The following is a 57,671-nucleotide window of genomic DNA, read 5'->3' as shown; positions in this document are numbered from 1 at the left end:
GAGTTTACAAGCCGCTACTATCTCAGGGTGGTGTTCGGCGAGTTCTTCAACATAGCGTGATGCCTTAAACATGAACATGCCACTGTTCCATAAGTATTGTCCTGAGCGGATGTACTCTTCTGCTGTTGCTGTGTCTGGCTTTTCTACAAAGCATTCTATGGCGAAGGCGTGATTGATTGGCTGCTCTGTTCCATTAGTATCAGTTTGAGCACTGGAGGAAAGAGGCTCTCCCTGCTTGATATAGCCATAGCCAGTCTCTGGGGAGCTAGGTGTTATACCGAATGTCACCAGCTTGCCTTGTTTTGCATAATCAACACCACGACTAATCGCTTGTTGGAATTCAGAGGTTTTCGCGATGTGATGATCAGCAGCCAGCACTAACAAGATAGGGTCGGATGCGCTTTGTTCATTAAGCGGTGGTTTACTTAAAGCCTTTAGGGCGGCAAGCGCAATGGCTGGGGCTGTATTTCTACCGACTGGCTCTAGCAGAATACCACTATGTTGAATGTTAGCTGATCGAGCTTGTTCAGCGGCAATAAAGCGATGCTCTTCATTACAGATAATGAATGGGGCATCGCATTTACTATCCATCAAGTGCTCTTCAAGGCCTTGCAGGCGTTGAAGTGTGTGCTGAAGCATTGACTGGTCGCCGGCAATATTGAGAAATTGCTTAGGGTAAAGCTCGCGAGACAGTGGCCAGAGACGACTTCCGGAGCCGCCGGCTAGAATGACAGGTAAAATCATAGCGTGGTAATTAGGTGCATTAGAATACTGCCAGCATATTACCACGCTTCACGCTTATTACTTATCGATAACCAAGAAGGATATGACTATCGATGACCTTCCGTAGGGGAGTTCAACATGTCTTTGGGATCGCTAATATTCTGATTATCACCTAGGCTTTGAACGCTGTTATGATCTTGAACATTAGAAAAGTCTTGAGGGTCAATCTTGAGTGTCTGTGTTGGGAACGCGATGTCTGCATTGTGTTTATGAATAATCGCCAGAACCTGTAACAGAACGTCTTGCTTCACTTTGTGGTACCTGATCCAGTTGACTGTTTTTGTGAAGGTATAGATAAAGAAGTTGAGCGTTGATGGCCCAAATTTGTCAAAGTTAACGATCAACGTCTGTTTGGCATCAATATCAGGGTGGGTCTCGAGCATGGTTCTTACATCATCAACAATGAGCGCCAATTTGTCTGCATCTTGATAACGAAGACCAAAGGTTTCATTGATTCTACGATTCAACATTCTCGATGGATTCTCTACCACAATACTACTGAACACCGAATTTGGCACGTACAAAGGACGCTTATCAAAAGTGCGGATGATCGTCATGCGCCAACCAATGCGTTCGACAGTGCCTTCGATTTGACGATCGGGAGAACGTATCCAATCACCGACTTTAAAAGGGCGGTCGAAGTAAATCATCATGCCACCGAAGAAATTCGACAGTAGATCTTTTGCAGCTAAACCGACAATTAAACCACCAACACCACCAAAGGTGAGTAAGCCGGAAAGACTGAGCCCAAATGCCTGCATAATGGTTAGGCCGCCCATCACCATAAAGAACAGGCGAGCGACTTTCGCAATTGCCTGTACTGTGGTTTCGTCTCTGTTTTTTTGCTCTAAGACATAGGCTTCTGTGTTAGTGATCATTCGTAAGGTAAACCAAACGAAGGTACAGATAATTAATATGTGCTTAAGTGTTTTTAACCAGTTGATTTCATTGCCAAACTGGTCTTGAAGGATGAGCCCGACAGATACTGTAGCAGGCCAACACCAAAGTAACGTGCTGACAGGGGTTTTTAGTGCTTCTAGCAGTAGATCGTCCCAGTGGAATGGGGTTTTCTGAACCAGAATTTCTAAGCGATTATGGATAATTCGCCAAGCTACCCAAGCGAGAAAACTCGCCATAGTGATGAATAGGACGCTGTTTGCCCAATCACTATGGCTCTGGTTGATGTAGGTTTGTACTTGGGTTATGAATTCATTCATTGTGTGTGCTGCCGCAGAAATTATGAATTGGAAATTAGCAGAAACTCGAGTTGTTCTCTACCTTTATAAATCAAGCGATTATGACAATAGTATAACCTTATTCTTGCAGAACTAACTTTTTTTGAGATAGAAACTAATGTAGGTTTGGCTATCCCGTGTAATTAAAATTTCTAAACAGGATTTCAAATGAGCGACAAACAATATGCAGTTATCGGTTTAGGGCGATTTGGTCTGTCTGTTTGCAAAGAGCTACAAAGTTCAGGGGCACAGGTACTGGCCGTCGATATTGATGAAGAGCGAGTGAAAGAAGCGGCCAATTTTGTTTCACAAGCGATTGTTGCGAACTGTACGAGCGAAGAGACAGTTAAAGAACTAAGGCTGGACGATTACGATATGGTGATGGTGTCGATTGGCTCTGATGTTAACTCCAGTATTCTAACGACGCTAGTGGTAAAAGAATCAGGCGCAAAAGCCGTTTGGGTGAAGGCGAACGATAAGTTTCACGGCAAGATCCTTTCTAAGATTGGTGCCGATCATATCATCATGCCCGAGCGAGACATGGGTATTCGCGTTGCGCGTAAAATGTTGGATAGACGCGTTCTTGAGTTTATCGACCTTGGCAGCGGTTTAGCGATGACGGAAATTGTTATTGGTTCTAATTTTTTGGGTAAGAAACTTGGTGACCTTAAGCTGTGCAAAGAAAATGGTGTTGAGGTACTTGGTTTCAAGCGAGGCCCGAACCTAACTAAAGCACCTGAACTGGATGTGAGTTTAGAAATTGGGGATGTGGTGATCATCGCTGGGCCGAAAGAGACCTTATCTAGAAAGCTACGCAATTGGTAACTGGCAATCGGAAATAAGGTAACAGTATGAATTCGTTAAAACGAAAAGGTACTTTCTACACGCTTAAGAGTGATAAAAAGCCACGTAAAGGCTCTGAACCTAAGATTATCCTTACGAGCTTTTTAGGCGTACTTATCCCTTCCGCAATATTGTTGACGCTACCCGTGTTCTCTGTGACAGGTTTAAGCTTTACGGATGCACTGTTTACTGCCACGTCGGCGATCAGTGTGACAGGCTTAGGTGTTGTTGATACCGGTCAGCATTTCACCTTGGCTGGCAAAATCTTACTGATGTTCTTGATGCAAGTCGGCGGGTTAGGGCAGATGACCCTTTCTGCGGTGCTGCTCTATATGTTTGGTGTTCGGCTCAGTTTGAAACAGCAAGCATTAGCGAAAGAAGCATTGGGGCAAGATCGTAAGATTAACCTCAGGAAGTTAGTGAAGAAGATCATCATTTTTGCATTGGTGGCGGAATTTATAGGTTTCGTATTGCTCTGTTTTCGTTGGGTTCCTGAAATGGGATGGGCAACAGGGAGCTTTTACGCGTTATTTCACGCGATTTCCGCATTCAATAACGCAGGGTTTGCGTTGTTCTCAGACAGTATGGTGAGCTTTGTTGACGATCCACTGGTGATCTTTACCTTAGCTGGCTTGTTCATTTTCGGCGGATTAGGTTTTACTGTCGTGGGCGACCTATCGACTAACTGGCGGAAAGGCTTCCAACATCTGCATTTACACACCAAGATTATGCTAACCGCCACTCCGACTCTATTGTTGGTAGGTACGGTATTGTTCTGGCTGCTAGAAAGAAATAACTCAGCAACCATGGAAGGGTTATCGACTCAAGGACAGTGGCTAGCCGCATTTTTTCAGTCGGCAAGTGCTCGTACTGCTGGCTTTAATAGTGTGGATTTGTCTCAGTACACACAGCCTGCGTTGCTGGTAATGATTGTACTGATGTTGATTGGTGCAGGTTCTACCTCAACAGGTGGTGGTATTAAGGTTTCGACCTTTGCAGTAGCCTTTGTCGCAACGTGGACGTTCCTCCGTCAGAAAAAGCACGTGGTGATGTTTAAGCGCACTGTGACCTGGCAAGCGGTAACAAAGTCATTGGCCATTATTGTGGTAAGTGGGGCGTTATTAACCACCGCGATGTTTTTGCTAATGCTTACTGAAAAGGCAGCGTTTGATCGAGTCATGTTTGAGGTGATTTCAGCATTTGCAACGGTTGGTTTAACAGCTGGCTTAACCGCAAACTTAACTGAACCGGGGAAATACATCATGATTGTCGTGATGGTGATTGGACGAATCGGACCTTTGACTTTGGCTTACATGTTAGCTCGCCCTGAGCCTTCGTTGTTGAAATACCCAGAAGATACGGTGTTAACGGGTTAATAAGGTTAACAGGCTAAGGTTAACCCTTCTTGTTAGTGCGTTAGAAAAACAAAGCCAGCGAATATGCTGGCTTTGTTTTTTAGAGGTTCAGAGGTTTAAAGTCAGTTTCTGAATTCTTAGCCCTCGAATAATCCCACATATTCTTCGTAGCCTTCGTCTGCCAGTTTATCCGCTGGAATAAAGCGCATTGCGGCTGAGTTCATGCAGTAGCGTAAACCTGTTGGCTTTGGACCATCTTTAAATACATGTCCTAGGTGAGAGTCACCAAATTTACTGCGAACCTCTGTTCTCGGGTAAAGCAGCTTGTAGTCTGTAGTCGTTACGACATAAGCCTCGCTGATTGGCTGTGTAAAGCTCGGCCAACCTGTACCTGATTTGTATTTGTCTTTTGAAGAGAACAATGGCTCACCAGTCACGATATCGACGTAAATACCTTCTTGCTTGTTATCCCAGTATTTGTTGTCAAACGGGCGCTCTGTTGCGTCTTCTTGCGTTACATCGTATTGAAGTGCTGTAAGCTTCGCTTTGATCTCTGCATCAGACGGTTTTACGTATGTTTTAGCATTCGCTGTCGCATTCTTACTGTCGATGATCTGACGTAGTGTTTTAGGGTTGTCCTTTCTATCATCACCGAAGATTTTATCTAGGTACTGATCGCGGCCAGAAGCATAGCGATAGTAGTTATAACGAACCTTACTCTTCTTGTAATAATCTTGGTGGTAATCTTCTGCTGGCCAGAACTTCTCAAATTTTATCAGTTCTGTTTTTAGTGGTGCACCAAAGATATTAGCTTTGTCGATCTCCATCATGAAGTTCTGAGCAACATCTTTTTGTGCTTGGTTATGATAGAAAATAGCCGGTCGATAATGACGGCCTCGGTCTACAAAAGAACCTTTGTCATCGGTTGGGTCGATGTGTCGGAAGAATTGGTCAAGAACCTGTTCGTAGCTAACCACATCAGGGTTATAGGTCACGTTGATCACTTCGATGTGACCTGACTTACCCGAAGAGACCTGTTTGTAGGTTGGGTTTTCCAGTTCACCACCAGAGTATCCAGAGATAACGTCGGTTACACCTTTTAGCTTCTCTAGATCGGACTCCGTACACCAAAAACAGCCACCAGCCAGTGTCGCGATTTCACTTTTACCTGAATTAGCCGTTTTATCCATTGTATTGGCAGTGCCAGTCTGGCTTACAAACAGCGAAATCAGTGGTAGCGCAACCACGAGTGATACCAATATTTTAGATAATTTATTCATAGATACCTCATCTTGACGTTCTTCTCATTCGATTTTGAATGTACGAATAGAGACAGGTTTTAGATGGAAAAAATTACACTATTCATGAAAAAAATATCTCAAATAGAAAATCTTGCTCATAAATGCCGCCAGTAGTAGGGTGTAGGCATTGATATAAAATACCAAATAATGATGACGTTTTCGTACATCTAAGGAACAACATGCAAGCAGAAGTTAAATGGGTCGAAGGCTTTAAATTCCTCGGTCAATCTCAATCAGGCCATTCTATTGTTATGGATGGAAGTGGTGGTGCTACTGCGCCAAGCCCGATGGAAATGGTGCTAATGGCCGCTGGTGGTTGTAGCTCTGTTGATGTAGTGGACGGTTTGAAATCTGTGGGTCAAAGCATCACTGGTTGTAATGCAAAGCTTGAAACCAAACGTCGTGAAACAGCACCAAAAATCTTTACTGTGATTAACATTCACTTTGAAGTGTCTGGTGACAACCTTGATCCTGAGCAGGTCGCTAAGGTGTGTGCGGATTCATTAGAAAAGTACTGTTCTGTATGTCTAATGTTAGGTGCTGGCGTAGAAATGACTCACAGCTGGGAAATCGTCTAGTCTTCTGATTGTACAGCTTGGCGGTAGGCTAATCTTTACGGCTTACGGCTTACGGCTTACGGCTTACGGCTTACGGCTTATCGCTTACGGTTTTTAGGCATAGCCAGACAAAGAAAAGGGCGGAGCACTTTAAAGTGCTCCGCCCTTATTATTTTAACTAAGGTAGAGTGCTATTATTCAGCAGTTTCTACGATAACTTCTTCAACTTGTACTTCTTCTTGGTATTCGAAACCAGGGATCGTTGCGTCAACACGACGGTTTTGAGCACGACCTTCAGCTGTAGCGTTTGATGCAATTGGATTCTCTTCGCCTTCACCTGACGCTGTAATACGGTCTGCTTCAATGCCTTGCTCTTCGATGTATGCGGCTACAGCAGCAGCACGTTTCTTAGAGATCATTAGATTATACTCAGCTGCACCTGTTGAGTCGGTGTGACCAACAACATCAACTGATGATTGAGGGTGAGCTTTAAGTACTTCAACTAATGGCATTAATGCAATTTTACCATCTGTAGACAGTTCAGTACTGTTTGTCTCAAACATACCTTGAGAGAAGCTCTCAGTTTGCGCTTTAGTAACAACCACGGTTGTCTTCTCTTCAACAACAACTGCTGGTTCTGTGATTGGCTCAGATGGCGCTTGAGTCACTGCTGCCGCAGAAGCTGCTGCTGCCGCCGCTGATGCAGTTGTGTTACCAGTACCGAAGTTGTAGCTAACACCAACAGACAGTAGGTTTGAGTTTAGGTCTTGAACGTAGTTGTCGTCGAAGTCATCAAAGTATTGGTACTCAACGCGTAGTGCCCAATCAGAAGAAAGTTGCTTCTCTACACCGATACCAGCAGAAAGTACAACGTCATCTTCACCACCGTGCGAGATGTAAGCAGGACCTGCTTTGAAGAATACGTCAAACTCTTGCTGTACTGGAAGGCGGTACATTGGCGTTAGTGAGATTGCGATCAGTGGATCGCTGAACGCAGCTGTTGTGCCGTTCTTTGAAAAGCTTGTCTTGTAGTCGCCAAGGAAGTCTGAGCTTAGCTCAATACCAAACTTGTCATTAAAATTGTAGCCAGAGTAGATGCCTGCACCAATTGTATCATCATCACACTTTTCACCGCTTACGCATGCGCTGTCTAGCCAGCCCACGCCCACTTTTGCACCCACGTAAGTCGTTGCAGCAATAGAAGGCGCTGCTGCTAGGCCTGAAGCGGCTACAACAGCACACATGATTTTTGACAGTTTTTTCATAATTTTTTCCTTGGATTAACTCTTATTTTTATCTGAACTTACCAGTAAAACGATCACTTATTGGGTTACGACACTGCTTATAATAAGTAAATCAAGGTGTTGGTTCAGGTGAACCTGTTTCTTTCTCAGTACTTATATTGTTAATCTGATTGCGTATTGGAGTCAATGAAATTGTTAAATATTATATATTTAAGATGCCTTTATTGTTGATTTTATCATTTGTTGGAATGTTTATGTTTATGTTTATGTTTATGTTTAAGCTATAGCCTAGCCTCGTCTATTTACCAGTGGCGCTACGGGTAATAAGTAAAAAACTTGCGCTTTATCATGCTTATAAAACAAAAATCCCCACCCAATATGTATAACTCGAATGAGTACATGATTGGATAGGGATTTGAATTAAAGCGATTAGAGATGTTTTTCACGTACTTTACGTCACGTGAACATCTCGCTTTTGCTTATGGGCGCTCTCCTGCCAGTAAACGCTGTTCAATATCTGCAATGACGCCTGGTAGGTCTGCAATGGTATCGATCAAGTAGTGCGGGTTTGATTCGTTTAGCCTAACGCTTGCTTTTTCACGTGCAGCTGTAAGTGTTGTCTCGTCTGCATCTAAATATTCTTGATACGTTAAGCCTGCTTCGTTACCTGATAGTACAAGGCCTACTGTCCACATGCCTGCGTTGTGACCCTCATCGATCCCCGGTGCTGCGTCGTCTACTTTTACACACGCAGCAACGCTAGTTACACCTAGATCGATTACGTTTTTCAGTGCCATAAATGGAGCAGGGCGACCACCTTGAGGTAAGTCATCGGTCGCTACCACGTTATCTGGTCGGTAACCGTAATCTGCAGCAGCAGGAATTAAAACATCCATCACTTCACGTGGGTAACCTGAACAAGACCCGATCTTCACGTTCTTCTCTTTTAGGTTATTGACCACTTCTATCGCATTCAAAATAGGTGCTGCGTGATCGGCTACTTTCGCTTTTTGAAGAGGCATGAATGCCGCGTAGATCGCGTCAACGTCTTCACTTGTCATGGAGCGTCCGAACTGAGCCTTCCAACGAGCGTCAACAGCTGGAATTCGACCCACTGCTTGGATGTGGTCCCATTTGCCGATCCCCATAGGTTCACGCGCTTCAGCTAAGTCGATGTCAAAGTCGAAACCTTGTTTGAATGCTTCAACGAAGATGCTAGTTGGAGCAAACGACCCAAAATCAACGATAGTGCCGGCCCAGTCAAAGATAACCGCTTGGATAGGTGATGTCGTGTTCATAATAGTGTCCTATTTTTGTGTCACTCCCAGTTCAAAGTTCTGGGAAACAAATGGTTGTTTAAGGTTATTGGTTTAAATGTTGATTTCGAGAATTAAAGGTATTCAAAATCTTTGCAGACTTTGGCTATCGCTTTTTCGAATACAGACAGAGCGACTTCTAGCTCGCTGCGACTGATGATCAATGGCGGGCTTAATTGAATCACGTTACCTTGTGACACCTTAAAGCTCAGGCCATCGTTCAGACATTGGTAAAGTACTGCTTCTGCTTCATCGAACGCTCGGTTTTTGGTGATATGGTCAGTGACCAATTCCACTCCCCAGAGCAGGCCGATGCCGCGAATGTCACCAATGACTGGGTATTTCTCTTTCATTTGAAGCAGTTGTTCACGCACGAATGCGCTGTCTGCTTGCACTTTTTCAAGTAGATTTTCTTGCTCAATCACTTCCATCGTAGCCAGTGCCGCCGCGCAACCGATAGGGCTTTTCTCATGGGTGTAATGACCAAGTGAGACTTGTGCTGCTGTGTTGTATTTGTCTTTAGTGACCATGGCTGCAATTGGAACCAAGCCGCCGCCAAAACCTTTACCGATACAAAGAATGTCAGGTTCGATATCAAAAGCTTGGTGAGTGAACCATTCGCCACTACGACCCATACCGTTTGGAATATCGTCGATGATCAACATGACGTTATGCTTATCACAAATCTCACGGATTCGCTTCCAGTAAGCTTTGCTTGGAACTTGAACGTCTGTGTTACGCACTGCTTCGGCAATGAAGGCACCAATGCCACCTTCTTTTTCAATCACATATTCTAGGTAATCGGCGTAGTGCACATCACATGCCGTCTCATTGTTATCGCCTGAGTTTTGCCCGCAACGCGATAAAGAGACATTAAGGGGAAAAGCACCACGATAGGAAACCGCTGGTGGAATGCGTTCTACGCCAGCCATTAATGGCCCCATGCCTTCGCGGAAACACGCTTCGCCCCCCACTGAAATTGCATCGAGTGACGCGCCATGGAATGAATCCCACAATGACACTACTTTGAAATTGTTGGTGACATGTCGAGCCAGTTTGAGTGCCATGCCGATAACCGAAGTACCACCCGGTGCAAACAACACGCGGTTCAACTCACCACCGCAGATCTGTGTCAGCTTTTCAGCGCATTGAACGGCTGTTTCATTGGTAAAGCGACGTGGTGAAAACGGCAATGAAGCCATTTGTTGAGTCACTTTATTAATGATATGTGGATGGCCATAACCCAATTGATGAACATTGTTACCGTGAAAGTCCATGTACTTCTTGCCCGTCGCATCTTGAATGTAGATGCCTTCAGCTGCTTCAAGTGTGTCTAGACAAGGCGTTGACATCGCTTGATGAAGAAATACGTCAGAGTCACGTTTTAACATCGCTTGAGTCGCATCATCGTTTAGCGACTCGTTCCATTTCTCACGCGCTGGCGTGGTGTTCACATCGCCTTCGCTTCGAAAGTGTGTCGCCTTTAGAACAGAATCTTGATTGGCCATCGTCATTATTTGATGTCCCAGTACATAGCATTCTTAACTGCGCCAATTAGAGCTTCAATGTCTGACGGATACACTTCACCGATGTTACCGATTCGGAAGCAGTCGGCGTTTGAAACCTTGCCCGGGTAAATCACAAAACCTTGTTCTTTCAAACGGTCATAGAATTCCTTGAATTGGTAATCGCTATGAGTTGAAGAATAGAAAGAGGTGATAATCGGTGAATGAAGTTCATCATTTAACAGAGGTTCAAAACCAAGAGAGCGCATACCTGCAACCAGTGTGGTTTGGTTTGTTTGGTAGCGACTATGACGAGCTTCGATGCCGCCTTCTTGTTCCAATTCAAGTAGAGCTTGGTAGAAAGCGCGCACTGTATGAGTCGGAGACGTGAAGCGCCATTTACCATGGTTGCTTTCCATGCAGTGCCACTGGTCAAACAGGTCAAGGCTTAATGAGCGAGCTTGGCCTTTGCATTTTTCCAGTTCCGATTGCTTCGCAATAACAAAGCCGAATCCAGGTACACCTTGAATACACTTGTTTGCCGAGCTGATCATGTAATCAATACCTAAGTCAGCAATATCCATAGGGATGCCACCAAAGCTCGACATCGCATCAAGAATGACGGTTTTGTTGTGCTGTTTTGCCAATTTGGCAATCTCTTCGATTGGATTCAACATACCTGTAGTGGTCTCACAGTGCACAATCGCAACGTGAGTAATATCTGAATCCATAGCCAATGCCGTTTCCATTTTGTTCAAGTCAGGCTGTGATGTTTCACCTGGGGAAACGACATGGCATGGAATGTTTAAATATTCTGCGATTTGAGCAATACGAGCACCATACGCACCGTTATCGACCACAAGAAGCTTATCGCTGTTAGAGATAACGCTACCGATTGTTGCTTCAACTGAAGCAGTGCCGCTGCCTTGCATTAATACACTTGTATATCCCGCCTGCTTAGTCGCCAAAGTAACAAGCTTGCTACGAATCACCTCAACAACGTCTTTGTTGTATTCATCATCCCAAGTACACCAGTCTTTTAGCATCGCTTGGCGAACGGTTTCAGAAGTAGATAAAGGGCCCGGTGTCAGCAGTAAGTATTCGTTTCTCATGTTCAATTCTCGCGATTTGTATTTTGGACTATACCAATATTTGCGGTTACTTTAACAACCAATTTAAACGGTCGTAAATAGCCCAAACGTTATTTTCACAAAAGCTTCATATTCAAATTTGTCACTTTTGTTGAGAAATTTTCCGATCTTTAAATTGCCATTTTTTGTTCATTTAATCGTCATAAAAGCCAGTTAGCTTAATACTCGAAATCTGGTACATACCAATGCAAAGGTGTGTGTTAACAACCTAAATGAATTTATGGATATAGAAGCCTCTAGATGGAGCTTCTAGCCTTAACAACTTTAACCTTGGCAATTCCTAACCTTGGCATCGGGCCTGACTGGAGAAAATGATGAAAAACCGTTTTATGAAAGGATCACTTGCAGCTTTAGTTACTCTATTGGCTGGTAATGCTTATGCAGCACAGGAAGTGACGGTTTACACCGCTTTTGAAACTGACATTTTAGCGAAGTACAAAAACGCATTTGAAAGTGAAAACCCAGACATCAACATCAAGTGGGTACGTGATTCAACTGGGATCATGACGGCAAAATTATTGGCCGAAAAAAACAACCCGCGTGCAGAGGTAGTTTGGGGACTTGCTGGTTCTTCAATGGCACTGCTTAAAGAAGAGGGCATCCTGAAACCTTATATGCCTCAAGGTGTAGAAGCATTACGCGCTAACCTTAACGACCCACAGTCTACTCAAGCTTGGTACGGTAATGATGCATTCTTCAATGCAGTTTGTTTCAACGAAGTGGTGGCTAAGCAACTTAACTTACCTGCACCTAAATCTTGGGATGACCTAACGAAGCCTATCTATAAAGGCCACATTGCCATGCCAAACCCAGCATCTTCTGGTACGGGCTACATGCAGGTTTCGGCTTGGTTACAAAACATGGGTGAAGACCAAGGTTGGAACTACATGCAGAAGCTAGACCAAAATATTGCTCACTACACGCACTCAGGTTCTAAGCCATGTGTTCAAGCGGGCATGGGTGAAGTCGCTATCGGTATTTCTATGGCGAGCCGTGGCGCTAAGCTGAAAACTCAAGGCGCTCCACTTTCAGTGATTACACCTGAAGGCATCGGCTGGGAATCTGAAGCGGTAGGCCTTGTTAAGCCTTCTGATGCAGCACAACGTGTTATCGATTGGTCTATTTCTAAAGCGGCAAATGAGCTTTACATCGAAATGTACCCAGTTGTTGGTCACCAAGATGTGACAGGCAAAGCAGAGAACTTCCCTAATGTAGAAAAGAACATGGCAAAAATGGACTTCGCTCGCATGGGCAGCGAACGTGCCGACGTTCTTAAAACATGGTCTGACAAGTTTGACGCTAAATCAGAGCCAAAATCTTAATCTGACGACCTAGTCAGTTACTTAACTATTTAGTTCATTAGAAGTTAGAAATCAGTAAAGGAAGGCTTCGGTCTTCCTTTTTTAGTTTTACGCCTTCAGGTTTTAAGTAAGGTACAACAAATGACAAAGCACTACTCATATTGGTTCAAGCAAGCGTTGGAACAAGAGTTCGGCAACATCAATGCGGGGCTAGATTCGGCTAAGCCGCTCCAAAAAGATGTCAACTGTGATATCGCCATTGTTGGCGGTGGCTATACGGGTTTATGGACGGCGATTTTAATCAAACAACAGCAACCCGAAAAGCATGTTGTCGTGATTGAAAAAGGCCTATGTGGTAGCGGTGCTTCTGGTGCGAACGGCGGTTGCATGCTGACGTGGTCAACCAAGTATCCGACGCTGAAAAAGCTCTATGGAAAAGAACAAGCGAAATGGTTGGTTAAGGAATCGGAAAAGGTTATATACGAGATCGAATCCTTCTGTAACGAACACAAGATTGACGCGCATCTATATCGCAGCGGAACTTACTACACGGCGACCAATGAAGCTCAAAAGGGTGGAATGGAGCCTGTTGTTAATGAGCTGGTTAAGCAGGGTATCAATAGCTGGAAGAAGTGCGACAATTCTTTGGCTGATAAAGCGGGATCTGAACACCATATTGAGGGTTACTACTCAGAAGCTGCGGGTAGTGTGCAGCCAGCGTTATTGGCTAGAGGTTTGCGCCGAGTCGCGCTTGAACTGGGTGTCGAAATTCACGAAAACACAGAGATGACATCACTCGACTATGGCTCTCCCGCTCGAATTCAAACCAAAGGCGGGTCAGTATTTGCGGATAAAGTGATTTTGGCACTCAATGCGTGGATGCTCGATCACTTCAAAGAGTTCAAACGCAGCATTGTGGTTGTCTCTTCAGATATGGTGGTGACCAAGCCCATTCCTGAAAAGCTCAAGAAGTTTGGCCCAGAGAAAGGGGCGGCGGTGGTGGATTCGCGTATCTTTGTCCACTACTACCGAGATACCCAGGACGGACGACTCATGTTGGGCAAAGGCGGCAATAAATTCTCGTTTGCCAATCAAGTTGAAAGCATGTTTAACCAAACGACTAACTACCTGCCGATTCTCAATCAATCGTTCCAAAAACTGTTCCCTAAATTGGAACAAAGTGAATTCGATTACAACTGGTCTGGCGGCTCAGATCGTTCGGTTACCGGATTGCCATTTTTCGGTAACCTAAAAGGCCAAAGCAACATCTATTATGGGCTTGGTTATTCAGGCAATGGCGTTGCTCAAGCCCGTATGGGCGGGAAGATTTTGTCAGCAATGGTGCTCGATATCGACAATGCTTGGACACGAAGCGGTTTAACTAAAGGCCCGTTAGGACACTTCCCGCCAGAGCCATTTCGTTGGGTAGGTGCGATGATGGTGCGTGATGCGGTACGAAGAAAAGAGAACGCGGAAGATTCGGGTAACACGCCATTGTGGCTAGATAAACAGTTATCCAAACTCGCAGGTGCGGCGGGCAAAGCCGACAAGGTTGAATCATAGATTAATCTTGCGTTTAAATTAGAAGTTTACATTAAGGCTCTCAGTGATTTATGGGCAAGTCACTGAGGGCTTTCAACGTTGAACGAACTGTTAATGCTGAACAAATAGCAATCCTTAATGCTTATTATATCTGCAATATAACTGTCATTTAGCTACTATAAATTTGTCACTCAACTGCAATATTCTCAGTTTAAATTTGGTATATACCATATAGAGAGTGCTGTAGTATGAGCAACCAAACTTATTTGAATATTGAAAACGTTGTAAAGCAATTTGGCCAATTTACAGCGTTAAAAGACATCTCCCTATCGATAGATAAAGGCGAGTTCGTCTGCTTCCTTGGCCCATCTGGCTGTGGAAAAACCACCTTATTACGTGCGATTGCAGGCCTAGACTTACCAACGTCAGGTTCCATTGAGCAGAACGGTAATGATACGACCTTCTTGCCACCAGAAAAGCGCGACTTTGGCATCGTGTTCCAATCTTACGCTTTGTTTCCAAATCTCACTGTAGAAGAAAACATTGCGATTGGTCTGAAAAACCAAGGCATGTCGACCAAAGAAGCCCTTGAGACGGTTGAGTCTTGGTTAGAGACCATCGGCTTACCAACATCTGGTCAGAAATACCCAAATCAGCTATCTGGTGGACAACAGCAGCGTGTTGCTCTGGCTCGCGCATTAGCCTTGTCTCCAGGCTTGTTGTTACTCGATGAACCGCTGTCTGCGTTGGATGCGAAGGTAAGAACACATCTGCGTGACGAGATCTGCCAACTGCAACGCAAGTTGGGTATCACCACTATCATGGTGACGCACGACCAAGATGAAGCCTTAACGATGGCAGACCGAATTGTGGTGATGAATCATGGTGTTATCGAGCAGGTCGGTGCTCCTCAAGAGATCTACCAAAAACCTGTCAGTCGTTTTGTGGCTGAGTTTGTTGGTAGCATGAACTTCATTCAAGCTTCTGTTGCGGCTCAAGGCAAGATGCGTATTGCTGAGTCAATGCTGCCGTTACCTGGCTTAGATAATCTCACGCCAAATCTGGGTGATGTTTTTGATATTGCCGTTCGTCCAGAGCAAATCCAGTTTGTTGATCGTTTTAGTGAATCCTTGCCAGTGAGAATCGTATCAAGCGAATTCTTAGGGGCGTTTTATCGTGTTGAGTGTCAATTGCAACATGACTCAACGGCGAAAGAGATCATCGTTGATGTACCCGTCAAAGAGTTCAACCGATTGAAGCTGCGTCGCAGTGATATTTGTTACGTGGCGTTTGATCAAGAAGGCCTTAGAGCTTACTCATCGAAAAGCCTGCAAGTGATGAAAGACGAGGCGGCGTAATCAATCATGGAATCGACTCAAATGATGCAATCTAAGCTGCTAATTCAACGACGAGTACAACCTTTTCTGGCTCGGTTAAGCAAAGACAACGTAATTCTATTTGGGCTGTTGGCCTTTTTGTCTGTGGTCATGACGTTGTTTATCCTGATGCCACTGTGGGCAATGTTGAAAAAGAGTGTTCAGAACGCAGACGGTGAATTTGTAGGTTTACAGAATTTCGCTACGTATTTTGCGTCTCAAAGCCTGTGGCAGTCGGTAGGCAATACCTTCACGCTTGGATTGCTAGTGACCGTAGTCGTGGGTGTCTTGGCGTTTGGTTATGCCTATGCGCTAACTCGTTCATGCATGCCTTTTAAGGGGCTTTTTCAAGTACTGGGTTCTGCGCCTATTCTTGCTCCGTCACTGCTTCCTGCAATCAGTTTGATCTTCTTATTTGGTAACCAAGGTATCGCTAAAGAAGTCTTGGGGGGCAACTCGGTTTATGGTTTGATTGGTATCTCACTGGGCTTGATATTTTGGACGTTTCCACACGCCTTGATGATTCTGACCACCTCATTAAGAACCTCTGACGCTCGCCTTTATGAGGCAGCACGTGCACTCAATACTTCATCGTTAAAAACTTTCTTTATGGTGACGTTACCTGCGGCAAAATACGGCTTGATCAGTACCCTGATCGTTGTGTTTACGCTGGTGGCTTGTGACTTTGGTGTGCCAAAGGTGATAGGTGGTAGCTACAACGTGTTATCGACTGACATCTTTAAGCAGGTGGTTGGTCAACAGAACTTCTCTATGGGTGCAGTAACCAGTATCTTGCTGCTATTACCTGCGTTGCTTGCGTTTACCGTTGACCGCTGGGTTCAAAAGAAACAAAAGAGCTTGTTTGATACTCGTTCTGTCGCGTACCAACCTGAACCTAGTTCACTACGTGATGGCTTATGTTTCCTTTATTGCACCATCATCTCTGCTGCTGTGGTTATTGTGTTGGGCATGGCGATATACGGTTCGATGGTCACCTTCTGGCCTTGGAACAAAGCGCTGACGCTAAACAACTACAACTTCGCAGAAATGAGTACTTATGGTTGGGCGCCATTCTTCAACTCCTTAACGCTTGGTGCTTGGACTGCGGTTATTGGTACTGTTCTGATTTTCTTAGGTGCATACTGCATTGAGAAAGGTCGCGCCTTCGGTCCTGTTCGTCAAGCGATGCAAATGCTCAGCGTTGTTCCGATGGCCGTTCCGGGTATGGTGCTGGGTTTGGGTTATATCTTCTACTTCAATGATTTGAGTAACCCACTTAACTTCTTGTATGGCACGATGGCGTTCTTGGTGATTAATACCGTGGTTCACTACTACACGGTAGGGCACATGACGGCGTTAACGGCATTGAAACAACTGCCTTCCGAAATTGAAGCAACAGCGGCTTCGGTAAACTTACCGCAATACAAGCTGTTCTTTAAGGTGACGTTACCTGTTTGTCTGCCGGCGATTTTAGATATTGCGACATACCTGTTTATTAATGCACTTACCACGACATCTGCGGTAGTATTCTTGTATTCTACCAATACGATTCCAGCGTCAGTATCAGTACTGAATATGGACGATGCAGGTCAAACCGGTGCAGCAGCAGCGATGGCGGTGATGATCATGATATCTGCAGCGAGTGCGAAGTTGATTCATATGCTAATCAACAAGTTATTCGATAAGCGCACCCAAGCTTGGCGTAAACGCTAGCGAACCACTTATATTGCAGTTGGCCAAGGAGTGGCTGACGACAAGAACAAGAATGAAAGGAAATGAAGTGCAGTACGTAAAAATCAAAGATGTCATCGTAGAGCAGATAGAGTCGGGGATGTTAACACCACGACAGAAGCTGCCTGCGGAACGTAAGCTGGCTGAATCGTTTGATACGACTCGAGTTACCTTACGCGAAGCCTTGTCTTCACTTGAAGCGGAAGGGCGCATTTATCGAGAAGACCGACGTGGTTGGTTTATCTCTCCCGAGCCGCTTCGTTACGATCCAACACAAACGCTGAACTTCACCAATATGGCTCTATCGCAGAATCGACAGCCGAAAACTGAGTTGGTGGCGGCGAAAGGAATGTTAGCAACCAAGGAGGCGACTCGGCTTCTTGAGTTACAACCTTTCTCGGACGTTTATCGAGTAGACAGAGTTCGTTATCTTGAAGATAGGCCGGTTGTGTATGTGACCAACTACATTCGACCAGAGTTGTTCCCTAACTTGCTTGATTATGACTTGTCTAAATCGTTGACGGACATCTACCGCGAACACTTTGGTGTGGTGTATCAGAAGATCCGTTACCGAGTGAGCACAACGTCTTTACTTGGCGAGACAGCGCAAGCCCTGCGTGCGACTTCTGGCTCACCTGCAATGGTTGTTGAGCGTGTTAACTACAATCAAAACGGCGATCTGATTGACTGTGATATTGAGTATTGGCGTCATGACGCGATCAGTATTGAGTCAATCGCGCAGCTAGAGCGCTAGTCATACGTTAGAACGTTAGCATATCTGCAATTATGCAGGATTGCCCAATTGAAAAGTTCAAAGGTCTCTTATTCGGAGGCCTTTTTATCACCTGTTGTCAGCCGTTGTGCTAATTCATCTATAATTTAGGAATGAAATGGAATTCTCTGCCATCGTCATCGTGACTATTTCGGCTTTGCTTCACGCGGGTTGGAACGTTCTAGGTAAATCGAATCAAGGATCGGGCTCGTCTTTCTTCTTAGCCTCTGGCTTTGCCGCTGCTGCGATATTGACGCCTTACTTGATCTGGTATGTTCACAGCGTTGGACTGTCAAATATCTTACTTCCATTTTGGCAACTGGTTTTCTTGAGTGGGATCTGTCAAATCATCTATTTGATTGGGTTAGGCGCGGCCTATAAACAAGCTGATATCGGTGTGATTTACCCAATGGCACGGGCACTGCCCGTGTTGATGGTGGGTTTAGGCACGGTGTTGATAGGCTATGAGCTGTCACCTAATCAATGGTTTGGCTTCACCTTGATTACCTTGGGTTGTTTGTTTGTACCACTTAAGAAGTTTTCAGATCTTAGGTTAAAAGCGTATCTCAACCTTGGCGTACTGTGGGCGTTAATCGCGGCCATTGGTACCACGGGCTATTCCATCATTGATAAAGAAGCGCTTCTGTTACTCGATCCTTTGAGCACACCAGTTATAACTAACAAGCACACCGCGATTTTCTACCTAGGCATTCAGTTTTGGGCAATTGTGATTCCGTTGAGTGTTTGGTTATTCGTAACCAACCAAAGAATCGAGTTTACTAATGCTTGGATACTGCGAAAGAAAGCCACGCTTGCAGGCATTATGATGGCTTCGACCTATGGCTTAGTGCTGTTTGCGATGACCATGACTGAAAATGTCAGCTTGGTTGTTGCTCTTAGGCAAGTGAGTATCATTTTCGGCGTAGTGATGGGGATCTACTTTTTAAAGGAAAAGTGGCACGCGACTCGCGGTGTAGGCGTATCTCTAATTATTGCTGGCTTAGTTATCTCATTGACTTAAAAGATCGCCTGAGTGATTGGGGATTTGTGAATAGGTATCTCTATTAAGTTAAATGAAAAAACGCCCTTAGCGAAACAAACTTCGTTAAGGGCGTTTTCTCTTTATCTAGTAAGAAGCTGTAGGTAGTAAAAGACTTACCCCGCTAAATCTTGAGCATCTTGCTGTTTCAACACTTTGTGGCCATCTTCAGTGACACCACGTTTCCAGTAGCTGCTGATGTAGATGTTCTCTTTCGCGACTTCTTTTTCGTTGCGGAAGTATTGTCTTAGCTCACGCATGCTTTCAAATTCACACGCTGTCCATATTGAAACCTGACCTTCTAACCATTCTGTGTTGCGCACGGTTTGTGAAAGTGACTCTGAGGTTTCATCTTCAATCAACCAGGTTACTTTGATACCTTGAGGAGTCTCAAGTACCTGCTTATCTGCTGCTGAGTTGATCTGAATGATAGCGTGACCAGTTGCTGTTTCTGGGAGCGTTTTTACTTTTGCAGAAAGCGCAGGTAGGGACGTCATGTCTGCAACTAAGAAGAACCAGTCTGACTCTAGGTTAAGCCCCTGAATTAAACCAGGACCAGCCACTGAAATAGTGTCACCCACTTTCGCGTTCATTGCCCACCTTGCAGCAAAGCCACACTGCAAATCTTTAGTGATGTGACGAACAAAATCAACTTCAATCCACTGCTCTACAGGATTGTACTGACGAATGGTGTAGGTACGCATGGTTGGGCGCTCACCTTCGTTTAGCTGGCTTAAATCAGTCGTGCCAAGTGGCGAGAATAAAAGCTTGATGTAGCCGCCGGCACATTCTGTTGGGTATTTACTTAATCCCTCACCGCTAAGCGTTATGCGCTGCATGTTTGGAGTAATTGTTGAGGTTTGAGTAACGGTTAATGTGATAGGGCTAGGCTTGCTCATATAAGGCTCTCTTAGATTTGGATTTCCACATCATAATCCTGAACTAAAAAACACTCAATACTAATAGTTATCATTTACTTTTATTTACACATGTACTACCTAACTTATACGACAGATCCTATTGAGAAACGGATCCTACAAAAAGAGCCCTTTAGAAAACTAAAGGGCTCTTAGGATTGGTTTGACTCAGCGAACAGAATTAGCTGTTTGCTTGCTCTAGTTCAATCGTTTCTTCAGCGGCTTTCGCAGCTTCTAGCATCTTACGAATAATGAACGATGCTGCCATTGCGATACCTACCATCACGACGGCAAGAACAGTCAGCATTTGGAAGTAATCACCGTAAACCGTTTGCACGATCTCTTGTGTGATCTCTTGACCTTTCTCTAGTGCAATAGACGTTGAGAATACCGCGCCAACAATGCCTGATAGTGCGATAGCAACAGAGAACAAGCTTACTGAGAAGTTTTCAATGTGCTTAGGTGCAACAGACAGGATGAAGGCTACAACCATTGAACCTACAATCACTTCACCGAATGCTAGGAAGAAGTGAATCGCTAGGAAGACTTCTGGGCGGATCAGAATATCGTCACCAACTGTCGTTACTGCCATCGTAAGGATACCGAAAGCGATAGCCGTGAGGATGAAAGAGAAACCGACTTTGGTTGCAGTTGAGAAGTTAATGTTTTTCTTTTCTAGGTTAGAGAAGATACCCGCGATGATAGGGCCAGCAACCATACACCATAGTGGGTTCATTGCCATTGAAGCTTCAGGTGCGACAGGGATGAAACCAAATAGATCGCCACGCATTGTGTTGATCGCTACCATTGTCATCGAAGTCATCATCTGACCGTAGTACACGAAGAAACATGTCGTCAGGAATGTGATGATTAAGATAGTGCCCATTTTCAGCATGTCTGATTTCTTCGATTTCATCATCAAAGAGACAAAGTAGATGATCGCTGCACCACCGATTGCGTACACGATGTTTTGGCCAATATCCATGTTAGAGAACATGAAGAATACCAAGCCGATCATTGCTGCAGAAAGACCAAGGAACGCTGCCCAGTTTTTAGTGCTTACTGGTTTTTGGTCGATTTCAGCACTTGCTTCAACAAGGCCTTTGCGAACAAAGATCATCATCAGAAGCGCAGCACCGGCTAGCACCGCTGAAAGAAGGAAACCACCGTGGAAACCAACAACAAGTACTAGCATTGGGAACAGGTATTGGCCTAACAGAGCACCAATATTGTTTACTGAGTAGTTGATTGGGTAGCAGTTCTCAAAATCTTCTTGAGTTTTGAACGTGCGTTTGTAAAGACTTGGGTAAGAAGGGGACATCAAACCACGTGCATAACTTGCTAACGCAATACCACATAATGCCATCGGAACATTGGTTGCTGCTGCACCAAGTACCAGTAGAACGTAACCACTTGCGAACCCTAGGAAGGCAATGGTTAAAGATCGGTAAGCGCCTAAAAACTTGTCGGCGATAAAGCCACCTGCGATAGCAAATAGCGGTCCGATTGCAGAGAAAGCACCAACAACCATCATGGTGTCGGCTTCATTGTAGTTCAGATCTTCAAGGAAGAAACGAGTCAAGATCACCATGACGCCATAGAACGAAAGTCCGAACATCATTTGGCAGAACATCATTGATTTGTTTAATCTATTCCACATTATTTTATTCTCACGTTTGTATTAATATGTAGTGTAATTGCCCGATTATAATATCATTAGTAGTAATACATAAACTTAAACATCTGTCCCAAGCAGAACTTTACTCGATATATCTTTTCTTATGAGTGCATTCATATTTCTCATGAATGAGATTTGCAACGTTAGATTTTGCAAGTGGATGCATGGCGGTATGAAATTTAGCCATCATCATTTGTGGCTAAGTAATGAACTAATAAAGGGAAAGTTAGAGGTAGTCATTCTGTAAGTTATTTTGAGTGAGTATCACTTTCAATTAGCTGTTGGGCTTTAGCCAATAAAAAAGCCAGCTTGGTGGCTGGCTTTGTTGAGATATTGAAAACTAAGTTTACAAGAATGCTGTCTCTATAGAGGCTTTCTCCACTCGTGTTCCTGTCTTTTATTCACAAGGTGGTGCCATGTGGATCACGGCTAGGCCGCCTAGAGAAGTTTCACGGTACTTCTTGTTCATGTCTTTACCTGTTTGGTACATGGTCTCGATAACCTTGTCTAACGAGATAAGACACTTGCTGGTACGTTTCAACGCCATGCGCGATGCATTGATGGCTTTCATTGCACCCATTGCGTTACGTTCGATACATGGCACCTGAACAAGTCCGCCGATCGGATCGCATGTCATGCCCAGTGAGTGTTCCATCGCGATCTCAGCGGCAATACAAATCTGTTCGTTGCTACCACCACGTAGGGCAGTTAGGCCTGCTGCGGCCATTGATGAAGAAACGCCGACTTCACCCTGACAACCTACCTCTGCGCCAGAAATCGAAGCGTTGGTTTTGTATAAGATGCCGATTGCACCAGAGACAGCCAAGAAGTCTTTAAGCTGCTTAGTGTCTAGCTCTTTGATGAAGCGATGGTAGTACATTAATACCGCAGGAATAACCCCAGCCGCACCGTTGGTCGGTGATGTCACGACCTGACCGCCCGCTGCGTTTTCTTCACTTACAGCAAAGGCAAATAGGTTAATCCAATCCATGATCTCCATTGGATCGTTTTCAATCGAGGCATTTGCTTCCAGCTTTTTAAGCAGAGCAGGTGCTCGACGAGTGACTTCTAGACCGCCATCAAGAATGCCTTCCGTGTCAAAGCCACGCTGCATACACAGAGACATCACCTTCCAAATTTGGTCGGCTTTCTGGTCAATCACATCCATACCTTGGAAAGACACTTCGTTACGCAGAATTAAGCCACCAAGGCTCAGTCCTTGTTGTTCGGATAGTTCAAGTAACTGATCAGCGGAAGAGAAAGGGAACTCAACTTGTGTTTCTGCTTCCTGTTTGCCGTTTTGTAGCTCATCAGCGGTTGCGATAAAGCCACCACCAATCGAGTAGTAGGTTTCCATATCCAGAAGGCTGCCGCTTTCGTCAAAGGCAGAGATAGTCATGCCATTTTCATGCAACGGAAGGTTAGTTTTGTGGAAGAGCAGATCGCTTTCTACATCGAAATAAATTTCATGGTTACCGCTAACCAATAGAGATTTATCTTCAATCGCCTTACGCATTGCTTGGTTAGCACTGGTGATTTTAATGGTGTCGGGGCGGTTACCTAGCAAACCTAACAAGGTCGCTCTGTCTGTGTGGTGACCAATACCCGTCAATGATAACGAGCCGTATAAGTCGATTTGAATACGCTTCACTTGCTTAAGCTGAGCATCAATTTTTTGGGTAAAGTTAAACCCAGCGATCATTGGTCCATTTGTGTGGGAGCTGGATGGTCCAACCCCAATTTTGTAGATATCAAAAATAGACAGCATAGTAACTTCCTGTGAAGACGGTTCGATGGACGAACTCTGTGTAAAATTTGTATTTGGTTAGTTGCACTTCTTTGAGTGAACCTGTTCTGTGGGTGAAACAGTTATGCGATAGAGCGTATTCATTGATTGAAAGGGCTCTTTTATCGACTAGTGCTAACAAGCATAGAGCGATGAAATACAAGAGCGTGCTATGTTTGCTGTAAAGCGACACGTTTATTCTTGTATTACCTAAGATGTCGCTATCAATAGTGAGCATTATTGCGAGCAACATATAAGAATTTCAAAATACTTTTGTTAACAAGTATTGTATACATAATTCACTCCATCTAATCCCCAAAACGAGACTTGAACATAAAATGAGCATTAATCACCTCCTTATTGTGCTGGGTAAGCGACTTAATAAGAATAAATTGACTGATGAAGGAATCAGTCGAGTTGATGCTTTGGTTGAGTATCTGGCGGAGCCTTTGGTAGAAGAGTCGAATCAGCAAACTGCGGTAGCATTTTGTGGTGGGCTAACAAAAGGGCAAACACTGTCTGAAGCCGACGCGATGCACCAGTACTTTAGAAAGCTTGAAAAGCAGCGTGAACATCCGTTTTCTTTAGGGGCGATTTTGCTCGAGCGGCACTCGACCAACACTGTCGAGAACATACAGAACTTGGCCTCAGAGATGATTGCAAGCGGGCTGTTTACTCGCGGGCAAAGTGTGCAAGTGACATTCGTTTCGAATGACTACCATTTACAACGTATATTCGAGATTCAATCGCTCATGGGCGAGCAAGGTTTGCTTAAAGTTCTCATCGAGAAGTGTTCCGCACTTGGGGTAGAGCAGCAAATAGATCGCAGGTTGGAGGCTCATGTTGCGGTGCCATACCCACATCAAAGTGCTCAGGGGCAATTGTTTCTGTTGATGGACGTACTGACGACCTACCGAGTTTATCTTGAAGGTGTTTGTGCGGGCGCATTTAAGCGAGATTTAGAGTTGGTTAGACGAGAGCCAGAAAGACTGTCTTTGGAAGCATTGATCACTGCCAAAGAGCTCGTTGGACGTTCATCTGACTTTGACATTGTGGAGAGTTTACTCCCAGCATTGGAGCGCTGTATCCAGCAGACTTCAGTGGGTACCGATGTAAAAAAAGTCAGGGAATACCTAGCTCTACTAGATACTAACCTGACTTTATTGAATCGTTATTTAGATCCGGAATCGGATCACACACATCGCTGGTGGCGATAGGTGATTATTTCTTTCTCGTGATGCCAATAACGGTCTTTAAACTCGCAAAGGCAATCAGACAGTAAGCTAGAAGCTCAGTGCCTTCTTCAGCGATGTTTTTAACCGCTCGAACGTAATCATCGCCCATAACATTGTGCCAGAAGGCTCATGTGTTTTTTTACAGTGATTAACTTTGGTTTTCTGAATCTTGCTCATGGTTATTGCGGTAGTACTCCCACTGTTCAATGCGCTCGCCGTCATCGAATACACAGTAAGTTGTACGCTGATTGTTTTCAGTAACCGTGTCTAATTCACCGTCCTGTTGAACACAATAAACCGCTGCTGGGTTAGCGACTGAAACACGTTGGCCCTCGCTATATTCTGCATAGTCGTTTGCACAACCGCCTAATACAACGGCACATACAGCCATCAAACCAATTTTCTTCATGTCTATCTCCTACGTGATAACTCTATAATCGAATGCGTTAAGTTCTACAGAACCAAATGAGAAGCTCTATGAAATTAGTATATTTTAGATTTCAGAAAAGGTTGTCCTAATTTGGTCAAGATATTGAAATAAGTTGATATTTCTTCATGTTTAACGACTTTTTGAGTGTTAGATCAAGCTAAGTGGATTCAAGTTACCGTAGGAATATCCCCGTCCGATCCGTTCTGGTTAGCGGTTGTGAACCTCGAATCTATTGATGATTATGATATGATGCCGCCAAATTCAGTAGAGCAGTCAGAATCATGAGACACCTAAAAACAACCATCCATCCTGATATCGACCATCTAGACAATAAAACGGTCTATAAGCGCAACGCTGCCCGTGCCATTGTGTTAGATGGTGAAGACATTCTGATGCTGTATACAGAGCGTTATCACGACTACACCATTCCTGGTGGTGGTTTGGATGAAGGGGAAGATGTGATCGCAGGTATGGTTCGTGAACTCGAAGAAGAGACTGGCGCGAAGAATATCCATAGCATCAAGCCGTTCGGCATTTTTGAAGAGTTTCGTCCTTGGTACAAAGACGATGCAGACATGATGCACATGATTTCTTACTGCTACTCATGCAAGATCGATCGTGAGCTTGGTGAAACGGCTTACGAAGATTATGAAGTGAAAAACGGGATGAAACCGGTGTGGATGAATATCCATGAAGCGATCGCTCATAACGAAAAGACCATGGCAGAGAGCCCTAAGAAGGGCATGAGTATTGAACGTGAAACCTTTTTGCTGCATTTGATTGCCAAAGAGATGCTTTAGCCGTTATCAATACTAGCCTGCTAAGCTATTTATTTGCCGCCACTTTTGGCGGCAAAATTGTTTCTAGCAATGCTAAAATTTAATAGCGGAAACTAATTATTGAATATGGTTGATATTGTCAACTAAGTATTTTTGATGTATCTTTACCTCAGCGATGAACCTATCTAGCTTAACTGCCCGGTTATATCGTTAAATCTCGCTGTGAGCCTGCCCTAAACAAAGAATACTATGAATAAAAGACAGTTTATTGCCCATTATCTGCGCATGAATCGCACCTCGTACTTATTGGCGATTGTGTTCATCTTTCTCGTCAACTGGTTACAAGTAGAGATCCCTCGTTATATCCAATTGGCGATAGATTTGATTGATGATGCCTCTTCAACTGGCCACCAACAGCTTCAAACCTATGTTTGGATTGTGGTCGGGATGTCGGTTGCCATGGTGGTGGTGAGAATTCTGTCTCGTATCTATGCGCTTAATCCGGGGCGAATTACAGAGGCCGCACTTAAAAGTACACTTCTACAAAAGTTGAATCGCTTACCGAGCAGCTTTCACGAACGCTTTGCTTCGGGTCGACTGATCTCGATTATCAACAATGACCTTAGTGGCATTCGACTGCTGTTTGGTGTCGGCTTCTTGCAGTTCTTCAATGCCTTGCTTGCGTTGTCGTTGACGCCTCTTTACATGTGGCGTATCTCACCAGAATTAACGCTTTATTCGATCATTCCTATCTCAATCGCTTTTGTGATTTTCCGTGTGGGCTTCAAGCGTATGAAAACGCTGCATTTAGAGCACATGAAGCGTCTACAAAACCTGTCTGCTCAGCTAATGAGTTACCTGTCTGGGATTGATCTCATTAAGAGCCAGCAGATGTCACCTTGGGTGAAAGCCGAAACTGAAAAGCTGAACCAGTTATTGCTTGAATGCCGCCTTAAAATTACACGCATTCAAGTCTTCTTTATGCCGGTACTCGACTACGCCAATGACCTGATGAAAATCATCATTCTTGGGCTTGGTGGCTACATGTTAATGAGACAGGAACTCACACTTGGTGAGATTACCGCCTTTCTGACTTACTCGGTTTTGCTCGCTATGCCATTGATGCAACTTGGCAGAATCGCGACCATTTATCAGCGTGGCATGGTAGGTATTCAAAGTGCACAAACCATTCTTAATGCCAAAGTCCCGGAGCTTGATGAAGATAAGCTGACTGAACTAGATGTTGAATCACTGAAGGGAAAAACGTTTTCTGTTCGCAACCTCAGCTTCAGCTATTCAGGTGAAGAACGCGTGATTCTCGATGACATCAGCTTTGATATTCCAACAGGTAAGAAAGTGGGTGTGTTAGGCGGGATCGGAGCGGGTAAAACGACATTAGTGAACTGCTTAAACCACCACTTGGATGTACCACAAGGTTCTGTTTTCCTTGGTGAAAGAGATGTCACTAGCTTCTCACGCAGTGACTTACGCCGTTACGTGAAAACCGTGACTCAAGACCCTTACCTGTTTTCAGCAACCGTCGAAGACAATATCCGCTTTGGTAGCCTAGATACCGATTTGGCAAAGAGTCAGGTTGATGAAGTGCTAGAGCTCAGCCAGTTGGCTAGTGATGTGACACGTTTTGAACACGGCGATCAAACCTTAGTCGGTGAGAAAGGGATCATGTTGTCAGGTGGTCAGAAGCAGCGCTTAAGTATTGCGCGTGCTTTATTGCAACCCACCGACCTGATCATCATGGATAACGTTCTATCGGCTGTCGACTATGAAACAGAACGTAAGATCTTGGAAGGTTTGTTTAAACGTTTGGAAAATCAATCGGTTCTTGTGGTTTCACACCGCGTTAATGCCCTTGAATATATGGATGAAGTCATCGTGTTGAACGAAGGTAAAGTGATCGCGAAGGGCGACCACGCCACGTTATTGAAAACCTGTGATTACTATTACGATACATGGCAACTACAGCAGAATGAAACGGAGGCAGCAGCATGTTAAAACGTGTTGATCTCAAGTACCTCAAGCACTTTTTTAAGTTTGCTAAGAAATACAAAGGCTCTGCGATTCTGGGCATCGCTATGCTTCCTCTTTCTGTCATCACGAGCTTGTTGTTCCCTTGGCTGATCATTCAAGTGATCGATGTTCACCTGAGTCACGGGGATATGGATGGACTGCTCGAGTACGTCTTCTATCTCGTTGCCGTGCTGGTGGCGAGCTATGTGGTGGATACCACCTATTCGTACAACCTACGTAAAACCGGGCAATACACGATAACTGACATGCGCTCAGTGTTGTTTGCTCGCGTGCTCAAACTGCCACGCAGCTATTTTGATAACACACCGATTGGCGTAACGCTTTCACGATTAACCAGTGATTTGGAAACCATCGGCGAGACGTTTGTTCAGTCGGTTGTCGGGCTAGTTAAAGACAGCATCAATACCATTGCTCTGTTAGTGATGATGTTCTTTATTGATTGGCAGTTAACGATGATTGTATTGATCATTATGCCACCAGTGATGTATTTGACGGTTTATGTACGAAACCGACTTCGTGCACTCTATAAGGTGACTCGTTCTTCGTTGGCTCGCGGTATTGGCTTTTTACAAGAAGTCTTATTTGGCATGAAAACCGTTCAGATGTACCGAGCGGAAGAGCAAGTCGAGCAACGCTACCAAGGCTATACCGATGAGTTTTTAAGAGCGCAGAAGAAGATCAATAAATACGATGCGATTTTGTTCTCGTTTATCTCCGGCATCACTTCAATCACTATCGCGATTATGATCTGGTATGGCTCTGAGCAAGTGATAGAAGGAGCGCTCACCTTGGGTGTGCTGATTGCGTTCATCAATACTTTAGAGAAAGTGTTTGTTCCGATCCGAGACTTTACTTCGCAGATCGCTTCGATTCAGAGTTCATTTGCAGCGTTTGACCATATTGAAGAACTGTTTGTTGAGCCGACTGAAGAGGAAGGGCGTAACCTGCTGCCATCTAACAAGGTTGAGAAACAGCTTGAACAGTTTGTGAGCCTAGAGTTTAAGAACGTAAGCTTCCGCTACAAAGACGACTCTCCCTACGTTCTAAAGAATGTCTCGTTTGTATTGGAGAAAGGGCATCAAATCGCCCTTGTGGGTTCTACGGGTTCGGGCAAGTCGACGATTCTGCGTCTGATCTCTAAAACCTACCAAGATTATGAAGGCAGCATTTTGTTGAATGGAATAGAGCTGTCACAGATCTCAAGTGAAGACTCTGCTCATTTGTTCTCAATGATGATGCAAGACGTGCACTTATTTGAAGAGACCATTCAATTCAATATCGCGCTGGGCAAAACGCATCTATCTAGAACTGAGGTTGAACAGGCGGCGCGCTATGTTTATGCCGATAAGTTTATTGAACAATTGCCACAAGGTTATGACTTCCACTTGGAAAAGAACGGCTCCAACTTGTCTGTAGGGCAAACGCAGCTTATCTCGTTCGCTAGAGCGGTTGCACAGGGTGGTCAATTGATGATGCTTGACGAGGCGACCAGTTCGGTAGATTCAATCACCGAAGACCTGATTCAAAAAGCAATGCAGCGCCTTTTCAAGGAAAAAACTGTGATTGCGATTGCACACCGTTTGAGTACCGTTCGTCACTCAGATACGATTTTGGTGTTGGAAAAGGGTGAAATTGTTGAGCAAGGTAATCATCAACAGCTGGTGGCACACAATGGTATTTATGCTGGCTTGTTACAAGAATCGATTGTAGAAACGGGCGATTCTCAAGTAACGGTTGCCTGATCACCTCAAATCAGGTTTACCGTTATCGATACTATGAATTGGTGTTGCTTATGTTTCACCAATTTCTATTCTTTTCTAGTATTCCCAGTAGCTTAGGAAAAATAAAACATATTTTACGATTATTAATATGTTATGATCTCCCTACTACTAAAGGGGTGTCTTAGGGCATCGGGATGTATGCAAGCAAAAAGAACCGGCTTGTGTCAGTCACTTTCTGGCGAATATGGAATCGAAAATGTTGTTGGAAGAAGTTGTAGAAATTATCGAATTAACCGACTCAGACCATTTATCTCAAGCAATGGAACTGTTTAACGAGCATGGTTTTGTTGATGCTGAGTCTTTACCTTTTATGAATGTTGTTTTTGAAACAGCACCAGATCAACTTGCGAAGAAGCTGTCGCAGATTGGTTTTAAAGGTTTAGTGCAAGTCGAAAAGAATGAAGATGCATCAGGCTTCACCATTATTGATGCTGACCGTGTTCTGCTAAAAGATTCTGCTTAGTCGAAAGGCTCTGCTTAGCTGCAAGATTCTTCTTAATAACAAGAATAAGATTCAGCTTAGTGAAAAGACTCTATCCAGTTCAGTAACACCCGTTATGATTATTTGAGGTTAACACAGTGACAACAGCAACCGTTTCATCAACAGAACAACATATTTCCAACGAACATGCGCTTTTAGGTGCATCGTTATTAGCGTCTCAAAAAGTTGAGTTGGCTCTGTTCAGTGTGATCTCTAAATTAGCTAAAGCCCTATCAAAAGAGCAGCAACAGTCATTAGGTTTGGATTTGGATACCTTTTTAAGGGAGAAGCCAAGTGAACAAGCCTCGACTCTGAGCCGCTACGAAAATACGTTTGGTGAACAACTTCCTTTGAAGGCCAATGAACTCAACGATTTTATTTATCATCGAAACTTGGTCACTCGTGGCTTTTGGCGTGTGACTGGCGCTGATGTGAAAGGCGGTGAGAAACTTGCTAACCCAGAGCTTTATTTAAAAGAGTTCTTGGCTAAATGTGAATACTGGCAAGTGATGATTGATACTCAAACCAAGTAATCAAATTGAAATAAGAAAGCCATAGCGAACATGCTATGGCTTTTTTGTTGTTTGTGCAAATTGTCTTGAATTCTTTGAATCTAGAGCATCATCTCCAATACATAGTTCCTAGAGACAAAGTAATGTTTAAGTGCGGCACTGATATGCAGCACAATTAAACAGGCTAGAGCAATACAACTGGCACGATGTAAATAGAAAAAGAAGCCGTTGATTGCAGAGTCGGTAATTAGATTATTTACGCTCACTAACCAAAATAAAGAGTACGGTTCTTTTAGCATTAAGTAGCCGGTGCTGAAAACCATAAACATCACAAGATACATCAAAGAGTGTGCAAGCTTGGCAACGCATTTTTGCCCTTCAGGCACAGAGGTTGGCATGCTTGGCGACGAGCGAAAGTGGCTCCAGATATAACGAACCACAAGCAGTGGCGTCGCAACGGTCGCCAATGACATGTTGAGCACTGACAGAAAAGAAAACAGCTCTGGATGACTGGTGACATAGTGCATCACATACCCTGCGATTGTTGCATAGATGATTACAGAAGCCATTACCCAGTGCAGTACACGGCTTACTAAATCGTATCGTGGATTATTCAAATTAACCTCGTTCTGATCGTTATTAATATAAGATTCATCTCGATGCAATAAACCATTTTTCGGTATATTCGCATCGCGAATTAATCATATAGAACAGTATTACGCGGTATTTTTATAATTTAGAAATTAATGATGTTGCTTCAGGTGTTTTATAATTATCAATGATGTTTTAGAGTGTTAATTCCAATATGGACATAGCAAACTTGTCGACTTCCTAGCTTGTATGCCTATTACGAGATACAGTTAGTCTAAAGATAAATATATAAGGAATGTATAATGCTTCGAATCTTATTGATTGCAGTTATCTCGGTGTTCAGCACGATGAGTTTTGCAAGCGAAGAGGTTAAGTACTCGGAACAAGAGTATTTGGATAGACCGCTGATGGAACGCTATATCTTGGATGAGTTGAAGCAGCTTCGAATGGAACAGCAGGATCTTGAAAGACGCTTGACCATTCAGATGACTGACCGGGAACTGACTGTGGCAGACAAGTCTCTGAATTACGCCAATGTAACCGTAACCTACTTCTTCTACATTATTGCTGGTGTGGCCTCTCTTATCGCGCTGGTGGGTTGGCAATCCATCAAAGAGCTTAAACACACAACTCAAGACATGGCTGATAAGCGACTTAATTCTATCGCTCAAGACTATGAGAAGAAGTTTAATGTTCTTGAACGGGATCTTAAGCGCAAGACCAGAATCATTTCCGACAACAACCGCGAAATTGAAATTATCAATGAGATTCATAACCTATGGTTGAGAGCACAGAACGCACAAACGGCAGAGCAAAAAATTGAAATCTACGATGAAGTACTGAAGGTTCGTCCTGGAGATTTAGAAGCACTTACTGCCAAAGCTGACGCTGCTATGGATATACAGGAATACCACTGGGCAATGAGTCTTTGTAACCGTGTATTAGAAGTCGATGACCAAAATGCTCATGCCTTGTATCAACGTGCTTGCGCCTATGCTCGATTAGGGGCAGAAGGTCAAGCTATCGATGACTTAGAGCGCGCTATTGAAGCCAGTGGGTCCATGAGAGAGCTGCTAACTGAAGAGCCGGACTTTGAGATGCTGCGAGGCTTAGAACGCTTCGAAGTACTTCGTGAAGAGTAATATGAGGTAAAGATCCGTGTTAACTAAGGTGGTGGGCTTTGCATGCTCACCATACTTTCACACCTATCGCGCTACGGTTTCTTACATTTCATTTATTTTTTTGATTGAATTGTTATGTTATAACACTTTCTAAGTTCCTCGTTATAACCGCTAAGTATTTTATGAAGTTCCTCCGTATTGGCCTGATCGTTATTGCGATCAGTGCATTTTCCCTTGCTGCTTTGCTCTCTTTTCACTCCGAACCAGCACCAGAAATCTCTATCAAAATAACACCTTATCAAGGTTCTCAACCGAATGATGAAGCAGCCATCGACTCGCAACCGACTCCTAACTCTTTGGTTAAGGTCCATTATTTTGTGAAAGTTGGCGATACGCTAAGCAACATCTTTTCGTCATGGCAACTGCCTTATGGAACCGTTCAAAAGGTGATGGAAGCGGATCTTGAGTCTTTAAAGCTCGACACAATAAAACCTGGAGACCATCTAGAGTTGCTTTTGGATAGTGACTCTAAACAACTCGTCGAGCTGATTTATCACGAGAGTCTGGTTGAGCAAGCAGTCTTTACTCGAAACGATGATGGTAGCTTCACCTATAAATTCCACGAGATCCCAGGCGAATGGAAAGAAAAACTCTATGCGGGTAGTGTCCACGGTAGCTTTTCAACGTCAGCCTACAAAGCGGGGTTAACTACTAACCAGATAGCCAATATCACCCGCACACTAAAAGAAAAAGTCAACTTCGCTCGTGAGCTGAGAGCAGGTGACAGCTTTAATGTATTGGTCAAAGAGCAGTACACGGATGATCATTTAACGGGCAAAACAGAAATTCAAGGTATCTCAATTCAATTAAGAAACCGAGAAGTCGCAGCTTTTCTAGCACCAGATGGTCTTTTTTATGACAGAGAGGGAAATAGTCTAGAGCAAGCCTTTGATCGATACCCAGTCGACAGAAAATTCCGAAGAATCACTTCTTCGTTCAATCCGACACGAAGACACCCAGTAACTGGGCGAATCTCACCGCACAATGGTACCGACTTTGCGACACCTGTAGGTTCACCTATCTACTCAACTGGTGATGGTCGTGTGGTGGCACTCCGTGACCACCCGTATGCTGGTAAATATTTGGTGATTGAACACAACAGCGTATATACGACGCGTTATCTTCACTTGAGCCGCTTCTTAGTTAAGAAAGGTCAGCAAATTAAGCGAGGTCAGAAAATTGCGCTATCGGGTGCTACTGGCCGTATTACTGGCCCGCACTTGCACTTTGAGGTATTGGTTCGTGGTCGCGCCGTCGATGCGATGAAGGCTAACTTACCAATGGCAAGCTCAATTATGCCTAAAGATAGAAAAGAGTTTTTGGCTCGAATTGCCTCTTTTGATGCCATGATTTCTGAGCCAGCAGATCGTGCGAGTTAGAGATATTCAAGCCTAAGTTGGCCAACGAATATAATCACGCCCCTTAGCTAGCGATTTAGCTAAGGGGCGTTTTTCTTGGTAATCACACGATTTAGCGAGTGATTCAGTTAAGCAACCACCACTGCCGTGCCACTAGCAGAGACCATCAACATGCCATTACCTGTTCCCAAGACTTCGTAATCAATATCGACACCAACCACCGCGTTGGCACCTGCTTCAATTGCTTTCTGTTCTAGCTCTTTGAATGCGTAGTTACGAGCTTTCTCCAGCTCTTTTTCGTAAGTGCCAGAACGCCCACCCACAAAGTCACGAATACCCGAAAACATATCTTTGAAAACGTTCACCCCTAGGATGGCTTCTCCGGCAATAACCCCTTTGTAATCGACAATGCGTTTGCCTTCGACTGATTGTGTGGTGGTAATAATCATAATGGCCTCTTGTAAGCTTGCTGAGCTGTCACTCGCTTATTGATTGATAGTTTGGTCTTGCTCTTGAATGTCATCGTTCAGTGCTGTCTCTGAGCGTGTGAATTCATGTCTTAACCATGTTCTCAGTTTTAGCACACTTTCTTGTTTTAATTTGTTTTTCGGGCAAACAAAGTAGAAATCTTGATGCGGGTTAGCAACCGGTTTACCCAGTTCAACGAGCATCCCATGGCTGATGTCATCCTTCACAAACAAGCGATGCGTTACTAATACGCCTAGTGAACGAATCGCAGCTTGTACTGCTTGAATGGAGACATCGAACGTCAGATTGCTATGGAATGTGGGCAGTGGAATTTGGTAATTGTCGCACCACACTTGCCAGTCGTGTTGCCGCCTGAGGTTAAAAACGCCAATGGTCGGGTTTTGTTTGACGAGTTGCTCGACGCTCAATCCGGTCTGGTTTTTTAATAGAGTAGGGCTGCACACCAAGACCAGATCATCGTCGCCCAGTTTCTCGCTGTAATATTGCTCCCACTCATTGGGCTTGCCATGTACGAGCGCAACATCGACCCCTTCCTGTTCAATATCGAAAGGGCCAGTTAGCGTCGAAATACGGATATCAAGTGAGGGAGCGAAAGCTTGGAAGTCGGGAACTCGTGGGATCCACCAGTGCATCGCGAGCGAATTGACCATGTTGAGGGTAATGCGGTGGTCGTTAGGCGTTCTGGCAAGCTCTTCGGTCGCCTCTATCACTTGCTCAAGTGCGGGCGCGACTTTGCGGTAATATCGCTTACCTGCGGCATTAAGAACAACACGACGACCGACTCGTTGAAACAAAGGCTTGTTGACCAGTTGTTCTAACGACTTTATCGCTTGGCTTACCGCAGAGTGACTGACGTACAATACCCGCGCGGCGTCGGTCATGCTGCCAGTCTCAGCAACAGCAATGAAAGCATAAACGGATTTAAGCGGAACGAGTTTTTTCATTGGTAAGTTTTCCTTACAGTTATAGTTAATATTACTCGCTATTTTTCATTACGTCACGCCTCTAAAATAGATGTCATAGGAGGTGATAATTATGTCTGATATTACCAAGGCGACGACTTTCATGTTGTTGTCGACGTTCAGTTTGTCTTTAAGTGGCTTGATGGCCAAGTATCTATCTGAAGTGATGCCCACTTCGTTACTCAGTTTTGTGCGTTTTTTGTTACCCAGTCTGTTTTTATTTCTTTTCCTGACTTTTTACAAAATCAGCAAGCCGACACGAGAAATGTGGAAACCTTTGGTGATGCGAGCGATCTTTATGGTGGCGTGTCAGTGGTGTTTCCTTACTTCACTGCAAACCTTAACGCTGGTTGAAGGGGTTGTGTTATTCAGTACGGGTCCTCTGTTTATTCCATTGTTAGAAAAGTTAATATTTAGAACCAAGATTCATACAACGACGATCGTGTGTTTAGCTGTCACTTTTGTTGGCGTAGTGATGATGGCGGGGGATTGGTCGCAGTTTGAGTTGGGTTCTGAGTTCTTTAGACCTGCGCTTCTGCTTGGACTTCTCGCGGGGGTATTTAATTCTGGCTCGCAAGTGAGTTTGTACCGAGCGTCTAAAACTAGCCTGACACCAGCAGAGCTTAACGCGTGGACCTTTTTAGTCGCGGCAATCATTGTGATTCCAATGGTGGTGTTTACTTCACTTTCTGCGGTGCCCGATGTGCTTGAAAGTGCTGAAAAAGGCTTCGTGTCGGCGTTACTGTCTTTTGACGATTTACGCTGGATTGTTCTCGGATCACTTGGTCTTGCACTGTTTACCATCAATACCCAAATCTTCCGTTCCAAGGCGTATAAGCTTGCAGACAGTGGCTCCCAGTTGGCACCTCTGATTTTTACTAACATGCTGTTTAGCGCGCTTTGGCAGGGCTTGTTCTTTGATGATGTGTTTTCTACACAGCAGATGATTGGCATTAACCTGATTGTCGTGGCGAGCATCACCAATACATTGCTGGCAAAAAGACACAGCAAGGCGAAAGCCAAACAAAAACCGCACACCACAGTGGCTGTAGCGACTGTAGTGGACGTTGCGGTATTGGACTCGGCAGCTAAAAGCTAACCATTGAGTTATGGCTTATCCTCTGAATGGTTAATTTAAAACTTAGAACAATGAGCGTATGTATTCTTTTACTCGGTCGATGTGTTCGTGCGGGTCAATCTCGCAGCGTTGGTTCATTTCTAGGAATCGCTCAGCGTATTTATCGTAGATTTTGTTTTCCAAAAACAGTAAATACAACTTGGGATCGATATGACCGCTGGTGGCCATGTCGGTCATGATGTTGAGTGATTCGCTTAAGAGTTTACCTTTCTTATAAGGGCGATCACTAGAGGTGAGCGCTTCAAAGACATCAGCAATTGCCATTGCTCTGGACGGCAGAGGTAACTGGTCTTCGTTTAAGCCTCTTGGGTATCCCTTACCGTCGATACGTTCGTGGTGTCCGCTGGCGATATCCGGAATGTTTTGAAGGTAAGGCGGGTAAGGCAACTTGTTGAGCATGGTGAAGGTTTGGATAATATGATCGTTGATCATGAAACGTTCTTCATCGTTTAGCGTACCACGGCGTACTTTCAAATTGTGCAGTTCACCTTGGTTGTATTTAACTTCTCCGGGCTTAAGTACAAACGCTTCTTGCCATACATCGGCAGGGTTAAAGCCATTGCCCCAAGGTATTTTATGCTCCGGTTTGTCTGCAAGCAGAGGCTCCATGACAGGCAAACCCTTTTCCTGACTTGTTGGCTCAGTTCTCTCTTTCTCAACCGACTCTTTTTGGGTGTTAAATCTCTCTTTTTCAGACCAAGACAAACCCAATTGATCATCCAGTGTACGTTTCCATTGGCGTTTGGCTATTTGATCTAAGCGTTCTAGCTGCTCTTCCGTCATAGATTCGCCGCCAAGATTACACTCAGCAACGAAGGCAAACTCCTCATCCAGTTCAGACAGGCTTTGTTCGAGTATTTTGAGTTGTTCTTCTTGTAGTGCACCGTTCGCCATCGCTTTCCAGTAATCGGTTTCCGCTTGCTGTTTCAACAACTCAAAACGCATTCGCACTTCGTGGATTCGGTCGTAAATGGTTTCCAGTTTTGTTGCCTTATCTACCACATATTCAGGCGTGGTCACCTTGCCGCAGTCATGAAGCCAAGCGGCGAGCATCAACTCTTCCCACTGTTTACTGTCCAATGAGAATTGCGGGTAATAGCGGTCATCATCTATGGTTGCTTGAGTTAGCCATTTGGTGAGCTCAGGCACTCGTTGGCAATGCCCGCCCGTATAAGGTGACTTGGTATCAATCGCCGATGCAATCAGCTCAATAAAGGCATTAAGCATGTCTTTTTGTTGCTGCATTTGGTCGATGTTGTCTTTCGCTATTTCCGCAAAGCTGAGCAATTCTCTTAAAAAGGCGTGCTTGTCTGCCTGCATCTTGGTAATTGGTCTCTCATAGCCAATTGCCACAATCCCTACCAACAGTTTCTCTCGGTTTAATAGTGGAAATAGGTACAGGTCTGAATTGAAGATCGAATCTTGGTAATAGTTGAGAACATTGTCTTCTCTGTTTAAATGGATCGTCTCACCAGATTTAAGCTGACACAGCAACCAAGGCGTGTGTTTGATGAAGTCATTGATGTCGGCCTTAAAAGGAAGAATGGCAAGGTTGGCTGCCGTATCAAACACGTCTTTCTCTTTGGATTGAGTGAAAAGGACAATGGTTTCTGCTTTGGTAATTAAATAGCTTTGATGAGCAATGTTCTTGGCTAAGATCGAAAACTCCTGATTCCCGGCGGTGTCTCGAAGTAGGGTAATCAGATCATGAAGCGTGTGTTCCATTAGCTCAATCGAGTGGGCGAGGTTAGCCACTTCTTGAATCATGCTTTTGGGATAATGAGTACGCCTGAAGTCGAACCGAGCGATGTTGTCGGTGAGTTGCATCAGCGTATTGAGCGGCTGAGACAGTCGATTAGCAACAAACCATACGATAGCGAAGCAGATGAACAACATCCCAATCGCGACCGCAACTTGCTTGTCTCGCATCGAGATAAGATCAGCGAGCAGCTCATTGTGTGGCGTCGCTTCTGCCAAGTATAAGGTGACATTTTGAGTCAGTTGAACCGGCGTTAGCGTTAGTGCCCAAGTGTTTAAGTTGTACTCAACGTTTTTTAGATTGAGGTTAAACTTCTCTTCATCAGACATAAGCGGCGCAATAACGGACGCTTTCAATGCTTCCATCTGTTCACGTTTGGGCACATTAAAGAAGCTTTGGTCTTGCTCACTGCCAGAGAGATTCCCCGTCGTTTGGTTGTTCGTTTGCTCAGTTTTACTTGTGTCATCAGATTGGGAGTCAGGCTTGGGTACTGATAGCTCAAGTTGATGCTGACCGAGAAGATTAAAATGTTGATCGAACAAGGCGAGCCGGGTTTGCGGAGAATAAGCTAATTCACTGATCTGAGAAGAGAGGGAACTCAACGTAAAGTCGGCACCAACCACATGCTTGCCATCGGCAGAACGCCTAGAGAGTGTAATGCCATTGGTTTGCAGGAAATAGAATAGATAGGGCTCAGAGAGTTGTATTGAGCCATCAGGCTTTGCGTTACGAAACCAAGGACGAGTGGTGGGGTTGAACTTACTCTCTGCTTGTCGAGTACTGATCACTTGATGTGCGCCATCAAGATAGGTAATAAAGTTTTCACCGTCTAGATTGGTGCTGCTGACCATCATGGTCGCTTTAGCGGGCGCGCTGTTTTCGGCTCTCTGTTTATTGGTGCTTAATGGACGAAAGATTCTGAAGTCACCATCTTCAGAACCATAAAATAGAGCGACCAAATTGGTGTTTTGCTTGAAGATGATATCGACCGAAGCAAGCCAAGAGTCTTTTTCGACAGCGGAAGCTTGATGAGCAACAAACGGGCTCACCGCCATCACATTTAAGGTTGTGATAACAGGGGCAATGGCTTGTTTAAATACTGATTCCAGTTTGTCGCGGTGCTCATTACTGATCTCGCGCACTGTGCCTAGCAGCAGCTCTTGGGAGTGCCGATAACTAATCGAAATCAATACCGCACCGACAAGTGTTGTCAAAATTAGGAAAAGGCTAGTGATGTGGATACTCAGCGGATATCGTCTTCTTCTCATCTAACACTCCAGTTTGTAGGCTGGTTTAAGTATTGACGAACTTGGGTAGGTTGCAAAAAATTGGCGCAATTACCGAGTGTGTGCGGTTCGACTTAGATAAGACCAAGCGCTGGCTGGCTCTGGTTAGCCACGTATTCCCGTGTCGTGTAAATGAACCAGTAATAAACCTTTATGTTTGGGTGCTAATTGTCACTTTCAGCTGATAAACTGGCCGAATTGTTGCCATTAGGCATTCATTTTCTGAAGTATTCTTTTCCTGAAAGAGATTCAGAGTTACTTTCTGAAAAACGTATTTTGACCGAGCGAAGAGGGCATTGATTCATGGAACTCAAAGTAGATACTCACACCCACACATACGCAAGTGGTCATGCTTACAGCACATTGATCGAAAACGCCAAGTCGGCAAAGCAAAATGGTTTAGCCATGTTTTGTACTACTGATCATTCAGAATCAATGCCGGGCGCGCCACACTATTGGTTCTTCAGCAATCAGCGTGTGCTCCCTCGTTTTATTGAAGATGTCGCAATTATTCGAGGTGTTGAGTCAAACATCATGAACACACAGGGTGAAATCGACATTCATCCGAGTGTGGATAAGAACTTGGATTGGGTGATCGCGAGTTTTCATGAGCCAGTATTTCGCCCATCGGATGTCGCTACCCATACAGAAGCATTGTTGAATGTGATTAAGGGCGGTCGAATTGATGCGCTTGGTCACTTAGGCAATCCTAATTTTGATTTCGATTTCGAAGCCGTTATTCAATGTGCGGTTGAGAACAACGTGGCGATTGAGATCAACAACACCACACTCAAAGGCAATAGCCGAGTTGGCAGTGTTGACCGCTGCTATGAGATTGCAAGAATAGCGAAAGCGAAGGGTGCATTTATTACAACAGGCAGCGATGCGCATTTCTGTTTAGATGTCGGTGGCTTAGACTTAGTCGCAGCATTGTTAGATGAAGTGGGCGTAGATTCGAGTAAAGTGATTACCCATTCGCCAAAGCAGTTCCTAGCCTTTTTGGCCTTGCGCGGTCGTAATGAAATCCCAGAATATTCAGATCTTGTTTAAGAGAATGTCGGCGGGTTTGCATTTCGACACAATCAATTTTTGTGCCTGAAAGATTTTTGTATACACTAGCCGAAAATAATAAAGTCGAAGTGCCACAGTAATGACGGCTCTAACTTCAAAGACACCGCTTCACTTGGAGAAACAATGAAAACTCGCTCAATCCTTTTATCTGGCTTAATCGCTGCTTCAGTATTGTCTGGCAACGCATTTGCTAATGTAGACCTTAAGAAAAACATGCAAGAAATGAAGCTTGCGTTCAAACAAGCGGCAGAAGCTCAAAGCATTGAAGAGATGCAAAAGCCTATCGTTCGTTTAGATACGCTAGTGGCAGAGCTGAAAACGGGTGTTTACCCAGTCGAGAAAGAAGACAACTTCATGGAAGGCTTCAAAAAGATCAGTGCATCACTGGATAGCATTGAGCAGAAGCTAGACCAAGGTGACTTAGCGTCGGCACAGCAAGAACTTCGTACTATTGATGGCCTTCGTGAAGAGTACCATGAGAAGCGTAACCCAAGCATCTGGAGCAAGATCTTCGGTTAATTCGTTAATCATGAACGTTTGCTAGATAGGTAACAAAGAGCAAACCTCAAGATTCGATTTCTAAAACGCCGCCTTACATTACCCTCTTTCGAGGAAGGTGTAAGGCGGCGTTTTTATTGTCTCTTTTATCGAAAGCCTGCTGCAAAGAGATGAGTATTACTTTCTTAGTTTTAGTGTTGTAACCAGTATTTAACGAAAAAGAGTGTGCGTTAGCTTCAATTTTTTAACTTGCTGTTAATCTTTACGTTTACCTATATTCCAAGTCCCTCATAATAAGGGAAATTTATAAAGACTTGGAATAATGCGCCAAACCTCGTTCAACTTCTTCATGTTACTTGCAACAGCATTAAGCTGGGCGCTAGTGACATTAATGCCTGTTATCAATGCTCATGGTAATAGTGCGGGAGTATGGGCGTCGTTATGTACGGTCAATGGCTTTGAACTGGTTCAAATTGAAGAAGGCGAACCCAATACCCACAAAGGTAAGCCGTGTCCCTTTAGCCATTTTTCTACGTTTCACCAAGACGAACTTCCAACTACACTACTGACAACTCGACTGAGTTCTATTGTCTCAGACAGCTACGCTTTTTTGGCTCTAAGCGAACGCTACACGAGACAAGCCCCGCGCGGCCCTCCCTTTGATATTGCTTAAACCTAACCCACTAAAATAATTAAAAAATAAAGTATTAAGTAAAGTTAAACATGCTCAGATTACTTTCTGATTTTTCAGAAGGTATGTTTGCGTGTGTCAAAGGAAATAATAATGTTGAGAAATGAATCTCACACCCCTGCGAAAGCACAAGCAACTTCGCAGTCTAAAAGCAGTGCAACAACCGGTTCGAAAACCAATATAAAAAGCAACGACCGCAATAAAACTCTCTACTTCCTCTCTTGGCGCTGGCACTTCTATGCCGGGCTATTCGTTATCCCATTTATGTTGATGTTGAGTATTACTGGTTTGGTGATGCTGTTTGACGATGAAATCGAACTTGCTTTCCATCAAGACGCGATTGAGATTGCCGTATCGGGCGAACCGATCAAGGTGTCACAACAATTAGCTGCCGTACAAAATCAATACCCACAAGGTACGGTGACACAGTTTGTACCTAGCAAAGTCCCTGATCTGGCTAATCGATTTTCTGTATCACTTGAAGATGGCACTTCCGTTTTCGCCACGGTGAATCAATACACTGGCGAAGTGGTAGGAGAAATCCCCCGCAGCGATAGCCTGTATCAGCTAGCGAATGACATTCACGGCACTTTGTTGATTGGTGATTGGGGTGATTATCTAATTGAAGTCGCAATAAGCTTGTCTATTCTGTTGCTCATCAGTGGTATTTACTTATGGTTACCGAGAGATAACGCGAGCCGCGCTGGTTTTCTTAAGCTTCGATTTGGTTCAGGAACGCGTATTTTAATGCGTGATCTGCATGCGAACATTGGAGGTGTGTTATCGCTCGTTCTGTTGTTGTTTATTCTGTCTGGATTGGCATGGACAGGTTTTTGGGGCGGTAAGCTTGTTCAAGCATGGAGCACTTTCCCTGCTCAAATGTGGGACGATATTCCGTTGTCTGATAAGACGCACGCTTCCCTCAACCATGGCTCAGAAGAAGAGCTACCTTGGAACTTGGAGCAAACACTATTGCCTTTGTCTCAAGATAAGCCAGCAGAACACGTTCATCATGTGGAAGAGGCGACGGAACCTCATGATCACTCTAAGATGGGTGAAGATCACTCTCAACATGTGTTGTCAGCAAGCAACTTCGACATTGATGACGTTACTGAAAAAGCATACTCACTTGGCTTTACACGATACAAGGTGAATTTCCCGCGTTCAGAAACGGGTGTTTACACGGTCACAGCCAACACTATGGGCGGTGACATCATTGATCCAACGCAGGACCGTACTACGCACCTCGACCAATACTCAGGTCGTATTCTGGGTGAGGTGACATGGCAAGATTATAACTTCATTGCCAAAACGTTAGCGGTAGGTATTTCATTGCATCAAGGTGACATCAACATCATTAACAAGCTTCTAAATGCTTTGTTTTGTTTGGCGTTCATTGTTGTGTCCGTGACTGGCGGTGTGATGTGGTGGATACGTAGACCTTCAGGTCAAAGAAAGCTTGGCACGCCACCGAAGTTTGGCGATGCAGGGCTTTGGAAGACAGGTTTAGTGATCGTGATAGTTATTTCAGTACTGTTTCCACTGGCGGGAGCGACGATCGTGACAGCAATGCTGCTGGATTGGTTACTATTTTCACGCGTTGAGAAATTCAAGACGGCATTGAGTTAATTGATATACAAACTGACCTCCTTTTTGAGGAGGTCAGTTTCATTATTCAGATGACATGCTCTGTTTATTAAGAAGACGTTAGACTTGTACAGCTCTATATTTGATAAAGCTCTAGATTTCATAAAGCTCTAACGGAAGCCCGTCAGGATCGGCAAAAAAAGTAAATGCTTTACCTGTAAATTCATCAATTCGGATCTGTTCGACTTCGATTCTTTGTTCTTCCAAATAGCTTTTGATTTGTTGAACGTCATCAACACAAAAAGCTAAGTGTCTTAGCCCTTGAGCTTCGGGAAAGCTAGGCCTTTCTGGCGCGTTAGGGAAGCTGAATAGTTCTATTTGAGCACCATTAGGTAGCGCTAAATCAAGTTTGTACGACTGGCGAGCCTCACGATAGTTTTCGGCAATGATCTCAAGTTTCAAAATCTCGGTGTAAAAGTGCTTCGATGCGTTGTAGTTTGAACAGATTATGGCTGCGTGGTGTATTCCTTTCAACATCAGTTTATTTCTCCTGCCAACTTGTCACCTAAGTGCTCCATGGCGTAATCAATGAATACACGCAGTCGAGCGGGCATGTACTTGGTTTGAGCAAACTGCATCGCAATCGCACCATGGTAATTACTCTTGATGGTCCAATCTTCCAACACTTGTACTACAGCCCCTTCAGCCAACGCATCTTGAATCACGAAGTCATGGAAAATACCGACGCCTAGACCTTCTTTCACACCTTTCAGTCGCATCTGCGAGTGGTTAACTGCGTAACGTCCACTGACGGGTACTGTGTGAAATTCATCATCTTTAAGAAAATCCCAAATGTGATCTTTGTCTGTCTCTGCAAGATACAAACAGTCGTGTTCAGACAGCTCGGTAGGGTGGTGAGGAATCCCCTTGGCATCTAAATAGTCAGGGCTTGCACACAACACGAGGTTTGTTTTTCCTAACTCTTTCAATACTAAGCTTTCGTCGGGCTTATCAGTCAGGCGGAAAGCAATGTCGATGCCTTGACGTAAAATATCGATGTCGCCGTCAGCCGCTCTCAATTTAAGTTGGATTTCTGGATACTGATTTAAGAATGGAACAACGAAAGGCTGCAATACCGAATTCAAGAAGGCTTCAGGCGCCGCTACCGTTATCGAGCCTGCAGGTTCGGTATGGTCGGAGGTAGACAGTTCAACGGCTTGTTGCGCTGCGTTGATCATCACCACACTCTGATCATAAACCAATTGACCCGCTTGCGTAATGATAAGGGTACGAGTGGTACGCTCAAACAGTTTCACCGATAGCGCTTTTTCCAAGCGGGTGATGAGCTTACTCAAGGCTGACGGTGTCACGCCTAACTGTTTTGCTGCAGCCGTAAAACTACCTTCGTTAACCACCAAAATGAACGAGGCGAGGTCCGGAAGCAGGGCGATGAGTTTTGGGTTAATCATAAGTATCCAATAGGCTAGTTTCAACGATGAACTTAATGGCAATTGTGAGCGATTTACTCTGATTTGTGAATCAATTTCATTAATTAACTGACTTAATAAAGCGATGTTGAAAGCGCCATTTATTAACGAGTGTAAGTGAACTACACTGATAAAAAAGCTAGGTAAGTGACCGATGAATAAAGAGAATTTTCCAGAAGAGTTAAAACGACTTCGCGAAGCAGCATCCATTTCTCAGGAAGAATTCGCAGAGTTGTTGTCCCATTCTCATCGGGCATTCTCTGGTGTGAATCAGGTAATGGTGAGCCAGTGGGAAAGGGCAAAAACAGTACCGAGTTTTGTGCGCCGTCTGGGTATCGCAAGCTTCTTTCAGCTAGATTACGACTTTTCCGTTGAAGAAATGGTGCAAGTGAAAGCTGCCACTAAGAATGTGGAGCGTCCATTCAGTGTTGATATTGGTTATGACTATGAGGTGACGAGTGTTGAGTCATATAGCATGGGGACACTTCCAGCGAAAAGACTCAAATCGATTCAAATCATGCATCAAAAAACCTATGGCAAAGATTTTATCGAGGTTTCTAAACATCTAGGCGTAATAAAAGAAGATATGCAGGTACTGTGTTTTCTTTTTGAGGGCGTCATTATTGGGCATGTGGTGTATGACGGGTTAAGTAAGATGCTTTGCAGTGTTGGTGCCGTTAGTATTGTTATTCGTCGTAAGATCTTCGATTACATGGCGGACAATTTATCGGGTACTGAATTCCGCTTTCCTACTCTTGATCCTGCAATGTCCCAGTTCCTCTATGATCTTTACTTAGAGCCGTATATGAGCAAACTCGGCATGCCATTTTTCAAGGCTGATATAAAGAAAGTAGTGAATAACCCGTTCTCTCAGAACATCCAAAACAAACACGATATTTACTTCAAGTGCATTCGATATCACGATCTTAAGCAGAAAAAGAAAAGCGTCGAGTTTGTCTTAAATTAACCTTGCTTGAGTACTCACTTTTACATGACAAGTCTAAGATCGGTCAAAGGCAGTGGTTTTGAATATAGAAAGCCCTGATAGCTATCAAAACCTAGCTGGTGGACGAGCTGATGTGTATCCGTATCTTCAACACCTTCTGCCACGGTTTCGATTCCAGACTCTTTGCAGTACGCCAACGTGCGCTTCACCAAGTCCGAACGTGCTGGTTCTGCGCTATTCACGATTGACTTATCAAACTTCACTTCATCAACATTAAGGCTCATCACCTTATTCATATCTGAATGGCCAATGCCAAAGTCGTCGATTGAGGTTTTAATGCCAAGAGATTGAAAGCGTTTTATCTGCTCACAAAGTTGGTCATCCAACTGATCGTTTTCGCTCAGTTCAAAAGTAAGCTGCTTTGCTTTGAACGACGTATTCCAAAGTAATTCGCGAACCTTTTCCACGTTATCAGGGTTAGCCAACACCTTCTTGCTGATATTAACTGCCAAGTTCAAGTGAGATGAGAGAGATTTTACCTCTGTCAGTGATTGCTCAAGAACACTAAAGAAAATCTCTTCTTCATAACCCAATCAAATGCACGATCAATAAACACACCTGGAGAGAAAATCCCTTCTTCTGGAATATCTAAACGAAACAGCGCTTCAACACCAGTCACTTTCTCGATACTAGGTTCAACCTTTGGCTGATAAAAGCAGGTGTGCCAGTCGTTTTCGAAGGCTTCTTGAATGATGTGGTCTGATAGGTTCACTTGTTTGGTTTCTCTTCTCATCGTGTTTCATTTGTATAGCGGCGTTGCTGGTGCGCATTCTGAGAGAAGCGGGCATTCATCACTATATCGTTTTGAGATGAAAAATTGAGATTTGATATGAATTCAGGGTGAGTAACATATTTTTTGTTATTCTTCTTCATATCAATTAGCTGGATATTACTGGTGTGAAAAGTGTGATCTTAAGTCAAGAATAACTGGCATCACATTTTTTTGTAACTGGAGGGATTATTTACAAAGTTGGTCATGTTACACTTGCCCGGTTATAGGAGAGCAACCCATTTATGAAAAATTACAGTGACATATTAGCTTTAATAGTTGATGACTCCCCAGTGATCTTGTCGAGTATTCGAAGAATGCTGATTAGCTTAGGTTTGAATGATAAGAATATTTATCATGCAAAAGATCCTAAAGCTGCTATCTGGCACTGTAAAAAAATGGGTTTTGACCTGATTATTTGCGATTATAATTTTTATACACGCCTCAATGGCAAACAAGTCTTTGAAGAGCTTCAACACTACAGTTTAATAAAACCAAAAAGTAGTTTTATAGTGATAACTGGCGAATCATTATCAAAAATTGTTCGTTCTATTATTGAGCTCTCTCCTGATGAATATATTTTAAAACCTTTTAATTCAGCTTATTTTACTAATAAGATCCGAAGGTCTCTAGCAAGAAAATCTGCTTTATATCAGCTTTACCAAGCAAAAAATCAGAAAGATTATACTCGCGGTCTTAATTTATGTGATGAACTGGAGTTTGAACACCCTCAATACCATTTTCTAATTCAAAAGTTTAGAGGAGAGTTCTACGCATTGTTAAATATGTTTAATGAAGCGAAAGAGCTATATGACTCAATTATTGTTGAAAAAGACGTTGAGTGGGCAAATGCTGGCTTAGCTGATAGCTTAATAGAGCTAGGTGAGTTTGCTAGAGCACAATCTATTGTTGAAAAAATGCTAGCAAAGGTACCGAATTCGACGCAAGCGATGACGCTAAATGCAAAATATGACATTTATAATGGTGATATACCTAAAGCAATAAAGCAGTTTACTATTATTTCTGAGTTGACCCCTGGTAACCCTGAACGTGAGTTGGTTATTGCAAACTTATGTGTATCTCAGGGGGACTATAGAAGTGCTGCTGCCAGGTTTATGATGTATTACGAACTTAACATCGACACGTATCGCGATAGTTTAGAAGCTCGTTATAATTATATTCGATGCATTCTTTTTATTCATGACTCGATTCAGCAAAATCGTTCATTAGTTAACGAAGAAGAAGTTGAAGAAGATCCAAAAAAATTAAAAATTGAAGCTTTAAATGAGTTTAGGCAAATATCCTTATTAAAGGAAAAAAAATACAACCGAAGTGATGATATGCAAGATAAAGTTGTAAATTATGATATTGAACAAGAGCTTTTGATGTGCCATTTCTCTATTGTTGAGGGGAAGCTTAGGGAAGCGATTTCTATATTAAAGCATATTTACTCGTGTAACTTAGTGGAAGGGTTTTATAATAAGTATCATTTCTTATATCTCTTGAGTTTGCTTTCCTTTAATAAAGAATTTAAGGAGTATGTACATTCCATAAGAGCGGATATGAATGAAAGCCAGTTGAGTCCAATGTTACTTAAATCTCAAGTAGAGTTGATGAAATCTTTGACAAGTAATCATGCAACTCAGACTGATGTGGTCAATGAAAAGCTTGAGAATGCGAGTATATATCAAGGCTCTAATCAAATTATCGACGCATTAGACGAGCTAGTGGACATTCGTTCGAGAAATATTTACATTCGAGAAGTCAATATGCAACTTATTCAGTTGTTGTCTTCAGGTTGGCCTTCTAATTATTCTGCACGGGACGTAAAAGCTCTGTTGAAAAGCTGTTTTAAAGTCTGTAAAGAACTTTATAAACCAATAGAGCTAAAGCAACTTGGGATATTAGATAACATTGCTTTAGCTGAAAGTAGAGTTGCAAAATTTTCTTAAGTTGTGGCGGTTATTTATGACGAGTACCGTCTACTTTGAAGTGGTTAGGAAGTTCGTTTAATGGGATAGGCGCACCAGTAAAATAGCCTTGGCATAGGCTAAAGCCCTGTTGACGTAAAATATGCCAAGTAGCACTGTTTTCTACACCTTCAACAACAGTATTCATACCCATGGTGTCTGCTACCTGGCGTAACATTTTTACTAGAACTTGATGCTTAGGGTTTGTTGCTAGATCAGAAACAAAGCTTCTATCAATTTTCATTTCTGTAAAAGGAAGCTTGAGAAGTTTATCTAATGAGGCATACCCTGTTCCAAAATCATCAATCGATAATTTGAAACCATGTACTCTTAGCCGAGCTAGCGTTGAAAGTGCAACAGGTCGGTTACGATAAGCTTGAGACTCAGTTAATTCCAAAGTTAAGTACTCATGCGGAAAATTGAACGCTTTGCATGCTTCAATGATTTTGTCGCAGATATTTGGTATTGCAAGGTTTTCTTGCGTCATGTTGACCGATACAGAAATATCGAAAGGGCAAGTCGAAATATCACAAAGTGCTCGATTAAGGACGACAAAGAATAGTTGATCCATCATGTTGCATTCTTCGATAGTGTCCATAAATGAAATAGGGCTGAGAATTCCCAGTGTCGGATGTTTAACGCGTGCTAGTGCTTCTACTGAAACAAGCTGCTGATTATCAAAGCGAACTTTTGGTTGGTAATAATTGATAACCTGACTGTTTTGAAAAGCGTCATGTAGATCATGTGCCGACAGGCTATCAGGTGGTTGGTTTTGCCATGTTTGTTCAACACTTTGTGTGAACTTAAGTAGTTCATTTGCTAAGTTAGACTTTAGATCTTTCTTTTTTAGGAGGGACGAGTAGTTGAACTCCAAAAGTGAGCTGATATTTAATGTTAAATCGCAAATATCATCTTCCGCAGAGCTAACAATCACAACACCTAACTCTTTGGTGATTTCAGATATTTCAAGTAATAACTTGATACCGTCCATATTAGGCATGTTAATGTCACAGAATGCCAAGTCGATACTACTGTTTTTCATGAGAGCTAGCGCTTCTATGCCGTCTTGAGCAACATATACATGTTCAACGCCTAACAGACTAAGTTCGATCTTTAATCGAGTGCTCTGAATAAGGTCATCTTCAACGATCATTACTTTCAAGTTATGCTGCATTATTCGATGCCCTCGAGTAGATCTTTTACTTCTTCAACGATTTCGTTCATTTTCTTGGTCAGCATACACTTTTGGCTTACAATTTTTTGAGGATCGAGCTCGTTTTGTAGCTCTTGAGCTAGAGTTGCAATCTCAGTTAGACCTAACATGTTCGCCGTGCCTTTTATTTTATGAGCCAGCGCCCTCAGATCTACATCACTTTTGTCCAAGCTTTCAATGTCTAATGACATTGATTGAATAATGACACTATAAATATCTCGTTTATTTTCATTACTGTAATCCGAGAAATTGCTCTCGATTTCACTCTCAGGCTCTGACGTTGAGAGAGGTTCGGATTTCACTAGAAACTTAGATATGTTGTCATAGATTGCCTTTGAATCGATCGGTTTTGAGATTAATGCGTCAAAGTACTCAAAATTCTCTAAGGTGTAGTTGGATTCTCCAGTACATCCAACAATATTCGCGTAGCCATACAGCCCGATGTTTGTTTTAACTTCTCTTGCTAAACTGTGGCCATCGAGATTTGGCATGTGAATATCTGTGAGGATTAGATCGTACGCACCTTTGCGCTCTTTTAGTTGTGTTAACGCGTGCTGTCCATCATTTGAAACGTCGCTAGAAAGCCCTAGGTCTTTTAATTGATTCTTTAATAAGCATTGATTAATCAGGTCATCTTCAACAATTAATACGTGCCCAATTAGTGTCTCCATCATTTTTTCCTCTGAGAGCTGAGTTGAAGGGGATTTTTGATTATCATTTAATGGCATCAGATCTGAAATAAGTTGATTTAGTTTTAAGTTCAATTCAATCAATGACTCTTGTTCTAACTTTTCTTCATGAGAAACACATGCTTGGTAGAGTGTTGTAGCACCTAGGTTGCCTGCTGTTCCTTTTAATTGATGTACTTTTTGGTGTTCATTGGCTTCAATACTAGTACCACGGTATTGTTCTATGAAGGCGCTTAATAGCTTGAGGTACAGTGCTGTGTTCCCGGCCGCGATTTTTAGGCCAGCTTCTAAATCAATAGTGGAAACTTTGCTTAGCCAGTTCGGGATTGGAGCGACAGGTTTGTCAGCAACCACCTCACCAGCGTCGTTAGTTTCTACAATCTGGTTTGTGAACCATTTTAGCATTTTTCTATACATGTCTTGGGTGTCGATAGGTTTTCCTATGATGTCATTCATACCTGACTCTATTGCTTTATCAATATCTGCAGACATAATGTTCGCAGTCATAGCGATAATCGGTAAAGAAAGTCCTAATTCCTGACGAATCATTTGAGTTGCTTGATAGCCATCTATCTGGGGGAGTTGGCAGTCCATGAGAATACCATCGTATTTTTGTTGACTCAGTTGATGTATAGCTTTCTCACCATCGGAGCAAACATCCAAGCGGGTGACACCTTTAAGTAGAGCTTTTACGAGCTCTTGGTTAATAAAGTTGTCTTCCACTAATAATATATGCTTGTTTTTTAAAGGTTTTAAATTCAACTTCGGAACATCAGCTTGATTTTCTTGGTTATCGAGTATCTCTGGAGCAATATCAAGGATGATCTCAAATGAGAATTGACTACCTTTACCTTGATCGCTTTTAACTGTTAAGCGACCTCCCATGAGTTCAACAAGTTGTTTACTGATAATTAAACCGAGACCAGTGCCTCCATACATACGACTCGTAGATTCGTCTACCTGGATAAAAGGTTTGAATAGCTTATCTATATCTTCACCTGATATTCCGATTCCTGTATCTATAATTTCAAAACTGAGTTTTGTTTTATTTTTGTTTACATTATCACATGAAATTAATAAGTTGATCTCACCTTTTTCAGTAAATTTGATCGCATTGCCTACTATGTTTAATAGAATTTGGTTTAATCTTAATGAGTCACCTAAGACATAATTTGGAATGTCATTACTATAACTTAGTTTTAAATTTAAACCCTTCTCATTCGCAATGATAAACATCATCTCGTAGAATTCGTCAATCAATGAAGGCAGCGAAAATATTTTATTTTTTATATTAAATGAACCTGATTCAATTTTTGATGTATCTAAAATATCGTTGACTATCTTCAATAGAGATCTAGAGGCGTTATTAACATTTTTTATATATTTATTTTTATCGATATCGATGTCAGTATTCGTTGCTAATTGACTCATACCAATTATTGCATTTAAAGGCGTTCGGATTTCATGGCTCATATTAGCAAGGAATTGAGACTTTATTTTTGTAGATGATATAGCCTCATCTCTAGCAATTGTTGCCTCGTGTGTAAGCCTTACTAAACTCTTTAATGAATGGTAAATCAAGTACGCTAACATAACCATACCAATGAAAAACAACAACGTTAGTAGCGTAATGAGATAAGAGGTCAGCTTTAAATCACTCACACTATTAATTCTTTCGTCACGAATAGAAAGTATGATTGCTTCGGCTTCTAAAACGGATGGAGTAGCTTCTTTAGAATTTTTAATCAATGCATAGTTATTCTTGTTTAATTTAGTAAATATATCAATGTAGAAATCAGTGTCTTCTGATAATTTTGATAGATAATATGATTTATCTTTGTTTTTTATAAGAGGTATTAGCTCTTCTAAATTGGATTTTATGTTTTTAAGAATACCAATAGCTTCATTTAATTGCTGAGTGTCTAGTCTTCTTCCAAGAGTAAGAGAGTTGACTATTTTTTTGTTTATAGCAGTTTTATCACTTATCAAACTGTTTATAAGTTCAATTGTGTGAGGGTTTCTATAAGTATAGTTGAAGTTCAGAACCATCTTTATATTATTATTTACCAAATTAGAGCGTGCTGCGTACTCGGCTATTATTGCTTTTCTTTCTTTATCTATCGCAACATACTCTAAAAAGCTCTCTCTATATTTACTGATAAGAACGAGAATTCTTTCTTCATTGTGATCATTTAAATCTAATGTCAGATCCTTGGCCTTTTCAATATAGCTTAAGGCTTCATTTAAATATTTTTCACTATTATCTCTTACATAGCCTAACGTGTTAAGACGAGCCCTATCCAAAGAAAATATCAACTCTCCAGTAGTATGAATACGTTTAAGTACCTCAAAAACCTTATTTGTTCCTACCCTGGTACCAATTGCTGTGGTAACGAGGAGGGTAAAAACTAAAAGAAAGCTAATCATGATTAGCTTAATACGACTCTCCTTTTTCTCACTCTTAGATAATTGATCAAAGTTTGGGATCATTTTTGGCATACATACTCGGACTAATATTAGAAATTTACGACGTTGTGAGAGCGCTGATGACTATCATGTGAATTACAATAGTTTAACGGCAGATTCTATATAAGGAAGTGGTTTTTGGAGAAAATTTATTTTGTTGGCTGGCGAAAAAATCACGGTCTTTGGTGATGGTTATAGTAAGGCTCTCAAGTTGCTTGGTAAATAATCGTGTCGCTTAGAGTTTGATTTGTGCCTGTGATTCATTAATGTTTTTCCAACTAAAGGGATAATCGAGAAGGAGATGTTCAACTAGAATAGGGGTATAAGTTTTACAGTGTAAATGATCGAATTGAAATCGTTTACATCCCCTACATAATGCGGCGCGCGATGCTGCTGAATAATAATTAGGAAGGAATAGACAATGTCTTCTGCATTTTACCAACAGATTCAAACTCAAATCGAAGAAGTTAAAGAAGAAGGTCTTTACAAGTCTGAGCGCATTATCACTTCTGCTCAAAAAGCAGCGGTTTCTATCTCGACTGGTGAAGAAGTACTAAACTTCTGTGCAAACAACTACTTAGGTCTTGCTAACCACCCAGCTCTTATCGAAGCAGCTAAAGATGGTATGGATCAGCACGGTTTTGGTATGGCTTCAGTACGTTTCATCTGTGGTACTCAAGATTCTCACAAAGAACTAGAGCAAAAGCTTTCTACGTTCCTAGGTAAAGAAGACACTATCCTTTACACATCTTGTTTTGATGCAAACGCTGGTTTGTTCGAAACAATTCTAGGTAAAGAAGACGCAATCATCTCTGACGCACTAAACCACGCATCTATCATCGATGGCGTTCGTCTGTGTAAAGCAATGCGTTTCCGTTACTCGAACAACAACATGGAAGAGCTAGAGCAGCAACTTATCGCTGCTAAAGAAGCTGGCGCTCGTCACACACTAATCGTAACTGACGGTGTGTTCTCAATGGACGGCGTAGTGGCTAACCTTCCTGCTATCTGTGACCTTGCAGACAAGTACGATGCACTAGTAATGGTTGATGACTCTCACGCAGTGGGCTTCATGGGCGAAAACGGAGCGGGTACTCACGAGTTCCACAACGTTGTAGACCGTATCGATATCATCACTGGTACTCTTGGTAAAGCAATGGGTGGCGCTTCAGGCGGTTACACTTCTGGTAAGAAAGAAGTGATCGACTGGCTACGTCAGCGTTCTCGTCCATACCTATTCTCTAACTCTGTTGCTCCTGCAATCGTATCTGCGTCTATCCGCGTTCTAGATCTTCTTGCGGAATCTGGCGACCTACGTACTCAACTATGGGAAAACTCTGCTCACTTCCGTACTCGCATGGAAGAAGCTGGCTTCACTATGGGCGGTGCAGACCACGCAATCATCCCAATCATGCTTGGTGATGCAAAAGTAGCGGCTGAGTTCGCTGAGCGCGCACTAGAGAAAGGCATCTACGTTGTAGGTTTCTCTTTCCCTGTAGTACCAAAAGGTCAAGCTCGTATCCGTACGCAAATGTCTGCTGCACACTCTCGTGAGCAACTAGACCGCGCAATCGATGCGTTCATTCAAGTTGGTAAAGACATGGGTATCATCTAATTTTAAAGGGATGCCACGAGCATCCTTTAATTAGATAGAGCAACGCCCAGTAGAATATATAGATTTTTGATTCTCGCCTTACAGTTAGGCGAGATGAACTAGGTAACATTATGAAAATTAAAGCACTTTCTAAGCTAAAGCCTGAAGAAGGCATTTGGATGACCGAGGTTGAAAAACCTGAAATGGGTCATAATGATCTTCTTATTCGTATTAAGAAAACCGCAATTTGTGGTACTGACGTACATATCTACAACTGGGATGAGTGGTCACAAAACACAATCCCAGTACCTATGGTAGTAGGTCACGAATACGTGGGTGAAGTTGTTGGCATTGGCCAAGAAGTTCGTGGTTTTGAAATCGGCGACCGTGTATCTGGCGAAGGTCACATCACATGTGGTCACTGTCGTAACTGTCGTGGCGGCCGTACTCACCTTTGTCGTAACACAACAGGTGTTGGTGTTAACCGCACTGGTGCGTTCTCTGAGTTCCTTGTGATTCCTGCGTTCAACGCATTTAAGATCCCTGCAGAAATCTCTGACGATCTAGCTTCAATCTTTGACCCGTTTGGTAACGCAGTACACACAGCACTTTCTTTCGACCTAGTTGGCGAAGACGTGCTAATTACTGGTGCTGGCCCAATCGGTATCATGGCTTCAGCTGTTGCTAAGCACGTTGGTGCTCGTCACGTTGTAATCACTGATGTAAACGAGTACCGCCTAGATCTTGCTAAGAAAATGGGTGTGACTCGCGCAGTAAACGTGATGGAAGAGAAGCTTGAAGACGTAATGTCTGATCTTGGCATGACTGAAGGCTTCGATGTAGGCCTAGAAATGTCTGGTAACCCATCTGCGTTCAACAGCATGCTGACTAACATGAACCACGGCGGTAAGATCTCTCTACTAGGTATTCCACCATCAGATATGGCAGTAGACTGGAACCAAGTAATCTTTAAAGGCTTGGTTATCAAAGGTATCTACGGTCGTGAGATGTTCGAAACTTGGTACAAGATGGCTTCATTGATTCAATCTGGCCTAGATCTAACACCAATCATTACTCACCACTACAAAGTGGACGACTTCCAGAAAGGCTTCGACATGATGCGCTCTGGTATGTCTGGTAAAGTAATCCTTGATTGGGAATAGTCTAAATTAGGCTCTCATTAGCAAAAGGCGACAGGTTAAATTGTCGCCTTTTTTACGTCTAAAACCGCTAAATAACGCTCGATTACAGTGGCTGTCGCCATTTTGTCGCCATTAATTTTCTAAAGGATTGAGGTGAACTGCCTGCATCAAATGCTCGGGAGCAAAGTGAGAATACGCCATTGTCTGCTCAATTTTTGTGTGACCTAGAATCCGCTGTAACACCAAAATATCCCCTTTATTCATCATAAAGTGCGAAGCAAATGTATGCCGTAGAACATGCGTTGCTTGCCCACTTGGAACATGATTAGGTAAAGCCCTTTTAATGTAGCGCCAGGCATCCTTATAAGTAGTGTCAAAAATCTTATGGTCGTTCACTGCGATATCTAAGATCTCATGATACAAAGCAGGTGAGATGGGCACACTTCGATTTCTCTTACCTTTTGTCTCGGTGTAAGTTAGCTTGAATTCAGCTACTTGTGAACGGGTAAGAGTGAGAGCTTCACTTATACGAGCACCGGTGGCTAAGCAAATCTTAGAGATTACAATGAGCTGTGGAATCGAGACTGTAATTACGCGGTTGAAATTCTTCAGGTTAAATAGGAACTCTTCAATTTGTGGCTTGGTTAGATATGCCAGGTTCTTCTCGCTAGTTTTGATTGTATCGATAGCTTCAATCGGGTTGGGGTATTTCCATTGATTGTACTTGATTAGTTTCTTGAACATTCCCTTTAGATAAATCAATTCCATGTTATGTGTTGTTGGTGAAATCTCAACAGATTTATTTTTGCCACGGTAAGGTATTCGTGTTGCACGATAGTCCAAGTAGTCTCGTTCTTTAAGGTGGTAGGCAATCGGGTTACCTAATCCTTCAATTGTTTTGGCTATCAGATCCCGAGCTACTGATCCGCACCAGCAGTTTTGGACACTGAGTTAAGTGAGTACAATCACTAATGAGGTGAACCATGACAAGCAAGAAGAAACGTATTATCCATTCTCCTGAATTTAAAGCCGAAACCCTGAAGTTGGCAGAGAAAGTGGGAGTCGCTACAGCTGCAAGACAGCTCTCGTTACATGAATCTCAGATCTATGGTTGGCGAAAAGCCACAAAGAAGAATTCTAATATTAGCCAACGAGAACAAGAATTGGCCGTTGAAATCGCTAAGCTAAAAAGGCAGTTGGCAGAGCAAGCAGAAGAGCTAGAAATCGTAAAAAAGGCCGCCACCTACTTCGCGAAAAATCTAAAGTAAATTGCTATGAATTTATGCTCGAACACCTGCTGAGTTTCAGTATTTCCCGTATGGCTAAGGTGTTCAGAGTTTCTCGAAGTGGGTTTTATTATTGGGTTGAGAACCGCCACAAGGCAATTCAACGTGAGACAGAGCGCCAAAAGCTTGATACCAAGGTAAAAGAAGCCTTTGACGTTAGCAAAGAACGAGATGGCTCAAGACGTATTCAGAAAGAACTGGCAGAGAGCGGTGATAACCATAATGTTAAGACCATTGCCGCCAGTATGAGACGTCAGGATTTAGTAGCGAAAGCAGCACGCAAGTTTAAGTGTACAACGGACAGTAAGCATAAAATGCCCGTTGCTCCGAACTTGCTCGCTCAAGATTTTAACGCAACGGCTCCGAATCAAAAATGGGCAGGAGACATCACTTATGTAGCCACAAGCGAAGGCTGGCTGTACTTAGCTGTCATTATTGACCTTTATTCAAGGCAAGTAATTGGTTGGTCTATGGATACGAGAATGACGGCTTCACTGGTCTGTGATGCCTTATCGATGGCTTTATTCCGTAGAGGGTTCCCTGAGCAGGTTATAACTCATAGCGATCGAGGTAGTCAGTACTGCTCGAAAGACTATTTCAATTGCCATTACGCTGAAAGTTGTTACCCATTCACCGCTACACTTGATTATTTTCAATACGTTAAGTGCAAATACTACTAATCTGTCCAAGGTTTAGAGGACCTTGAACAGATTAGGTATCGGTGTTTTTCAAGGTAGTT

Annotated in this window: 46 protein-coding genes and 3 pseudogenes (1 of these 49 running past the window's edge); 27 read left to right on the top strand and 22 right to left on the bottom strand. The window is 43.2% G+C overall.

All coding sequences use genetic code 11. From position 1 onward, the window contains the following. Together AB4167_RS00245 and AB4167_RS00240 are read right to left on the bottom strand one after the other, a co-directional pair. A protein-coding gene (locus tag AB4167_RS00245; RefSeq protein ID WP_136978017.1) for a mannose-1-phosphate guanylyltransferase/mannose-6-phosphate isomerase crosses the window boundary here: on the bottom strand, window positions 1-744 show its start. The gene continues 792 nt to the left of window position 1, outside the view; 744 of the gene's 1,536 nt are visible here — the first part of the coding sequence; the start codon lies at window positions 742-744; its stop codon lies beyond the left edge, outside the window. Between the two features lie 86 nt (window positions 745-830). After that, a complete protein-coding gene (locus tag AB4167_RS00240) occupies window positions 831-2,000 on the bottom strand; it encodes a mechanosensitive ion channel family protein (protein WP_017064827.1) in 1,170 nt (389 codons plus the stop codon). 186 nt (window positions 2,001-2,186) lie between these two features. On the opposite strand from AB4167_RS00240, the gene AB4167_RS00235 reads away from it, so the two are divergent. Together AB4167_RS00235 and AB4167_RS00230 are read left to right on the top strand one after the other, a co-directional pair. Further along, window positions 2,187-2,843, top strand: a complete 657-nt coding sequence (locus AB4167_RS00235) for a TrkA family potassium uptake protein (RefSeq protein WP_017079662.1) — start codon at window positions 2,187-2,189, stop codon at window positions 2,841-2,843. Window positions 2,844-2,869: 26 nt separating this feature from the next. Further along, window positions 2,870-4,237, top strand: a complete 1,368-nt coding sequence (locus AB4167_RS00230) for a TrkH family potassium uptake protein (RefSeq protein WP_017082461.1) — start codon at window positions 2,870-2,872, stop codon at window positions 4,235-4,237. Between the two features lie 116 nt (window positions 4,238-4,353). Here the strand turns inward: AB4167_RS00230 and msrB are convergent, their stop codons facing one another. Beyond that, window positions 4,354-5,496, bottom strand: coding sequence for a peptide-methionine (R)-S-oxide reductase MsrB (msrB, locus tag AB4167_RS00225; RefSeq protein ID WP_372135950.1), 1,143 nt, complete (start codon window positions 5,494-5,496; stop codon window positions 4,354-4,356). Window positions 5,497-5,696: 200 nt separating this feature from the next. Here msrB and AB4167_RS00220 point away from each other — a divergent pair, with 200 nt between their 5' ends. Then, window positions 5,697-6,095, top strand: a complete 399-nt coding sequence (locus tag AB4167_RS00220; RefSeq protein ID WP_372135949.1) for an OsmC family protein — start codon at window positions 5,697-5,699, stop codon at window positions 6,093-6,095. A gap of 173 nt (window positions 6,096-6,268) precedes the next feature. Here the strand turns inward: AB4167_RS00220 and AB4167_RS00215 are convergent, their stop codons facing one another. The 4 genes from AB4167_RS00215 to phnW all read right to left on the bottom strand — a co-directional run bounded on the left by AB4167_RS00215 (window position 6,269) and on the right by phnW (window position 11,251). Further along, on the bottom strand, window positions 6,269-7,339 hold the full coding sequence (locus tag AB4167_RS00215; RefSeq protein WP_372135948.1) for an OmpA family protein: 1,071 nt from the start codon (window positions 7,337-7,339) through the stop codon (window positions 6,269-6,271). 458 nt (window positions 7,340-7,797) lie between these two features. After that, window positions 7,798-8,616 (bottom strand): phosphonoacetaldehyde hydrolase, encoded by an 819-nt coding sequence (gene phnX / locus AB4167_RS00210; protein WP_102332026.1) that lies wholly within the window; start codon window positions 8,614-8,616, stop codon window positions 7,798-7,800. A 92-nt stretch (window positions 8,617-8,708) separates the two neighbouring features. Then, entirely contained in the window at window positions 8,709-10,148 is a 1,440-nt protein-coding gene (locus tag AB4167_RS00205; RefSeq protein ID WP_102393589.1) for an aspartate aminotransferase family protein, read from the bottom strand. After that, window positions 10,148-11,251 (bottom strand): 2-aminoethylphosphonate--pyruvate transaminase, encoded by a 1,104-nt coding sequence (gene phnW, locus AB4167_RS00200; RefSeq protein ID WP_102393588.1) that lies wholly within the window; start codon window positions 11,249-11,251, stop codon window positions 10,148-10,150. Before phnW ends, AB4167_RS00205 begins: the two co-directional genes overlap by 1 nt. Before the next feature lie 350 nt (window positions 11,252-11,601). Here phnW and AB4167_RS00195 point away from each other — a divergent pair, with 350 nt between their 5' ends. The 6 genes from AB4167_RS00195 (at window position 11,602) to AB4167_RS00170 (ending at window position 19,033) form a co-directional block, all read left to right on the top strand. Beyond that, complete coding sequence (locus AB4167_RS00195; RefSeq protein WP_102393587.1) at window positions 11,602-12,612, top strand: putative 2-aminoethylphosphonate ABC transporter substrate-binding protein; 1,011 nt, start codon at window positions 11,602-11,604, stop codon at window positions 12,610-12,612. Window positions 12,613-12,732: 120 nt separating this feature from the next. Further along, window positions 12,733-14,154, top strand: coding sequence for an FAD-dependent oxidoreductase (locus AB4167_RS00190; RefSeq protein ID WP_102393586.1), 1,422 nt, complete (start codon window positions 12,733-12,735; stop codon window positions 14,152-14,154). 227 nt (window positions 14,155-14,381) lie between these two features. After that, window positions 14,382-15,491, top strand: a complete 1,110-nt coding sequence (locus tag AB4167_RS00185) for a putative 2-aminoethylphosphonate ABC transporter ATP-binding protein (RefSeq protein WP_102393585.1) — start codon at window positions 14,382-14,384, stop codon at window positions 15,489-15,491. 21 nt (window positions 15,492-15,512) lie between these two features. Further along, window positions 15,513-17,222, top strand: coding sequence for a putative 2-aminoethylphosphonate ABC transporter permease subunit (locus AB4167_RS00180; RefSeq protein WP_372126005.1), 1,710 nt, complete (start codon window positions 15,513-15,515; stop codon window positions 17,220-17,222). A 67-nt stretch (window positions 17,223-17,289) separates the two neighbouring features. After that, window positions 17,290-17,994 (top strand): phosphonate utilization transcriptional regulator PhnR, encoded by a 705-nt coding sequence (phnR, locus tag AB4167_RS00175; RefSeq protein ID WP_029235340.1) that lies wholly within the window; start codon window positions 17,290-17,292, stop codon window positions 17,992-17,994. Window positions 17,995-18,130: 136 nt separating this feature from the next. Continuing rightward, complete coding sequence (locus AB4167_RS00170) at window positions 18,131-19,033, top strand: multidrug transporter (RefSeq protein ID WP_102393583.1); 903 nt, start codon at window positions 18,131-18,133, stop codon at window positions 19,031-19,033. A 134-nt stretch (window positions 19,034-19,167) separates the two neighbouring features. Here the strand turns inward: AB4167_RS00170 and AB4167_RS00165 are convergent, their stop codons facing one another. The 3 genes from AB4167_RS00165 to AB4167_RS00155 all read right to left on the bottom strand — a co-directional run bounded on the left by AB4167_RS00165 (window position 19,168) and on the right by AB4167_RS00155 (window position 23,414). Beyond that, window positions 19,168-19,950 (bottom strand): siderophore-interacting protein, encoded by a 783-nt coding sequence (locus AB4167_RS00165; protein ID WP_102332033.1) that lies wholly within the window; start codon window positions 19,948-19,950, stop codon window positions 19,168-19,170. Between the two features lie 199 nt (window positions 19,951-20,149). Continuing rightward, window positions 20,150-21,628, bottom strand: a complete 1,479-nt coding sequence (locus AB4167_RS00160) for a peptide MFS transporter (protein WP_080582209.1) — start codon at window positions 21,626-21,628, stop codon at window positions 20,150-20,152. Between the two features lie 415 nt (window positions 21,629-22,043). Next, window positions 22,044-23,414, bottom strand: coding sequence for an L-serine ammonia-lyase (locus tag AB4167_RS00155; protein ID WP_017068616.1), 1,371 nt, complete (start codon window positions 23,412-23,414; stop codon window positions 22,044-22,046). Window positions 23,415-23,770: 356 nt separating this feature from the next. On the opposite strand from AB4167_RS00155, the gene AB4167_RS00150 reads away from it, so the two are divergent. Then, a complete protein-coding gene (locus AB4167_RS00150; RefSeq protein ID WP_372083824.1) occupies window positions 23,771-24,649 on the top strand; it encodes a YdcF family protein in 879 nt (292 codons plus the stop codon). Between the two features lie 4 nt (window positions 24,650-24,653). Here AB4167_RS00150 and AB4167_RS00145 read toward each other — a convergent pair whose 3' ends face one another. Together AB4167_RS00145 and AB4167_RS00140 are read right to left on the bottom strand one after the other, a co-directional pair. Continuing rightward, entirely contained in the window at window positions 24,654-24,776 is a 123-nt protein-coding gene (locus AB4167_RS00145; RefSeq protein ID WP_017059520.1) for a hypothetical protein, read from the bottom strand. A gap of 39 nt (window positions 24,777-24,815) precedes the next feature. Continuing rightward, a complete protein-coding gene (locus tag AB4167_RS00140; RefSeq protein WP_017059521.1) occupies window positions 24,816-25,076 on the bottom strand; it encodes a DUF333 domain-containing protein in 261 nt (86 codons plus the stop codon). Window positions 25,077-25,378: 302 nt separating this feature from the next. Between AB4167_RS00140 and AB4167_RS00135 the strand changes: the two genes are divergently transcribed. The 5 genes from AB4167_RS00135 (at window position 25,379) to AB4167_RS00115 (ending at window position 30,720) form a co-directional block, all read left to right on the top strand. Further along, on the top strand, window positions 25,379-25,897 hold the full coding sequence (locus AB4167_RS00135; RefSeq protein WP_017059522.1) for an NUDIX hydrolase: 519 nt from the start codon (window positions 25,379-25,381) through the stop codon (window positions 25,895-25,897). 228 nt (window positions 25,898-26,125) lie between these two features. Continuing rightward, the gene (locus AB4167_RS00130) at window positions 26,126-27,889 is read left to right on the top strand and encodes an ABC transporter ATP-binding protein (protein ID WP_017059523.1); all 1,764 of its coding nucleotides are present in this window, start codon (window positions 26,126-26,128) and stop codon (window positions 27,887-27,889) included. Further along, entirely contained in the window at window positions 27,883-29,667 is a 1,785-nt protein-coding gene (locus tag AB4167_RS00125; protein ID WP_017064807.1) for an ABC transporter ATP-binding protein, read from the top strand. Before AB4167_RS00130 ends, AB4167_RS00125 begins: the two co-directional genes overlap by 7 nt. 235 nt (window positions 29,668-29,902) lie before the next feature. Continuing rightward, window positions 29,903-30,169 carry a hypothetical protein gene (locus AB4167_RS00120; protein ID WP_017059525.1) on the top strand — a complete coding sequence of 89 codons (267 nt, stop codon included), beginning with the start codon at window positions 29,903-29,905 and terminating at the stop codon, window positions 30,167-30,169. A gap of 116 nt (window positions 30,170-30,285) precedes the next feature. After that, window positions 30,286-30,720, top strand: coding sequence for a hypothetical protein (locus tag AB4167_RS00115; protein ID WP_017064806.1), 435 nt, complete (start codon window positions 30,286-30,288; stop codon window positions 30,718-30,720). Window positions 30,721-30,800: 80 nt separating this feature from the next. Here the strand turns inward: AB4167_RS00115 and AB4167_RS00110 are convergent, their stop codons facing one another. Beyond that, window positions 30,801-31,316, bottom strand: a complete 516-nt coding sequence (locus AB4167_RS00110) for a cytochrome b (protein WP_102397925.1) — start codon at window positions 31,314-31,316, stop codon at window positions 30,801-30,803. 276 nt (window positions 31,317-31,592) lie between these two features. On the opposite strand from AB4167_RS00110, the gene AB4167_RS00105 reads away from it, so the two are divergent. Further along, entirely contained in the window at window positions 31,593-32,432 is an 840-nt protein-coding gene (locus AB4167_RS00105) for a tetratricopeptide repeat protein (RefSeq protein WP_372135947.1), read from the top strand. A gap of 161 nt (window positions 32,433-32,593) precedes the next feature. Beyond that, window positions 32,594-33,850 carry a peptidoglycan DD-metalloendopeptidase family protein gene (locus tag AB4167_RS00100; RefSeq protein WP_372135946.1) on the top strand — a complete coding sequence of 419 codons (1,257 nt, stop codon included), beginning with the start codon at window positions 32,594-32,596 and terminating at the stop codon, window positions 33,848-33,850. A gap of 107 nt (window positions 33,851-33,957) precedes the next feature. On the opposite strand, the gene AB4167_RS00095 is transcribed toward AB4167_RS00100, so the two are convergent. Together AB4167_RS00095 and AB4167_RS00090 are read right to left on the bottom strand one after the other, a co-directional pair. Further along, on the bottom strand, window positions 33,958-34,278 hold the full coding sequence (locus AB4167_RS00095) for a heavy metal-binding domain-containing protein (RefSeq protein ID WP_004730185.1): 321 nt from the start codon (window positions 34,276-34,278) through the stop codon (window positions 33,958-33,960). Between the two features lie 36 nt (window positions 34,279-34,314). Continuing rightward, a complete protein-coding gene (locus tag AB4167_RS00090) occupies window positions 34,315-35,262 on the bottom strand; it encodes a LysR substrate-binding domain-containing protein (RefSeq protein ID WP_102393577.1) in 948 nt (315 codons plus the stop codon). Window positions 35,263-35,353: 91 nt separating this feature from the next. Between AB4167_RS00090 and AB4167_RS00085 the strand changes: the two genes are divergently transcribed. Next, complete coding sequence (locus AB4167_RS00085) at window positions 35,354-36,379, top strand: DMT family transporter (protein ID WP_136974876.1); 1,026 nt, start codon at window positions 35,354-35,356, stop codon at window positions 36,377-36,379. 42 nt (window positions 36,380-36,421) lie between these two features. Here AB4167_RS00085 and AB4167_RS00080 read toward each other — a convergent pair whose 3' ends face one another. Further along, window positions 36,422-39,445 (bottom strand): HD domain-containing phosphohydrolase, encoded by a 3,024-nt coding sequence (locus AB4167_RS00080; protein ID WP_372135945.1) that lies wholly within the window; start codon window positions 39,443-39,445, stop codon window positions 36,422-36,424. Between the two features lie 321 nt (window positions 39,446-39,766). Here AB4167_RS00080 and AB4167_RS00075 point away from each other — a divergent pair, with 321 nt between their 5' ends. The 4 genes from AB4167_RS00075 (at window position 39,767) to AB4167_RS00060 (ending at window position 43,352) form a co-directional block, all read left to right on the top strand. Then, window positions 39,767-40,513, top strand: coding sequence for a phosphatase (locus tag AB4167_RS00075; RefSeq protein ID WP_017059533.1), 747 nt, complete (start codon window positions 39,767-39,769; stop codon window positions 40,511-40,513). A gap of 144 nt (window positions 40,514-40,657) precedes the next feature. Next, window positions 40,658-41,053, top strand: a complete 396-nt coding sequence (locus AB4167_RS00070; RefSeq protein ID WP_017059534.1) for a cytochrome b562 — start codon at window positions 40,658-40,660, stop codon at window positions 41,051-41,053. A gap of 301 nt (window positions 41,054-41,354) precedes the next feature. Further along, window positions 41,355-41,705, top strand: coding sequence for a hypothetical protein (locus AB4167_RS00065; RefSeq protein WP_372135944.1), 351 nt, complete (start codon window positions 41,355-41,357; stop codon window positions 41,703-41,705). A 111-nt stretch (window positions 41,706-41,816) separates the two neighbouring features. Further along, window positions 41,817-43,352 (top strand): PepSY-associated TM helix domain-containing protein, encoded by a 1,536-nt coding sequence (locus AB4167_RS00060; RefSeq protein ID WP_372135943.1) that lies wholly within the window; start codon window positions 41,817-41,819, stop codon window positions 43,350-43,352. A gap of 111 nt (window positions 43,353-43,463) precedes the next feature. On the opposite strand, the gene AB4167_RS00055 is transcribed toward AB4167_RS00060, so the two are convergent. Next, entirely contained in the window at window positions 43,464-43,847 is a 384-nt protein-coding gene (locus tag AB4167_RS00055; protein ID WP_102393573.1) for a VOC family protein, read from the bottom strand. Beyond that, window positions 43,847-44,779: a LysR family transcriptional regulator gene (locus AB4167_RS00050; RefSeq protein ID WP_102393572.1), complete on the bottom strand. Its 933-nt coding sequence runs from the start codon at window positions 44,777-44,779 to the stop codon at window positions 43,847-43,849. Before AB4167_RS00050 ends, AB4167_RS00055 begins: the two co-directional genes overlap by 1 nt. 172 nt (window positions 44,780-44,951) lie before the next feature. On the opposite strand from AB4167_RS00050, the gene AB4167_RS00045 reads away from it, so the two are divergent. Then, complete coding sequence (locus tag AB4167_RS00045; RefSeq protein ID WP_136978001.1) at window positions 44,952-45,764, top strand: helix-turn-helix domain-containing protein; 813 nt, start codon at window positions 44,952-44,954, stop codon at window positions 45,762-45,764. 20 nt (window positions 45,765-45,784) lie between these two features. Here AB4167_RS00045 and AB4167_RS00040 read toward each other — a convergent pair. Continuing rightward, window positions 45,785-46,536 (bottom strand): annotated as a pseudogene (locus tag AB4167_RS00040) (EAL domain-containing protein). Between the two features lie 281 nt (window positions 46,537-46,817). Between AB4167_RS00040 and AB4167_RS00035 the strand changes: the two are divergent. Next, window positions 46,818-48,524 (top strand): response regulator, encoded by a 1,707-nt coding sequence (locus AB4167_RS00035; protein ID WP_017059542.1) that lies wholly within the window; start codon window positions 46,818-46,820, stop codon window positions 48,522-48,524. A gap of 10 nt (window positions 48,525-48,534) precedes the next feature. Here the strand turns inward: AB4167_RS00035 and AB4167_RS00030 are convergent, their stop codons facing one another. Both AB4167_RS00030 and AB4167_RS00025 read right to left on the bottom strand, forming a co-directional pair. After that, window positions 48,535-49,716, bottom strand: coding sequence for an EAL domain-containing protein (locus AB4167_RS00030; protein WP_372135942.1), 1,182 nt, complete (start codon window positions 49,714-49,716; stop codon window positions 48,535-48,537). After that, window positions 49,716-52,943 carry a response regulator gene (locus AB4167_RS00025; protein ID WP_372135941.1) on the bottom strand — a complete coding sequence of 1,076 codons (3,228 nt, stop codon included), beginning with the start codon at window positions 52,941-52,943 and terminating at the stop codon, window positions 49,716-49,718. The genes AB4167_RS00030 and AB4167_RS00025 overlap by 1 nt, the downstream gene beginning before the upstream one ends. Before the next feature lie 388 nt (window positions 52,944-53,331). On the opposite strand from AB4167_RS00025, the gene AB4167_RS00020 reads away from it, so the two are divergent. Further along, on the top strand, window positions 53,332-54,525 hold the full coding sequence (locus AB4167_RS00020) for a glycine C-acetyltransferase (RefSeq protein WP_017064793.1): 1,194 nt from the start codon (window positions 53,332-53,334) through the stop codon (window positions 54,523-54,525). Between the two features lie 110 nt (window positions 54,526-54,635). Next, window positions 54,636-55,667 (top strand): L-threonine 3-dehydrogenase, encoded by a 1,032-nt coding sequence (gene tdh, locus AB4167_RS00015; protein ID WP_372135940.1) that lies wholly within the window; start codon window positions 54,636-54,638, stop codon window positions 55,665-55,667. A gap of 111 nt (window positions 55,668-55,778) precedes the next feature. On the opposite strand, the pseudogene AB4167_RS00010 reads toward tdh, so the two are convergent. Continuing rightward, window positions 55,779-56,573 (bottom strand): annotated as a pseudogene (locus AB4167_RS00010) (tyrosine-type recombinase/integrase); the annotation flags it as partial. A 56-nt stretch (window positions 56,574-56,629) separates the two neighbouring features. Here AB4167_RS00010 and AB4167_RS00005 point away from each other — a divergent pair. Next, window positions 56,630-57,528, top strand: a pseudogene (locus AB4167_RS00005) (IS3 family transposase); the annotation flags it as partial. Window positions 57,529-57,671: the final 143 nt, after the last annotated feature.

This window comes from Vibrio sp. 10N.286.49.E11 (assembly GCF_041469505.1).
GTDB lineage: Bacteria > Pseudomonadota > Gammaproteobacteria > Enterobacterales > Vibrionaceae > Vibrio > Vibrio crassostreae_C.
This window is presented reverse-complemented; position numbering and strand designations above follow the sequence as displayed.

What these genes read in the sequence shown, in the direction of transcription:
- AB4167_RS00240 (WP_017064827.1), bottom strand. Translation starts at nt 2,000, where the DNA reads ATGAATGAATTCATAACCCAAGTACAAACCTACATCAACCAGAGCCAT.
- AB4167_RS00235 (WP_017079662.1), top strand. Translation starts at nt 2,187, where the DNA reads ATGAGCGACAAACAATATGCAGTTATCGGTTTAGGGCGATTTGGTCTG.
- AB4167_RS00230 (WP_017082461.1), top strand. Translation starts at nt 2,870, where the DNA reads ATGAATTCGTTAAAACGAAAAGGTACTTTCTACACGCTTAAGAGTGAT.
- msrB (WP_372135950.1), bottom strand. Translation starts at nt 5,496, where the DNA reads ATGAATAAATTATCTAAAATATTGGTATCACTCGTGGTTGCGCTACCA.
- AB4167_RS00220 (WP_372135949.1), top strand. Translation starts at nt 5,697, where the DNA reads ATGCAAGCAGAAGTTAAATGGGTCGAAGGCTTTAAATTCCTCGGTCAA.
- AB4167_RS00215 (WP_372135948.1), bottom strand. Translation starts at nt 7,339, where the DNA reads ATGAAAAAACTGTCAAAAATCATGTGTGCTGTTGTAGCCGCTTCAGGC.
- phnX (WP_102332026.1), bottom strand. Translation starts at nt 8,616, where the DNA reads ATGAACACGACATCACCTATCCAAGCGGTTATCTTTGACTGGGCCGGC.
- AB4167_RS00205 (WP_102393589.1), bottom strand. Translation starts at nt 10,148, where the DNA reads ATGACGATGGCCAATCAAGATTCTGTTCTAAAGGCGACACACTTTCGA.
- phnW (WP_102393588.1), bottom strand. Translation starts at nt 11,251, where the DNA reads ATGAGAAACGAATACTTACTGCTGACACCGGGCCCTTTATCTACTTCT.
- AB4167_RS00195 (WP_102393587.1), top strand. Translation starts at nt 11,602, where the DNA reads ATGATGAAAAACCGTTTTATGAAAGGATCACTTGCAGCTTTAGTTACT.
- AB4167_RS00190 (WP_102393586.1), top strand. Translation starts at nt 12,733, where the DNA reads ATGACAAAGCACTACTCATATTGGTTCAAGCAAGCGTTGGAACAAGAG.
- AB4167_RS00185 (WP_102393585.1), top strand. Translation starts at nt 14,382, where the DNA reads ATGAGCAACCAAACTTATTTGAATATTGAAAACGTTGTAAAGCAATTT.
- AB4167_RS00180 (WP_372126005.1), top strand. Translation starts at nt 15,513, where the DNA reads ATGATGCAATCTAAGCTGCTAATTCAACGACGAGTACAACCTTTTCTG.
- AB4167_RS00170 (WP_102393583.1), top strand. Translation starts at nt 18,131, where the DNA reads ATGGAATTCTCTGCCATCGTCATCGTGACTATTTCGGCTTTGCTTCAC.
- AB4167_RS00165 (WP_102332033.1), bottom strand. Translation starts at nt 19,950, where the DNA reads ATGAGCAAGCCTAGCCCTATCACATTAACCGTTACTCAAACCTCAACA.
- AB4167_RS00160 (WP_080582209.1), bottom strand. Translation starts at nt 21,628, where the DNA reads ATGTGGAATAGATTAAACAAATCAATGATGTTCTGCCAAATGATGTTC.
- AB4167_RS00155 (WP_017068616.1), bottom strand. Translation starts at nt 23,414, where the DNA reads ATGCTGTCTATTTTTGATATCTACAAAATTGGGGTTGGACCATCCAGC.
- AB4167_RS00150 (WP_372083824.1), top strand. Translation starts at nt 23,771, where the DNA reads ATGAGCATTAATCACCTCCTTATTGTGCTGGGTAAGCGACTTAATAAG.
- AB4167_RS00145 (WP_017059520.1), bottom strand. Translation starts at nt 24,776, where the DNA reads ATGGGCGATGATTACGTTCGAGCGGTTAAAAACATCGCTGAAGAAGGC.
- AB4167_RS00140 (WP_017059521.1), bottom strand. Translation starts at nt 25,076, where the DNA reads ATGAAGAAAATTGGTTTGATGGCTGTATGTGCCGTTGTATTAGGCGGT.
- AB4167_RS00135 (WP_017059522.1), top strand. Translation starts at nt 25,379, where the DNA reads ATGAGACACCTAAAAACAACCATCCATCCTGATATCGACCATCTAGAC.
- AB4167_RS00130 (WP_017059523.1), top strand. Translation starts at nt 26,126, where the DNA reads ATGAATAAAAGACAGTTTATTGCCCATTATCTGCGCATGAATCGCACC.
- AB4167_RS00125 (WP_017064807.1), top strand. Translation starts at nt 27,883, where the DNA reads ATGTTAAAACGTGTTGATCTCAAGTACCTCAAGCACTTTTTTAAGTTT.
- AB4167_RS00120 (WP_017059525.1), top strand. Translation starts at nt 29,903, where the DNA reads ATGTTGTTGGAAGAAGTTGTAGAAATTATCGAATTAACCGACTCAGAC.
- AB4167_RS00105 (WP_372135947.1), top strand. Translation starts at nt 31,593, where the DNA reads ATGCTTCGAATCTTATTGATTGCAGTTATCTCGGTGTTCAGCACGATG.
- AB4167_RS00100 (WP_372135946.1), top strand. Translation starts at nt 32,594, where the DNA reads ATGAAGTTCCTCCGTATTGGCCTGATCGTTATTGCGATCAGTGCATTT.
- AB4167_RS00095 (WP_004730185.1), bottom strand. Translation starts at nt 34,278, where the DNA reads ATGATTATTACCACCACACAATCAGTCGAAGGCAAACGCATTGTCGAT.
- AB4167_RS00090 (WP_102393577.1), bottom strand. Translation starts at nt 35,262, where the DNA reads ATGAAAAAACTCGTTCCGCTTAAATCCGTTTATGCTTTCATTGCTGTT.
- AB4167_RS00085 (WP_136974876.1), top strand. Translation starts at nt 35,354, where the DNA reads ATGTCTGATATTACCAAGGCGACGACTTTCATGTTGTTGTCGACGTTC.
- AB4167_RS00080 (WP_372135945.1), bottom strand. Translation starts at nt 39,445, where the DNA reads ATGAGAAGAAGACGATATCCGCTGAGTATCCACATCACTAGCCTTTTC.
- AB4167_RS00075 (WP_017059533.1), top strand. Translation starts at nt 39,767, where the DNA reads ATGGAACTCAAAGTAGATACTCACACCCACACATACGCAAGTGGTCAT.
- AB4167_RS00070 (WP_017059534.1), top strand. Translation starts at nt 40,658, where the DNA reads ATGAAAACTCGCTCAATCCTTTTATCTGGCTTAATCGCTGCTTCAGTA.
- AB4167_RS00065 (WP_372135944.1), top strand. Translation starts at nt 41,355, where the DNA reads ATGCGCCAAACCTCGTTCAACTTCTTCATGTTACTTGCAACAGCATTA.
- AB4167_RS00060 (WP_372135943.1), top strand. Translation starts at nt 41,817, where the DNA reads ATGTTGAGAAATGAATCTCACACCCCTGCGAAAGCACAAGCAACTTCG.
- AB4167_RS00055 (WP_102393573.1), bottom strand. Translation starts at nt 43,847, where the DNA reads ATGTTGAAAGGAATACACCACGCAGCCATAATCTGTTCAAACTACAAC.
- AB4167_RS00050 (WP_102393572.1), bottom strand. Translation starts at nt 44,779, where the DNA reads ATGATTAACCCAAAACTCATCGCCCTGCTTCCGGACCTCGCCTCGTTC.
- AB4167_RS00045 (WP_136978001.1), top strand. Translation starts at nt 44,952, where the DNA reads ATGAATAAAGAGAATTTTCCAGAAGAGTTAAAACGACTTCGCGAAGCA.
- AB4167_RS00035 (WP_017059542.1), top strand. Translation starts at nt 46,818, where the DNA reads ATGAAAAATTACAGTGACATATTAGCTTTAATAGTTGATGACTCCCCA.
- AB4167_RS00030 (WP_372135942.1), bottom strand. Translation starts at nt 49,716, where the DNA reads ATGCAGCATAACTTGAAAGTAATGATCGTTGAAGATGACCTTATTCAG.
- AB4167_RS00025 (WP_372135941.1), bottom strand. Translation starts at nt 52,943, where the DNA reads ATGCCAAAAATGATCCCAAACTTTGATCAATTATCTAAGAGTGAGAAA.
- AB4167_RS00020 (WP_017064793.1), top strand. Translation starts at nt 53,332, where the DNA reads ATGTCTTCTGCATTTTACCAACAGATTCAAACTCAAATCGAAGAAGTT.
- tdh (WP_372135940.1), top strand. Translation starts at nt 54,636, where the DNA reads ATGAAAATTAAAGCACTTTCTAAGCTAAAGCCTGAAGAAGGCATTTGG.